The organism is Acetobacter sp. P5B1 (genome assembly GCF_018811985.1).
Classification (GTDB): domain Bacteria; phylum Pseudomonadota; class Alphaproteobacteria; order Acetobacterales; family Acetobacteraceae; genus Acetobacter; species Acetobacter cerevisiae.
The window spans coordinates 1-57,671 of record NZ_JACRVS010000003.1; the positions used below are offsets into that span (position 1 = coordinate 1).

General features: G+C 59.7%; 47 protein-coding genes and 1 tRNA gene (1 of these 48 running past the window's edge). 12 read left to right on the forward strand and 36 right to left on the reverse strand.

What is annotated here, in order from left to right; translation table 11 throughout:
• The 3 genes from KP703_RS02775 to tldD form a co-directional block, all read right to left on the reverse strand.
• Positions 1–330: hypothetical protein (locus tag KP703_RS02775; RefSeq protein ID WP_215753745.1), on the reverse strand; the 330-nt coding region annotated here is incomplete at its 3' end.
• A 40-nt stretch (positions 331–370) separates the two neighbouring features.
• Entirely contained in the window at positions 371–1,630 is a 1,260-nt protein-coding gene (gene tyrS / locus KP703_RS02780) for a tyrosine--tRNA ligase (protein ID WP_215753746.1), read from the reverse strand.
• 179 nt (positions 1,631–1,809) lie between these two features.
• Complete coding sequence (gene tldD, locus KP703_RS02785) at positions 1,810–3,267, reverse strand: metalloprotease TldD (RefSeq protein ID WP_215753747.1); 1,458 nt, start codon at positions 3,265–3,267, stop codon at positions 1,810–1,812.
• A gap of 527 nt (positions 3,268–3,794) precedes the next feature.
• On the opposite strand from tldD, the gene treF reads away from it, so the two are divergent.
• Positions 3,795–6,023, forward strand: coding sequence for an alpha,alpha-trehalase TreF (treF, locus tag KP703_RS02790; protein WP_215753824.1), 2,229 nt, complete (start codon positions 3,795–3,797; stop codon positions 6,021–6,023).
• A gap of 72 nt (positions 6,024–6,095) precedes the next feature.
• Here the strand turns inward: treF and KP703_RS02795 are convergent, their stop codons facing one another.
• Together KP703_RS02795 and KP703_RS02800 are read right to left on the reverse strand one after the other, a co-directional pair.
• Positions 6,096–6,791: a histidine phosphatase family protein gene (locus tag KP703_RS02795; RefSeq protein WP_043549923.1), complete on the reverse strand. Its 696-nt coding sequence runs from the start codon at positions 6,789–6,791 to the stop codon at positions 6,096–6,098.
• Positions 6,792–6,806: 15 nt separating this feature from the next.
• Positions 6,807–8,996, reverse strand: a complete 2,190-nt coding sequence (locus KP703_RS02800; protein WP_252353791.1) for a hypothetical protein — start codon at positions 8,994–8,996, stop codon at positions 6,807–6,809.
• 184 nt (positions 8,997–9,180) lie between these two features.
• Here KP703_RS02800 and rfbB point away from each other — a divergent pair, with 184 nt between their 5' ends.
• The 7 genes from rfbB (at position 9,181) to KP703_RS02835 (ending at position 17,221) form a co-directional block, all read left to right on the forward strand.
• Positions 9,181–10,239, forward strand: a complete 1,059-nt coding sequence (gene rfbB, locus KP703_RS02805; protein WP_215753748.1) for a dTDP-glucose 4,6-dehydratase — start codon at positions 9,181–9,183, stop codon at positions 10,237–10,239.
• Positions 10,236–11,147, forward strand: a complete 912-nt coding sequence (gene rfbA, locus KP703_RS02810) for a glucose-1-phosphate thymidylyltransferase RfbA (protein ID WP_062141322.1) — start codon at positions 10,236–10,238, stop codon at positions 11,145–11,147. Before rfbB ends, rfbA begins: the two co-directional genes overlap by 4 nt.
• A gap of 49 nt (positions 11,148–11,196) precedes the next feature.
• On the forward strand, positions 11,197–11,754 hold the full coding sequence (gene rfbC, locus KP703_RS02815) for a dTDP-4-dehydrorhamnose 3,5-epimerase (protein WP_061502469.1): 558 nt from the start codon (positions 11,197–11,199) through the stop codon (positions 11,752–11,754).
• A 15-nt stretch (positions 11,755–11,769) separates the two neighbouring features.
• Positions 11,770–12,675 carry a dTDP-4-dehydrorhamnose reductase gene (gene rfbD / locus KP703_RS02820; protein WP_215753749.1) on the forward strand — a complete coding sequence of 302 codons (906 nt, stop codon included), beginning with the start codon at positions 11,770–11,772 and terminating at the stop codon, positions 12,673–12,675.
• 120 nt (positions 12,676–12,795) lie between these two features.
• Positions 12,796–13,785, forward strand: a complete 990-nt coding sequence (locus KP703_RS02825; protein WP_373687424.1) for a glycosyltransferase — start codon at positions 12,796–12,798, stop codon at positions 13,783–13,785.
• A 185-nt stretch (positions 13,786–13,970) separates the two neighbouring features.
• Positions 13,971–16,553 (forward strand): DNA translocase FtsK 4TM domain-containing protein, encoded by a 2,583-nt coding sequence (locus KP703_RS02830; protein WP_373687425.1) that lies wholly within the window; start codon positions 13,971–13,973, stop codon positions 16,551–16,553.
• Complete coding sequence (locus KP703_RS02835; RefSeq protein WP_215753751.1) at positions 16,550–17,221, forward strand: RluA family pseudouridine synthase; 672 nt, start codon at positions 16,550–16,552, stop codon at positions 17,219–17,221. Before KP703_RS02830 ends, KP703_RS02835 begins: the two co-directional genes overlap by 4 nt.
• Before the next feature lie 50 nt (positions 17,222–17,271).
• Here KP703_RS02835 and KP703_RS02840 read toward each other — a convergent pair whose 3' ends face one another.
• Genes KP703_RS02840 through KP703_RS02865 form a run of 6 tightly spaced genes read right to left on the reverse strand, consistent with a single transcriptional unit; the run spans position 17,272 to position 22,939 of the window.
• Positions 17,272–18,456 carry a glycosyltransferase family 4 protein gene (locus KP703_RS02840; protein ID WP_252353792.1) on the reverse strand — a complete coding sequence of 395 codons (1,185 nt, stop codon included), beginning with the start codon at positions 18,454–18,456 and terminating at the stop codon, positions 17,272–17,274.
• A gap of 33 nt (positions 18,457–18,489) precedes the next feature.
• Complete coding sequence (locus KP703_RS02845) at positions 18,490–19,161, reverse strand: glutathione S-transferase (RefSeq protein ID WP_215753752.1); 672 nt, start codon at positions 19,159–19,161, stop codon at positions 18,490–18,492.
• A 12-nt stretch (positions 19,162–19,173) separates the two neighbouring features.
• Positions 19,174–20,256: a tRNA 2-thiouridine(34) synthase MnmA gene (mnmA, locus tag KP703_RS02850; RefSeq protein WP_215753753.1), complete on the reverse strand. Its 1,083-nt coding sequence runs from the start codon at positions 20,254–20,256 to the stop codon at positions 19,174–19,176.
• A gap of 32 nt (positions 20,257–20,288) precedes the next feature.
• Complete coding sequence (locus tag KP703_RS02855) at positions 20,289–20,603, reverse strand: ferredoxin family 2Fe-2S iron-sulfur cluster binding protein (RefSeq protein WP_043549910.1); 315 nt, start codon at positions 20,601–20,603, stop codon at positions 20,289–20,291.
• 7 nt (positions 20,604–20,610) lie between these two features.
• The gene (locus KP703_RS02860; RefSeq protein ID WP_215753754.1) at positions 20,611–21,774 is read right to left on the reverse strand and encodes a cysteine desulfurase family protein; all 1,164 of its coding nucleotides are present in this window, start codon (positions 21,772–21,774) and stop codon (positions 20,611–20,613) included.
• Positions 21,775–21,790: 16 nt separating this feature from the next.
• Positions 21,791–22,939 carry a cysteine desulfurase family protein gene (locus KP703_RS02865; protein WP_215753755.1) on the reverse strand — a complete coding sequence of 383 codons (1,149 nt, stop codon included), beginning with the start codon at positions 22,937–22,939 and terminating at the stop codon, positions 21,791–21,793.
• 497 nt (positions 22,940–23,436) lie between these two features.
• On the opposite strand from KP703_RS02865, the gene KP703_RS02870 reads away from it, so the two are divergent.
• A complete protein-coding gene (locus tag KP703_RS02870; RefSeq protein ID WP_025828379.1) occupies positions 23,437–24,102 on the forward strand; it encodes an alpha/beta hydrolase in 666 nt (221 codons plus the stop codon).
• 89 nt (positions 24,103–24,191) lie between these two features.
• Here KP703_RS02870 and KP703_RS02875 read toward each other — a convergent pair whose 3' ends face one another.
• Both KP703_RS02875 and cysS read right to left on the reverse strand, forming a co-directional pair.
• Entirely contained in the window at positions 24,192–24,959 is a 768-nt protein-coding gene (locus KP703_RS02875) for an RNA methyltransferase (RefSeq protein WP_215753756.1), read from the reverse strand.
• A complete protein-coding gene (cysS, locus tag KP703_RS02880; protein ID WP_215753757.1) occupies positions 24,956–26,326 on the reverse strand; it encodes a cysteine--tRNA ligase in 1,371 nt (456 codons plus the stop codon). Before cysS ends, KP703_RS02875 begins: the two co-directional genes overlap by 4 nt.
• A gap of 134 nt (positions 26,327–26,460) precedes the next feature.
• Here cysS and KP703_RS02885 point away from each other — a divergent pair.
• Positions 26,461–26,535: transfer RNA gene (locus KP703_RS02885), tRNA-Thr, on the forward strand.
• A 62-nt stretch (positions 26,536–26,597) separates the two neighbouring features.
• Here KP703_RS02885 and KP703_RS02890 read toward each other — a convergent pair.
• The 6 genes from KP703_RS02890 to tsaE form a co-directional block, all read right to left on the reverse strand.
• On the reverse strand, positions 26,598–27,947 hold the full coding sequence (locus KP703_RS02890) for a folylpolyglutamate synthase/dihydrofolate synthase family protein (RefSeq protein ID WP_215753758.1): 1,350 nt from the start codon (positions 27,945–27,947) through the stop codon (positions 26,598–26,600).
• 11 nt (positions 27,948–27,958) lie between these two features.
• On the reverse strand, positions 27,959–28,888 hold the full coding sequence (gene accD, locus KP703_RS02895) for an acetyl-CoA carboxylase, carboxyltransferase subunit beta (RefSeq protein ID WP_252353793.1): 930 nt from the start codon (positions 28,886–28,888) through the stop codon (positions 27,959–27,961).
• A 131-nt stretch (positions 28,889–29,019) separates the two neighbouring features.
• Positions 29,020–29,346: a thioredoxin TrxA gene (gene trxA, locus KP703_RS02900; RefSeq protein ID WP_043549901.1), complete on the reverse strand. Its 327-nt coding sequence runs from the start codon at positions 29,344–29,346 to the stop codon at positions 29,020–29,022.
• A 129-nt stretch (positions 29,347–29,475) separates the two neighbouring features.
• The gene (gene addA / locus KP703_RS02905; RefSeq protein ID WP_252353794.1) at positions 29,476–33,075 is read right to left on the reverse strand and encodes a double-strand break repair helicase AddA; all 3,600 of its coding nucleotides are present in this window, start codon (positions 33,073–33,075) and stop codon (positions 29,476–29,478) included.
• Entirely contained in the window at positions 33,072–36,251 is a 3,180-nt protein-coding gene (gene addB, locus KP703_RS02910) for a double-strand break repair protein AddB (protein ID WP_215753759.1), read from the reverse strand. The genes addA and addB overlap by 4 nt, the downstream gene beginning before the upstream one ends.
• Before the next feature lie 11 nt (positions 36,252–36,262).
• On the reverse strand, positions 36,263–36,733 hold the full coding sequence (tsaE, locus tag KP703_RS02915; protein ID WP_215753760.1) for a tRNA (adenosine(37)-N6)-threonylcarbamoyltransferase complex ATPase subunit type 1 TsaE: 471 nt from the start codon (positions 36,731–36,733) through the stop codon (positions 36,263–36,265).
• A gap of 595 nt (positions 36,734–37,328) precedes the next feature.
• Between tsaE and KP703_RS02920 the strand changes: the two genes are divergently transcribed.
• On the forward strand, positions 37,329–38,090 hold the full coding sequence (locus KP703_RS02920) for a response regulator transcription factor (RefSeq protein ID WP_215753761.1): 762 nt from the start codon (positions 37,329–37,331) through the stop codon (positions 38,088–38,090).
• A gap of 23 nt (positions 38,091–38,113) precedes the next feature.
• Here the strand turns inward: KP703_RS02920 and thiD are convergent, their stop codons facing one another.
• From thiD to secA, 17 genes are all read right to left on the reverse strand, one after another.
• Positions 38,114–38,944, reverse strand: coding sequence for a bifunctional hydroxymethylpyrimidine kinase/phosphomethylpyrimidine kinase (gene thiD / locus KP703_RS02925; protein WP_252353795.1), 831 nt, complete (start codon positions 38,942–38,944; stop codon positions 38,114–38,116).
• 20 nt (positions 38,945–38,964) lie between these two features.
• A complete protein-coding gene (glmM, locus tag KP703_RS02930; RefSeq protein ID WP_215753762.1) occupies positions 38,965–40,314 on the reverse strand; it encodes a phosphoglucosamine mutase in 1,350 nt (449 codons plus the stop codon).
• Positions 40,315–40,465: 151 nt separating this feature from the next.
• The gene (folP, locus tag KP703_RS02935; RefSeq protein WP_215753763.1) at positions 40,466–41,500 is read right to left on the reverse strand and encodes a dihydropteroate synthase; all 1,035 of its coding nucleotides are present in this window, start codon (positions 41,498–41,500) and stop codon (positions 40,466–40,468) included.
• Positions 41,501–41,583: 83 nt separating this feature from the next.
• A complete protein-coding gene (ftsH, locus tag KP703_RS02940) occupies positions 41,584–43,539 on the reverse strand; it encodes an ATP-dependent zinc metalloprotease FtsH (RefSeq protein ID WP_062141358.1) in 1,956 nt (651 codons plus the stop codon).
• 138 nt (positions 43,540–43,677) lie between these two features.
• Positions 43,678–44,961 carry a tRNA lysidine(34) synthetase TilS gene (tilS, locus tag KP703_RS02945; RefSeq protein ID WP_215753829.1) on the reverse strand — a complete coding sequence of 428 codons (1,284 nt, stop codon included), beginning with the start codon at positions 44,959–44,961 and terminating at the stop codon, positions 43,678–43,680.
• Positions 44,962–45,017: 56 nt separating this feature from the next.
• Entirely contained in the window at positions 45,018–45,884 is an 867-nt protein-coding gene (locus tag KP703_RS02950; RefSeq protein ID WP_215753764.1) for a hypothetical protein, read from the reverse strand.
• Between the two features lie 138 nt (positions 45,885–46,022).
• A complete protein-coding gene (pal, locus tag KP703_RS02955) occupies positions 46,023–46,505 on the reverse strand; it encodes a peptidoglycan-associated lipoprotein Pal (protein WP_062141360.1) in 483 nt (160 codons plus the stop codon).
• Positions 46,506–47,242: 737 nt separating this feature from the next.
• Positions 47,243–48,604, reverse strand: coding sequence for a Tol-Pal system beta propeller repeat protein TolB (gene tolB / locus KP703_RS02960; protein ID WP_062248635.1), 1,362 nt, complete (start codon positions 48,602–48,604; stop codon positions 47,243–47,245).
• Positions 48,605–48,627: 23 nt separating this feature from the next.
• Positions 48,628–49,620, reverse strand: a complete 993-nt coding sequence (locus KP703_RS02965; protein WP_062141364.1) for a hypothetical protein — start codon at positions 49,618–49,620, stop codon at positions 48,628–48,630.
• A gap of 34 nt (positions 49,621–49,654) precedes the next feature.
• Positions 49,655–50,086 carry a protein TolR gene (gene tolR, locus KP703_RS02970; RefSeq protein ID WP_025827084.1) on the reverse strand — a complete coding sequence of 144 codons (432 nt, stop codon included), beginning with the start codon at positions 50,084–50,086 and terminating at the stop codon, positions 49,655–49,657.
• A gap of 3 nt (positions 50,087–50,089) precedes the next feature.
• Positions 50,090–50,809 (reverse strand): protein TolQ, encoded by a 720-nt coding sequence (tolQ, locus tag KP703_RS02975; RefSeq protein ID WP_043550320.1) that lies wholly within the window; start codon positions 50,807–50,809, stop codon positions 50,090–50,092.
• Between the two features lie 117 nt (positions 50,810–50,926).
• Complete coding sequence (locus KP703_RS02980) at positions 50,927–51,340, reverse strand: YbgC/FadM family acyl-CoA thioesterase (protein ID WP_043550321.1); 414 nt, start codon at positions 51,338–51,340, stop codon at positions 50,927–50,929.
• Complete coding sequence (ruvB, locus tag KP703_RS02985; RefSeq protein WP_043550322.1) at positions 51,337–52,416, reverse strand: Holliday junction branch migration DNA helicase RuvB; 1,080 nt, start codon at positions 52,414–52,416, stop codon at positions 51,337–51,339. The genes KP703_RS02980 and ruvB overlap by 4 nt, the downstream gene beginning before the upstream one ends.
• Entirely contained in the window at positions 52,413–53,021 is a 609-nt protein-coding gene (gene ruvA / locus KP703_RS02990) for a Holliday junction branch migration protein RuvA (protein ID WP_062248639.1), read from the reverse strand. Before ruvA ends, ruvB begins: the two co-directional genes overlap by 4 nt.
• The gene (ruvC, locus tag KP703_RS02995; protein ID WP_043550325.1) at positions 53,018–53,524 is read right to left on the reverse strand and encodes a crossover junction endodeoxyribonuclease RuvC; all 507 of its coding nucleotides are present in this window, start codon (positions 53,522–53,524) and stop codon (positions 53,018–53,020) included. The genes ruvA and ruvC overlap by 4 nt, the downstream gene beginning before the upstream one ends.
• A gap of 2 nt (positions 53,525–53,526) precedes the next feature.
• Positions 53,527–54,276, reverse strand: a complete 750-nt coding sequence (locus tag KP703_RS03000) for a YebC/PmpR family DNA-binding transcriptional regulator (protein ID WP_062141372.1) — start codon at positions 54,274–54,276, stop codon at positions 53,527–53,529.
• A gap of 34 nt (positions 54,277–54,310) precedes the next feature.
• Complete coding sequence (secA, locus tag KP703_RS03005; RefSeq protein ID WP_062248641.1) at positions 54,311–57,034, reverse strand: preprotein translocase subunit SecA; 2,724 nt, start codon at positions 57,032–57,034, stop codon at positions 54,311–54,313.
• Positions 57,035–57,270: 236 nt separating this feature from the next.
• Between secA and KP703_RS03010 the strand changes: the two genes are divergently transcribed.
• On the forward strand, positions 57,271–57,671 hold the beginning of the coding sequence (locus KP703_RS03010) for a peptidylprolyl isomerase (RefSeq protein ID WP_062141377.1). It continues 544 nt past the right edge of the window; only the first 401 of its 945 coding nucleotides appear in the window; the start codon lies at positions 57,271–57,273; its stop codon lies off the right edge, out of view.

A 57,671-nucleotide genomic window follows, 5' to 3' on the forward strand; every position in this document is an offset into this window, starting at 1 on the left:
GCCACCGCCTCCAGGGCCGTGCCCCCCACCGCCGGGACGTCCACCGCCACCACCACCCGGACCGGACGGGCGAGGCATACCGCCACCGCCCGGTCGGCCACCGGGGCGGGGAGCCATGCCGGGGCGGCTCCCTCCGGGGAACGGGCGGGCGCGCCTGTCGGCATAGCCCCAGCGCGGGCCGTTCCCATACCCGTAATACTCATCATAACCGCCAGCGGGGCTATAGCCGTAATAGTCATAGCCTCCGCCATACATCGGGCCTGCGCAGCCAGAGAGTGTGCCGACCAGCGTCAGCCCCAAACAGCCTAAAATCAGAGGGGTACGTTTCATGCGGCTCACTCCTGTCGCCTTATTCGGATGCAAGAAGAAACTATCCAACTTTGACCAGAACATGGTGCTTCTTGCCAGAAGACAACCGAATAGCCCCGTCCACCATGTCTTTCTCTGCAATCACGCCGTTTTCATCCTGCACCACGGCGTTGTTCACACGCGCCCCGCCGCCCCGCACCAGCCGACGCGCTTCGCCATTGGTTTTGGCCAGTCCGGCTTCCACAAACAGGCGGAACACCGGAACACCTTCTGCCAGCATCGTCTGCGGCACGGTATGCACGGGCAGATCTGCTGCGGCGACCTTCCCTTCCTCAAACGTCTGGCGAGCCGCTTCTGCCGCAGCCTGAGCCGCTTCGCGCCCGTGGCACAGAGCAGTTGCTTCGGTGGCCAGAATTTTCTTGGCTTCGTTAATCTCAGCACCCTGCAGAGCTTCCAGCCGTGCACATTCATCCAGCGGCAGATCGGTAAACAGACGCAGGAAACGCCCCACATCCGCATCTTCCGTGTTGCGCCAGAACTGCCAGTAATCAAACACCGGCAGACGTTTTTCAGACAACCAGACAGCGCCATTCGCCGTCTTGCCCATTTTGGCGCCCGACGCGGTCGTCAGCAGAGGCGTCGTCAGGCCCATCACGCTTTTCTGGTCCGTGCGGCGCACCAGATCCACACCGGAGACAATGTTGCCCCACTGGTCAGACCCACCCAGTTGAAGCGTAACCCCATGCCGACGGTTCAGTTCCCGGAAATCGTAGGACTGAAGAATGGAGTAATTGAATTCAAGAAAGGTCAGGCCCTGCTCACGGTCCAGACGGTTCTTGACGGAATCGAAGGACAGCATGCGGTTGATGGAGAAATGCACCCCGACATCGCGCAGCAGATCAATATAGGCCAGCTTGTCCAGCCAGTCGGCATTGTTGACCAGAATGGCTTCGGACGCGCCGCCACCAAAGGTGAGGAACTGCCGCAGGCACCCTTCAATCCCTGCCAGATTGGTGCCGATGGTCTCTTCCGTCATCAGTCTGCGGGCTTCTTCACGGAAGGACGGATCGCCAATTCTGGCCGTGCCGCCACCTACCAGAGCCACAGGCCGATGCCCGTGCTTTTGCAGCAGGCGCAGCATCATAATCTGGATCAGGCTGCCCACATGCAGGCTGTCCGCAGTTGGGTCAAAGCCGATATAGGCCGCAACAGAGCCCTTCGTCATCGCTTCATCCAGCGCCACGGGATCCGTGCACTGAAAAATGAAGCCACGCGCAGCGGCTTCCTGCATGAAGGAACTCTGAAACCCGTTTTCGACCATTCTCTTTAATTCCTGTTTACGCCTCTACCTGCCGCCGGAGCAGGATTATCCGGCCCACGCTCTAGCATGAGCACCGGCCCGGCAGAACCTCTTCCCGCGTCAGATCTCCGGTCAGCCCCCTTACCTGCGGGCAGCCGGGGTGAATTCTCTGTATGCTTTTTCTATCAGTGCTGCAGCTGTCAGGCCGTGCCGCCAACCGTCAAGCCCGTCATTTTCAGGGTCGGCTGACCAACGCCGACCGGCACGCCCTGCCCGGCTTTGCCGCAGGTGCCAATGCCGGGGTCCAGTTCCATGTCTTTGCCGATCATGGAAACATGCGTCATGGCGTCCGCGCCGTTGCCAATCAGCGTCGCCCCTTTGACGGGCGCGGTGATCTTGCCATCTTCCACCAGATAAGCCTCGGATGCCGAGAACACGAACTTGCCGGACGTAATATCCACCTGGCCGCCGCCAAAATGCACCGCATACAGGCCGCGCTTCATGGAGCTGATCATGTCGTCGGTAGAAGCCTGACCGGGCAGCATGAGCGTGTTGGTCATGCGGGGCAGTGGCATATGGGCATAAGACTGGCGGCGACCATTACCAGTCGGGGCCACACCCATCAGGCGCGCGTTCAGGCGGTCCTGCAGATAACCTTTCAGGATTCCGTCTTCAATCAACGTGGTCCGGCCTGTGGGTGTGCCTTCATCATCAATGGTCAGGCTCCCACGACGGTCCGGCAGTGAGCCATCATCAATCACGGTCACACCCGGCGCTGCAACGCGCGTGCCCATACGTCCGGCAAAAACAGATGTGCCCTTACGGTTGAAGTCGCCTTCCAGCCCGTGCCCAACCGCTTCATGCAGCAGAATACCGGGCCAGCCTGCGCCAAGCACCACTTCCATCTCACCCGCAGGCGCGGGCTGCGCCTCCAGAGCAATCAGTGCCTGCCGCAGCGCTTCATGCACAGCGCCCTGCCATGTTTCCGCTTCCAGCAGGCGGTTGATTTCATACCGGCCACCCAGACCGTGGCTGCCACTTTCACGTTTGCCGTCCTGCTCGACCACCACAGAGACGTTCAGCCGCACCAGCGGGCGCAGATCGGCTACACGAGCACCATCGGCACGGATAATCTGCACCGCCTGCCATTCACCCGAGAGAGACGCCATAACCTGCACCACGCGGCTATCCTTGCCCCGCGCATAGGCATCAATCTGGGTCAGCAGGCCAGAACGAGCCGCAAAATCTGTCTCGCCCAGCGGGTTGGCATCCGTATAGAGGCGGCGATTGGTGGAACGCGGCGCATCGGACATCGTCCCGGACCGACCACCACGCACCGCACTCACCGCCTCTCCGGCGCGAGCCAGCGCGGAGCGGCTCAAATCATCGGAGTGAGCAAAGCCGGTTTCTTCCCCCAGCACAGCGCGCAGGCCAAACCCGCTGCTGGTATCAAAGGAGGCGGAGCGGATAACGCCGTCATCCAGCGCGATACCTTCACTTTCCCGATATTCCAGAAACAGTTCGCCATCATCCATCCCGTCCAGCGCCTTGCGGGTCAGGGCTTCTGCATCGGCGCGGTCCAGCAGGGCTCCGGGTCTGTCAAAAAACATCTGGTCTGTAACCGCCAGAGCGCCAGGGCTTGAAGGAATGGATGACATGGACGAAACTCCTGACAGGACTAAGGCTCCGGGTAGCGGGTTCTCCCGGCAGAGCGGCCAAAGCATAAACAGTTAAGTGCTACCGCAAAACCCGCAAGGGGTTTCATCGTTTCTGTTTGATGACCAGATACGAATCCTGACGCTTTTTCAGGACCCTTGCCAGACTGACCGCTGCGGCCCTCCTCCTGGTGCCCCGGCGTTCCGCCGCAGCCAGAGGAAAGACAACTATGAGTGCCTATCAGGACGGGACACGCTCCGGCCATCCCCTGCCCGTATCGCCCGCTTCCGGCCAGCACGCCTCCTCCCGCTCTATAGTCCATCTTGCTCTGATCTGTTTTCTGGCGGCCAATCCTGCCGCGGCTCTGGCACAGACCGCCGCACCGGCACCACGAGCCCCCACCGTGTCCGCCCCGGTTCTGACGCACGACACCACGCCCACACAGCCCGACACAGCCCATGCGCCACACGCTGATGCGGCCGCTTCGTCAGGAGCACAGCAACCGGCGACCATCCCATCAGATCAGCAGATGAGCGCCCCCTCGGTCGCTGCTCCTGCTCCTGCTCCTGCTCCTGCTCCTGCTCCTGCTCCTGCTCCTGCTCCTGCTCCTGCTCCTGCTCCTGCTCCTGCTCCTGAAAAGGTGCCTGAGGCCTCACCGCAGGCAAGCACGGAAGCGGCGCAGCCCACGCTGGATGAGGAAAATTCAGCCCCCCCTGTGCAGGTCAAACTGTTCGATGTGCAGCCCGCCACCCATGCTGGCGAACATGCAGCGCCAGATTTTGTGCCACAGGACCTTCGACCACCATCCATTGCACTGGGCGATCTGTTTTCTGCCATTCATGCGGCCCGGATCTTTACGGATGCGAAGGCTGTGGCGGATGCCATCCCGGATCAGGCGCCAACGGATCTGGTCGCCGCGTGGCGGCAGGAGAAAGATCTGCCCGATTTCGATCTGAAGCGGTTTGTCTCACAGCACTTCACCATCCCCGTGCTGCGCTCGGCGGCCTATAGCCGCAAACCGGGCGAGAATGTGCGCGATTACATTTCCGGCATGTGGGACGTGCTGACGCGTGAAGCCGATACGGCGGTGCCATGGTCTTCCCTGTTGCCGTTGCCGGAGACTTATATCGTGCCCGGTGGCCGGTTCTCAGAGTTTTATTACTGGGACAGCTACTTCACCATGATCGGCCTGTATGAAGACGGGCGGATTGATCTGCTGCGCAATGTGGTGCGCAACATTGCCTCGCTAATGGACCGATACGGCCATATGCCCAACGGCAACCGCACCTATTACCTCAGCCGTTCGCAACCGCCGTTTTTCTCCGTGATGCTGGACCTGCTCGCCAGTCATGACGGACAGGTGGTCTACACATCCTTCCTGCCGGAATTGCAGCGTGAGTATGACTACTGGACGCATGGTGCCGACGCTCTCAAACCCGGCGCGGCCTGGCAGCATGTTGTCCGTCTGACGGATGACACCCTGATGTTCCGCCCGTGGGACGACATGGATTCCCCGCGCGATGAAAGCTTTCCACAGGACTTAGCCACAGCAAAACGCTCCCACCGCCCCTCCCCCGAACTCTGGCGCGACCTTCGCGCCGGGGCAGAAACCGGGTGGGATTATTCCTCCCGCTGGCTGGCGGATGACAAGACGCTAGACACCATCAATACCACCTCCCTGATCACCGTCGAATATAACTGTCTGATGGTGCATCTGGAGCAAACGCTCTCCCACGCCTACGCCCTGAATGGAGAAAAAGACAAAGCTGCCTTTTACGCGCAGCAGGCCACGCAGCTTAAAAACGCCATCAACCACTATCTGTGGAATGAGAAGGATGGCGCGTATTTCGACTATAACTGGCGCACCGGGCAGCTCAGAGACGTGCTTTCCACTGCGACCGTTGTGCCGCTGTTCCTGCATATTGCCCCGCAGGATAAGGCCGATGCCGTGGCTCGTACCGTCAAGGCGCGCCTTCTCCATGTGGGCGGCCTGACCGTCACAGACCGTGAAACGGGACAGCAGTGGGATTACCCCAACGGCTGGGCACCGGAAGAATGGATGGCCATCAAAGGGCTGGAACAGTATGGGCATGATGATCTGGCAGCCGACATTGGCCGCCGATGGATGGCCCGTGTGATTGGCACCTATGAAAAAAGCGGCGTGTTGCTGGAAAAATATGATGTCGTCTCGCCCGAGATCAGCGCCACAGGCGGCAAGGGCGGCGGCGAATACCCCATGCAGATCGGCTTTGGCTGGACCAACGGCACTTTGCTGGGATTGATGAACCGTTACCCGCAGAACACCCGTAAAGTGCTGGATAACAACCCGCTGGCTGATCAGCCCTCTCAGCAGCCTCTCCCCCCGGTCGATGCATGGGACGCAAAAGGGCCGGAAATCCCGGTTACAGAACACTCTCCGCTGAAAGGTGTGCCGGTTTCCACCCTGAAAGCTGAGCATCCGACGCAGGAGAACGATAGCCCGGCCACCCCGTCTGCACCTGCGTCACCAGAAGCTCACCCCGCTGTGCCAGACTCTGAGCACCCCTCATCCGGGCAGAATCTAGCAAAACCGGAAGAGCATACGCAGCAGTCCACACCGGACCAGAAGCAGGACAACAAACCGGCAGCTCAGGAAGAACCGGCTCCGGTTGTTCCGCAACTCAGTCCGACACAAAACCCGCAGCCAACCAGTGGGCCAGCACCAGCACCAGCACCAGCACCAGCACCAGAGTCAAAAACTTCTGCGCCGGGGCCGTAAAGCAGATTTGGTTGGAAAAGCGGTCTTGAGGGCCAGCAATCACCTCAGGCCCGAACGAGACTGCCTGAATCCTCAGATACCGGGCAGTTCGTTTACTGTGACAACACGCCAGCCCTCATCCAGCCTTTCCAGAATAGTCAGGGAAAGGTTCTGGATGGAGAAATGCAGCGCGGTCTCCGGGTGAATACGCAGCGCATGCGCCAGAGCAGCGCGAATAGCCCCGCCGTGACTCACAGCCACGATATTCTGCCCCTCATAGGCTTCGGCCAGCCGGTCCAGAGTCACACCTACGCGTCCGCATACATCCAGCATGCTCTCACCACCCGGCGGGCATTCCGTGGCCGAGATGGACCAGAAGGGATGCGGGGCCAGACGCAGATGCTGCGGTAACTCCTGATGCGGCATGTTGTGCCACTCACCGAGGTTCTGCTCGATCAGAGCTGGTTCCACATCCATCGGCACCGGGCCGTAACCGGCTTCCTGAATAGCCTCAGCCGTGCGTCGTGTGCGGGACAGGGGACTGACAAGCCAGTGCGCCTCACGCGGCAGGCGCGCGGCCAGAGCCTCATACATCGGGCGTTGCGCAATCAGGCTATCCGGGCAGAGCGGCACATCTAACGCCCCATAAAGACGGAGACGCGCATTCTGCTCGACCAGCGCATGGCGAATCAGCCAGAAGCGCGTAATGCCGGGCGCAAGCTGCGGCGTATCGAGAAAATTACCCTGATTGATCTGCTGGGCGGCGGGACGTGTGAGGCTGACAGTCATGGGTCTGTTGTGCTGTCAGGGACCGCCCAACGCAAGAGCAGAAATGGAACGCCGCATTGCGTCTGCTTTCTGCTCGTCTGTGACACCCTCTTTCCCCGAGCGCTCTGACCAGTGAGACTCGTTCGCCGTACCTTCCGGCTCCCAACGCGGCGCGTAAGAGGGCAGCGGGTCCGCCTGTGCGATGGCATCCCAATACGTCAGAATGAGACTGATTTTTTCCAGAACCCGAAGCGCATCCTGAATTTCCCGCGTCATGCGAGCAGTAGCGTCCAGACCTTCATGAGACGGCTCCCCGGACACAAGGCGAGCTCCGGCGGATAATCTCAGAGCCCCGACCAGCCCACCAGCGGCCTGCGCGTGCGGAATGGGGACAGGCTGGCCGATATGGCACAGCAGCGCGGCCAGCACCTTCTTCTCCTGCGGAACATAAGACGAAAGATCCGCATTCAACCACTGATAGAGCTTACGACATCGCTCGAGATCCAGTGGAATTGCGCCCTCCGTTCCCTCAGGAGTACGCACCAGAAAGGACAGGATTGTCTGCTGACGGTCCCAGTCATGGGGTAACGCATCCCGCTGGGGAGCGGGCTGCGGCAGAAACGCGAGGTCAGCGTTAGCTTCAATCCCTTGCGTAACGGCCCCCAGAAAACCCTGCAACCGTTCCGCCACAACGGCTGACGGAATTGCCCCGAGCGCTGCCATTTCGGCCTGTGCTGCCCGCCAGCGCAGGAGCAAACCATGATTAAAGCCTGACGCCAGACCACGGCAGGCCGGGCTAGCGGGCCATTCACACTGGTTGGCATAGGCTGCGAGTCCTTCAGGCAACATGCCCTGATCCAGTCGGGCTTTCCAGCAGTCTGGCAGCAAAAGCGCCCCGCAGAACGGCGGCCCAGTGAAAAATTTGGACCCCGTCACCATCACTGCCCAGCCACGAGCCAGATAGGCCTGAACACGCTCCGGCATCAGCCGGGCCTGACAGGCATCCACCACCACATCCAGTTGCCCCGGATACTGGTCACACAGCGCCTCTAAAGCTTTCAGGTTGGGAGCCAGCAGGCCGGTTTTGGACAGATCCAGCACATGCAGCAGCACACGCCGCCCTTTGGCTACCTGATTTTGAATGTCTTTCCGGCAGGCAGCCGTCACCTCTCCCTCCGGCCGCAACTGCCCCTCGGCATCCCGCAAAGGCAGATCCACACACACAGTATCATTCGGGAATCCGGCCACCAGATCCCCTTTGCAGACGGACGCCCCGAGCGCTGTTTCCTGCGCAAAATGCCGCCCATGCGAGGCCAGGGGCACACCACTACCCGTTTCTTCCGGCGCGGTCAGAACTGTTGTCACCGGTTGCCCCGGTAAGGTGGATAGCGCCAACACAGCCAGCGCCGCATCTGTGCCCGAAGAAGCCAGAACGACATGGTCCTGCCCCGGCAACCCGAACCAGCCTGCCAGAAAATGCCGGACATCAAGCGCCAGCGCATGCAAGGCTTCCGGCGCCTTACCCTCAAGAACAGCGCGGGCCAGATTCACCCGCGCGAGTTCTCCGCCGGTAAAGCCTCGCTCTGAGAGGGAAGAGGCTGTGGAAGATGCAAAAGTCACTGCCCAGGGGCGCGGACGGTGCGAGCAGCCGTAATGATTGAGGCCCGTGCGCACATCAATATTGAGGCGCGCATCGCCCCCTTCCGCCATCAAAGCCTCAACCGGGCCAATCAGCGGCCAGGCTGGTACAAGCCACGCGTAGAGCTCATCCCATAGAGCAGAACTATCGTGCGCAGCTTTGCCCGGAACACTGACTAGGGGATGCAAAGCCGCAAAAAGCTGAGGGAGATCGTCTGTGGCGGGAGGATATGCGCTGGCAAGCGTCCGCACCCATGCCTCGGGGGCGGGKAAATCCGCTGGCGCATCGAGCATCCAGAACCGGGCTGCTGTTCTGGCGGCGGAAAAGGAAATTTTCAGCGCCTGACGAAAGTCCGGCTCCTGCGCGTCTGACAAAACCGCCAGTTCCAGCGCATGACGCAAATGGAACGCCACCACCCGACGTTCCCCCAGACACGGCGCGCCCAGAACAATCTGCCCCGGAGGCTGAACATGGAAAGGATGCGCTACAGCCGGATCCAGCATGATCCGGCATTTTGTTGCCAGCAGGCGCAGCTCCGGGCGATCCAACACATGCAGCAAGGTTTCCGTCAGGTTTCTGGCAAACATTTTTCCGCTTTCAACTCCCTGACAAACCATGCTCTCTGGCTGCCTACACGCTTGTTTTTCATACAGCCAAGCGCAAGAAAATCGCAAATCTGCCAAGATTGCTGGCGAAGATTGTACTTCTGAGCTATGCCCAAAGACTAGTGATTTTAATCGTTTGTTTCGGTCCACAGTATACGGAATACCAATGCGTATCTTATTGACAGGCGGGTGCGGTTTTWTCGGATCCGCAGTGATCCGCCATATTATTCGGGACACCAGTCATTCTGTCCTGAATGTTGATTGCATGACTTATGCGGCTTCTGAAGAAACCGTGGAAGACGCAGCCGCCAGCGGGCGCTACGAATTTGCACGCGCCAATATCGTCAACGGCAGCGAACTGAGCCGTCTGTTTGAAACGTTCCGTCCGCAGGCGGTCATGCATCTGGCAGCCGAAAGCCATGTGGACCGTTCTATTGATGGACCCGGCGTGTTCATCCAGACCAACGTGGTGGGCACCTATTCCCTGCTGGAAGCCGCCCGCAAATACTGGCTGACGCTGGACAAGGCCGATCGCGCTGCCTTCCGCTTCCATCACATCTCAACCGATGAGGTTTTTGGGGCGCTGGAGCCGAACGATCCGCCTTTTACCGAAACCACGCCGTATGACCCCCGCAGCCCGTATTCTGCCAGCAAGGCCTCGTCCGACCATCTGGTCCGTGCCTGGTACCATACCTACGGCCTGCCCACGTTTGTTACCAACACGACCAACAATTACGGCATCTGGCACTTCCCGGAAAAGCTGATCCCGCTCATCACCATCAACGCTATCGAAGGCAAGGATCTGCCTGTGTACGGCGATGGTAAGAACGTGCGCGACTGGCTGTTTGTGGAAGACCACGCCGAAGCACTGGTCAAGGCTGTTGAAACCGGCGTGCCCGGCGAGACTTACGCCATCGGCGCCCGCCAGCCGCGCACCAACCTGCAGGTCGTGGAAACCATCTGTAATGTTCTGGACGAACTGGTGCCCGACCCGGCCGGCCCGCGTAGCCGTCTGATCCGTTTTGTGACAGACCGCCCCGGCCATGACTTCCGTTACGAAATTGACCCGTCCCACGCTGAAAAAGCGCTGGACTGGAAAGCAAAGCATACTTTTGAAGCCGGCATTCGCCGCACCGTTCAATGGTATCTGGACAACCGCGACTGGTGGGAAGGCATCCGCGCCCGCCGTTACACAGGCAACCGACTGGGAAGCACCGTAGAATGACACAGAAACCTGCAATCCAGACAAAAATGAAGGGTATTCTGCTGGCCGGTGGTTCCGGAACGCGCCTGTACCCAATGACGCTGGCCGCCAGCAAACAGCTGCTGCCGGTCTATGACAAACCGATGGTCTATTATCCGCTCTCCACGCTGATGCTGGCGGGGATTCGGGATATCATGATCATCAGCACCCCGAACGATCTTCCGCAGTTCAAGCGTCTGCTGGGCGATGGATCTCAGTTTGGGGTCACGTTTGAATATCGCGCCCAGCCCTCGCCGGATGGCATTCCGCAGGCGTTCCTGATTGCGGAAGACTGGCTCGACAACTCCCCCTGTGCGCTCGCACTGGGTGATAACCTGATTTTTGCCGATCATCTGAGTGCCGCCCTGCAATCCGCTGCCGTGCGCCCGACAGGTGCCACCGTGTTTGCGTATCAGGTACGTGACCCGGAACGCTATGGCGTCGTGTCTTTTGATGAAACGGGCCGCGCTCTGAGCATTGTTGAAAAGCCGAAAGAGCCTGTTTCCAACTGGGCTGTGACCGGCCTGTATTTCTATGACAATCGTGTTCTGGACTTTGCCAAGCGCGTAAAGCCCTCCGCGCGCGGTGAGCTGGAAATTACAGACCTCAACCGGTTCTATCTGGAAGAAGGTAGCCTGCATGTCGACCGTCTGGGCCGTGGCTGTGCCTGGCTGGATGCCGGTATTCCGGACAGCCTGATGGAAGCCGGGCAGTTTGTGCATACCATTCAGGCGCGTCAGGGCATGCTGGTTGGCTCTCCGGCGGAAGTTGCCTACCGGCTTGGCTTCATTGATGCGGACCAGCTCCGCGCACATGCCTCCCGCATGGGAAAAACAGAACTGGGACGGCTCCTGATGCAGGTTGCCAACACAGCTCAGCCCGCAGGCTGAACTTCCCCTTTTCTTTTTCTGAACATTTGCAGACAGGAGCTTTCCTTTCATGAAAGTCGAACGCCTTGCCATTGAGGACGTGATTCTGGTCACGCCGCCGCGTTTTCAGGACAATCGTGGGTTTTTCTCTGAAACCTACAATATCGATCGGATGCGGGACGCAGGCATTACCGAACCCTTCGTGCAGGATAACCAGAGCCTTTCCCGCCAGAAAGGCGTGATCCGTGGCCTGCACTGCCAGCTGGCCCCCTACGCGCAGGGCAAGCTGGTCCGCTGCACCAAAGGAGCAATCTGGGATGTGGCTGTTGATGCCCGGACCGGTTCTCCCACCTATGGCAAATGGGTTGCGGCTGAACTGTCTGAAGAAAACTGGTCACAGCTGTGGATTCCGCCGGGTTTCCTGCATGGATTCTGCACCCTGACCGAAGATGCGGAAGTGCAGTACAAATGCACAGGCCTGTATAACAAGGCCTCTGAACGTGCCGTGATCTGGAACAGCAAAGAACTGGCCATTGACTGGCCCATCAAGACAGAAGACGCCGTTCTTTCTGAAAAAGATCTGGAAGCCCCGGAATTTTCTGCCGCCAAAGGCTGGTTTCATCTGTAATCAGGAGCAGACCTCATGAGTCGTCTTGCACAAAACGGTGGTCCCATTCTGGTTACGGGTGGCAAAGGCCAGCTGGCAACCTCTCTGGTCAATCTGGGTGGCCCGCGCATCCGCTGCGTTGGTCGGCCGGGCTTTGACTTCGACAAGCCTGAAACCCTTGCAGCCACACTGGACGCCATCAAGCCGGTTGCGGTGGTGAATGCTGCGGCATGGACAGCGGTTGACCTTGCGGAAACTGAGGCCGAAGGGGCTGCCCGCGCCAACGCCACCGGGCCGGAAGAACTGGCCCGCCTCTGCGCCCAGCGCGGTATTCCGTTAATCCAGGTCTCCACGGATTATGTGTTTTCCGGAGACAAGGGCGCACCGTATGTGGAGACAGACCCGGTTTCACCCGAGACTGTCTATGGCCGCACCAAGGCGGAAGGCGAAAGCAAGACGCTGGCTGCCAACCCCAAAACCATCGTGCTGCGCACCTCATGGGTTTACTCCGCACACGGTAAAAACTTTGTGCGCACCATGCTCAATGCCGGCGCTAAAAACCCGGTTCTGAAAGTGGTGGGCGACCAGAAAGGTAATCCGACCAGCTCGGATGACCTAGCTGAGGCCATTCTCTCCATTCTTGCGGTTCTGGAAAAAGACGGCTGGAAAGATGCGTTCGCAGGCATTTACCATGCCTGCGGCACGGGAGAGACAACCTGGCACGGTCTGGCTGTTGCAGCCCTGCAGGATGCGGTCCCCCATGGCCAGAAAATGCCGGAAGTAACCGCCATCCGCACGGAAGACTGGCCGACTCCCGCAAAGCGTCCAGCTGATTCCCGTATGGACAACAGCAAACTGACGCACGTTTTCGGCGTTACAATGCCTGCATGGCAGGACAGTGTGCGGAAAACGGTTGATCAGATTTTTGCACAGTCTGCGTAAAAACTCCTGCAAAGCTGTTTGAAACGGTCTGAAATTTGACAGATTTTCCAGGCAGCTTTGCTGCACGCCCACACGGGAGGCGTTTCGTATCCCGCAGGATCTGAAGGAAGAGCATCACAGGTGCAGGAGACCAGCCAGCACACTCTTATAAACCGCCAGAATGCTTCTTTGGGCGGTGGCTCTTCTGTTGCCATTCTTATGTCTCTTTATAATGCCGTCCCGTATTTACAGCAGCAGCTGAACTCGCTCCTGCAGCAAACCCGCCCTGACTGGACTTTATATTGGCGGGATGACGGCTCTACCGATACCAGCCTGACCATCATGCACCAGTTTGCTCAACAGGTTGGCAAAGAGCGCTGCGTGGAAGTCATGCCGCGCAATGGTGAGCATCTCGGGGTCACGGCCTCCTACGCCACACTCCTGGCCCATACGCTCCCCACCCTTTCTGTCGCGTTTTGTGATCAGGATGATGTCTGGTTCCCCGACAAGCTGGAACGTGGTCTGCGTGCTCTGGCTACGGTGCCAGAATCTACGCCAGCCCTGTACTGCACACGCCAGACCCTGACGGACAAAAACCTGCGTCCAACCGGCTTGTCTCCCGAATTGCCAGACACAACCGGCTTTTTGCCCGCCATGACGCAGAATATTGCGACAGGTTGTACCCTTATGCTGTCTCCTGCGGCCTGTGCCTTGCTCCGCAAAGCCATGCCCGCCCCTACATTCCTCCTGCATGACTGGTGGGCTTACCTGATGGTGAGTGGCGCAGGCGGACGCATCCTTACGGATAATCAGCCGTCGCTGTTCTATCGCCAGCATGAAAAAAACGCCGTGGGGGCACGCAGCCAGTTCCTGCACCGCGCGCTGGCTGCCCTAAAGCGTGGTCCGACCGCATTCATGAATATTTTCCGGGCCAATACGCTGTATCTGCTCAACCGGCAGAACCTGCTCACACCTGACGCGGTGAACGCTCTGCATCTGCTGCGCAAAGCGCAGACGCCCGGCTGGAGGGGAGCACTTTCCCGAGTCTCTCTCATGCATCGTCTGAAGCAGCTCAGACGGCATAAAAAGCTCGAACAACTGGTTTTCCGGGTGTGGTTTTTGCTGGGATAAGCTTTTGTTCCCGCGTTTTGCGCAAAGACTCGCCTCCCAACCTTCTTTAGGACACCAGTTCAGGCTAGGTTACGGGCTGTTTCAGCCTGAAACACCATCATCAACTATCCGTCGCCGGTCTCCCTTTTCAGACAGAGGAGGGTACGGGCGGCCTTTTGGAGTCAGGATCCAGGCCCTTGGCGCGCGTGAGCCACTCAAGATCTTCCGATTACGTCCCCTCCCCTTACAAAAGCGCGTTTCGTCTGCGCCTTGAAGAAGGCGGGGGAATTCTGCTGTGCTTGCTCGCCTGCGTCTTGCTGGTCGCACTGGTTACGTACAACCCGAACGATCCCTCCTTTAACACCGCAACCGGCCAGCCGCCCACCAATCTGCTGGGCATGACCGGGGCTGTGCTGTCTGACACCCTGCTACAGGGAATCGGACTAGCTGCTGTTCTGCCGTCCCTGATCCTGATGGCGTGGGGCTGGCGTTTCCTCAGCCACCGTCTGCTCGGGCATGAAGCACCAATGGTGTTCGCCCTGCGCGTGGTCGCGCTGATCTGCCTGCTGCCGGTTGCCGGGGCGTTGCTTGCCGCCATTCCGCTCCTGTTTACCGCCCTGCCCCCCATCCATTGGCCGACACCGGCTGGCATTGGGGGAGGCATCGGCTTTTCGATTGCCCAGACATCTCTCTCCGCTGGTACTGCGGCCATTGGGCCGGCCGGCGGCATGGTGATCTGGATTCTCGGGGGGCTGCTCGCCATTCTGCTCACCGCCCTCTGCACAGGTCTGCGGCGTGAAGAATGGCTGACACTCTGGCGCGGTATGATGGTGCTTGTTCGCCTGCCCGGCCAGCTTGGCATGCGCTTTGTGCGCTATTACGCCAGCCGCAAACCCCAGACCGCCGAAGTCTCCGGCCCGCTGGGAGGCTATGCGAGCGGGGAAGAAACGACCTACGCCAAAGGCAGCAGCGCGTCTGCGCACAGCCTGTTTCAGGATGATGAGGACGAGGAGGATATCCCGGTCTCGGCCAGAGCAGGAAGTGCAGCCCCTGCCGCCTATGCTCCGGAACCGGAGGAACCTGCTCCCACTCAGGCAGCAGCCACTGTAAGGGAAGAGCCTGTTGCTGCCTCTGGCCTGACTCTGGAGCCTGCCCCGTCCGCAGCCCCTGCACAGGGCCGGAATGGCCTTCTGGGCCGGTTGTTTACCGGCAAGGATGCCGCCACCTCCGGCAGCCCGGCCAAAGCGGCTAAAGCTTCTTCCTCCCCGACCCGGAAAGGCGGATGGGAACTCCCGCCTCTGGATCTGCTGAAGCCCGCTCCGGCCCGTACACAACACGGTCCCTCGGAAGAGGACCTGACCAAAACAGCCCGCCAGCTGGAGCAGGTACTGTGTGATTACGGCGTGCAGGGCACGATTGTCGGCATGAGTGCTGGTCCAGTCGTCACGCTCTATGAGCTGGAACCCGCCGCAGGGATCCGGTCTGCCCGCGTGATTGGTCTGGCGGATGACGTCGCCCGCTCCCTCTCCGTGCTGAGTGTCCGTATTGCAACGGTCCCCGGCCGCAATGTGATCGGTATTGAAGTGCCGAACAAAAAGCGGGAGACGGTTTATCTGTCCGAGCTGCTTAACCAGCAGGACTGGCGGGAAGACCCGGCGCACCTTTCTCTCGCACTTGGTAAGGATATTGAGGGCGAACCCGTCTTCAGTGATCTAGCCCGCATGCCGCATCTGCTGGTAGCCGGTACCACCGGGTCGGGTAAGTCTGTTGGCGTCAACGCCATGATTCTCTCGTTGCTCTACCGGCTTTCCCCGGATGAGTGCCGCCTGATCATGATTGACCCCAAGGTGCTGGAACTCTCCATTTATGATGGCATCCCTCACCTGCTGACCCCGGTGGTGACAGAACCACCCAAAGCCGTGAACGCTCTGAAATGGGTCGTGCGGGAAATGGACCGCCGCTACCGCACCATGGCGCATCTGCAGGTGCGTAATATTGCAGGCTACAACGCCCGCGCAGCAGAAGCCCGTGCAGATGGGGAAGTGGTTGTCCGCCGTGTGCAGACAGGCTTTGACCCGGAAACCGGTAACCCGGTGTTTGAGGAACAGTCCGTCACACTGGACCCGATGCCCTATATCGTCGTGATTATCGACGAGGTGGCCGACCTGATGATGACAGCCGGTAAGGAAATTGACGCCTGTGTGCAGCGTCTGGCGCAGAAAGCTCGTGCAGCGGGCATTCACGTAGTCATGGCCACGCAGCGCCCCTCCGTGGACGTGATTACCGGCACCATTAAAGCCAACTTCCCGACCCGTATCTCCTTCCAGGTGATCAGCAAGTTCGACAGCCGCACCATTCTGGGTGAACAGGGTGCTGAACAGCTGCTCGGGCAGGGTGACATGCTGTTCATGCAGGGTGGCGGCCGCATTACCCGCGTGCATGGTCCATTTGTGGCGGATAACGAGGTTGAGCAGGTCGTCAACTTCCTGAAGGAACAGGGCGAGCCGATTTATGATGATGACGTTCTGTCCGAACCGGTGGAAGAAGCCCCGGCCAGCAGCGGCAAATCCGGCGGCGGCGATAACGGCGAATCCGATATGTATGATGAAGCCGTGGCCATTGTGACGCGAGAAGGCAAAGCTTCGACCTCCTTCGTGCAGCGGCACCTGTCCATTGGTTACAACCGGGCCGCCAAGCTGATTGAGCAGATGGAACGTGAGGGCATTATCAGCCGCGCCGACCATGTCGGCCGCCGCAAGGTGCTGACAGGCCCCAACCGCGAGGAATGACCAAGCCCGCCTCCTGCCCTTTCCCGCTCAGCGTGCTGTATCAGGATCAGCATGTGGTGATTCTGGATAAACCCGCCGGTGTGCCCGTGCATGCCGGCCCCAAGGGCGGCCCATGTGTGGAAGACTGCTTTCCCCTGCTCTCCCGCCGCAAGGACGGCCCTTGGCTGGCACATCGGCTGGATGCGGAAACGTCCGGCTGTCTGGCCATTGCCTTACGCAAGCAGCCGCTTCTGGCCATGCAAAAAGCCTTTGCCGACAAAACAGCCCGCAAAACCTACTGGGCCATTGTGAAAGGTGGACCGGACGCAGAGCGGGGTGAAATCTCTCTACCGCTAACCAAGAAAACGGCTCCGTCCGGCTGGCGTATGATTACTGATCCCGATGGCACCCCGGCCCGCACAGACTGGCGTGTGCTGGGACGTGGCGAGGGGTTGTGCTGGCTGGAGCTCTCTTTGCACACAGGGCGAACGCATCAGGCCCGTGTTCATTGCGCTGCCATGGGCTGGCCGATTCTGGGGGATACGCTCTACGGACACCCTCACCCGGAAGGGCTTCACCTGCTGGCCCGCAGCCTGACGCTGCCGCTTACGCCGCCGGTTTCCGCCACAGCACCTCCCCGTAAAGGCATGGAAGCAGCACTCCAGGCTTGCGGGTGGCAGGGCATCTAAGGCCTAAAAAAACGATTTTCTAAGCAACGGACGGTCTTGAACGGGCACCATCAGGCGCGGAACAGGCCTTTCCAGCGCCATTCCCGCACAATGTCTTCATGCAGGAGGCGACGTTTTTCCCGCATGGTAGCGGCATCAAACAACCGGGCACGAGCACGGCCAGCTTGGCCTGCTTCCGCTCGTAGGGCTGGCGAGAGGATGAGGCGTTCCAGCACATTGGCCAGATCATCCGGTTCGTCCGGGTCCGCATACAACCCGGCATCTCCAACCACATCCGGCAGGCCGCCCCGATGCGAGGCCACAACAGCCGCTCCGCATCCCATCGCTTCCAGAGCTGCCATGCCAAACGGTTCCGGCCACCGGCTGGGGACCACCACAATTGCGGCCCGGCTCATGGCCTGCAACACAGCCTCATGCGGCTGATAGCCACGCAGCACCACACCGGCCTGTTCAGCCGGCGGACGTAAAGCGTTGAGAAACGGAGTCTCTGGCGAGTCGGGGCCAAAGCGATCCGCGCCAATCATCTCAGCGCGCCAGCCGGCATGGCGGGGCAAGATGCGGGCGCAGGCCGCCACAAAAGCATCGGCCCCTTTGTCCGCCACAATACGCCCGGCAAACAACAGCACCGAGGCACGCTGTTCCGCTGGCAACGGCAGGGCAGAAAGATCCAGACTGTTGGGCAGCACCCGCACGCAGGACGTCACACCCTGACTGATAAAGCGCCCACGTACCCATTCTGAGACGGCAACCACCGCTACAGCCTGCCCCAGATGCTCACGCTCTGCCGCTGTGCGGGCGCGCTTCATACCGCAGGGGTCATTATGCAGCACCAGCACAATCGGCAGGCCGGGGCAGGCTTTGCGCAACGCGAGAGCAACATCGGGCCGGTTATGAACTTCAATCAGATCAGGCCGGACAGACCGGGCTACGCGTGCAACGCCTGCGGCATAACGCTGAATACGGCTGAAAGGCCGAAAGACCGGCACCACAGGCACAAACCGCACCCCGGCAAAGGACTGCCCGACAGGCGGAAGCCCCACCACGGTTTCCGCACTACTCGCCATGCGCCGCACCAGCAGCGCAATGGCCCCGGCCTCACCCGGCGCAAAGCGTTCTCTTGGAGTCAGCACCGTCAGAACGCGCAAGGCTGAAAGCGCGCCGTGTGCGCCTTTTCCTCCGGCTGATTCGGTGGGTGTGGGAGCCGCTGGCGGCCCCATGCCGGAACGCGCCATCATATCTGGCAGAACATCACAGAAAAACGGCCCTGCTCAGGCCAGAGATTCATAAACGTCCAGATACCAGTCTTTGGGTTCCTGCGCAGCCTGATCATACCATTCCTGCATCAGCGGATGCTGGCGCACGGCCGCCATATACTGGCGGGAAATATCCGAAAGACCCGGCACATCATAGGACAGGAAACGCGCCACGATGGGGGCATACATGGCATCGGCATTGCCAAATTCTGCCCCAAAGAGAAATGCACCATCCTGCCCGAAACGGGTACGGGCATCGGTCCAGAGGGCATCAATACGGGCGATGTCTTTCAACACGTCCTCATCAAACCCGGCAGCAGGCGGACGTTTATCGCGGCCCAGATTCATGGGCAGAGCAGCCCTTACAGCGCGAAAACCGGAATGCATTTCAGCAGAAATGGACCGCGCAACGGCGCGGGCGCAGCGGTCTACAGGCCACAGATCGGGGTCCTGTTCCGCACAATATTCCGCAATAGAGAGCGAGTCCCACACCACGGCACCATGATGTTCCAGATACGGTACACATCCATTGGGAGAGAGGGTTTTAAGGGCTGTCGTCTTGCCGCCACCGGCCAGAGGGATGACATCAATATCGACATTCAGTCCGGCCAGCCGGACCGGCAGCCAGCCCCGCAGAGACCATGAAGAATAGCGCTGCGTTCCAATAACAAGCCGTCCGTCTGCCATTTTTTCTCTCCTTCAGGCCGCCGACGTTGCCTCCGCCCGGCGAATAAAGCCGCCGCCCAGAATGCGGCTGCCATCATAAAACACACAGGCCTGACCGGGGGCTGGCATGGCGGGTTCTTCCAGCAGAACAGTCGCGCCCTCCGCAGTCGGCACAACACGAGCCGGGCGAGGCTCTTCCCGCGCACGCATCTGCACGCGGCAGATCAGCCCTTCCGGCGGGGCATCCACCAGCCAGTTCACATCCCGCACGGAAAGGGTGCTGACATAAGATCCCTCACGCGGGCCAATCACCACACGCCTGCGGCCCGGTTCCACACCCACAACCATCTGGCGTTCACCATCCAGCCGGGCCGCGTTACCCAACCGTTTGCTCTGACCAACGGTAAAGCGCATCACGCCTTCATGCTGGCCGACAACACGCCCGGAAGCATCCACAATCTCGCCAGGACCAGCCATCTCGGGGTGCATTTTTTCCACGAGATCCACGTAGGACCCATCGCTGACAAAGCAGAGATCCTGACTGTCGGGCTTACCCGCCACAACCAGCCCAAACCGTTCGGCTTCCTCACGCACGGCGGCCTTGTCCGGCATGTCACCCAGTGGGAAACGCAGGAAATCCAGCTGCTCCCGCGTGGTGGCGAACAGGAACCAGGACTGGTCCCGTGCCTCATCAACCGGGCGGTGCAATTCCGCCCCGTTCGGACCTTCCACGCGGCGCACATAGTGGCCGGTGGCCATGGCGTCGGCCCCGATTTCCTTCGCCAGCCCCAAAAGATCGGTAAATTTCACGCCCTGATTACAGGCCACGCACGGCACCGGCGTTTCACCTGCCGCATAGGCATCAGCAAACCGCTCGATCACGCTGTCCTTAAACCGGCGTTCCGCATCAATCACGTAATGCGGGAATCCCAGACGGTCGGCCACGGCACGGGCATCACGGATGTCCTGCCCGGCACAGCACGCGCCTTTTTTGGCTGCACCGCGGGAATCATAAAGCTGAAGGGTCGCCCCGATTACCTCGTGCCCTTCTGCCTGAAGGCGGGCGGCAACCACGGAACTGTCCACCCCCCCGGACATGGCCACAAGAATGCGCATCGGCGCGTCCCCTTTTTATCTGTAAACGGTGTTCAGGCCGTGCGCGGCAGGCGCACAACAAGACCATCCAGTGCTTCTGTCATGACAATCTGGCAGCCAAGGCGGGACGTCTTTTCCAGACCAAAGGCCAGATCCAGCATATCTTCTTCATCATCCGTGGCGGCAGCCAGTTTCGGCGCCCAGGACGGGTCCACAACCACATGGCAGGTTGCGCAGGCCAGAGAGCCTTCACAGGCTCCTTCAAGATCAATGCCATGCTTGTGGGCAATTTCAAGCACAGAAAGGCCGAGCGGTGCATCAACCGTGCGTTCGGTTCCGTCCTGTTCAACAAACGTCATCTGGGGCATTCGTTTTTTATCCTGCCAAGGCTATCTTTGTCATGGCGGCCTGCACCAGCCTGTCCGCCGCGCGCTCCGCCTCGGCGGCTGAGGTAAAACGTCCGGGGGAGAGACGCAAGCTTCTTCCGGCCTCATCGCGCCCCAGGCCCATGGCCTCCAGCACATAAGACGGGGCGATTTCCGCCGAAGAACAGGCCGAGCCCAGAGACACCGCAAGCCCCGGCATGGCGGCAATTACGTCCAGCGCCTTCAGGCCTTCCGGCAGACGCAGACTAAACAAACCCGGCAGACGAGGCGCTGCTACGGCATTGACCACAACTCCCGGCAGGCCGCGTTTCACGCGCGCCAGAAACACGTTCCGCAGATGCGCAAGATGGGCAGCATCTTTCGGCCCTTCTTCCCGCGCAATCCGGCAGGCCGCCCCGAATCCGGCCAGTAGAAAACCCGGCAATGTGCCGGACCGCAGCCCGCGCTCCTGCCCGCCACCAGAAAAGAGGGGCTGCAACCGCACCCGTGGGCGACGACGGACAAACAGCGCCCCAGCCCCTTTGGGGCCATACAATTTGTGCGAGGAAATAGACCCCAGAGCGAGCCCCATCTGCCGCACATCGACCGGAACTTTCCCCGCCGCCTGCGCAAGGTCCGAATGCAGCAAAGCTCCGGCCTGCTCCACCAGCGGGGCAAGTGTTGCCAAATCCTGCAACACGCCCGTCTCATTATTCGCCGCCATGATGGAGACCAGAGCGGTCGGGACCTCAAGCGCCTTTTGCAAAACAGCCGAGTCCAGCAGTCCATTGGCATCCACAGGGAGAATAACCGGCTCAAATCCTTCCTGAGCCAGATCCCGCACGCTTTCCAAAACGCATTTATGTTCGGTAACCACGGTAATCACCCGGCGGCGCGGGCTGCCCTGTGCCGCCAGATGACGTGCAGCCCCTTTAATGGCAAGATTATTGGCCTCGGTCGCCCCGGACGTGAAAATAATCTCACGCGGGTCAGCCCCAATGAGGGCTGCAACTTCCGCCCTTGCTGTATCCACCAGTGCCGCAGCCCTCCGGCCCGAAGCATGGGTGCTGCTGTGCGGATTCCCATTCTCTTCTTCAAGAGCAGTCAGCATCACGGCCCTTACGCGGGGGTCACACGGGGTGGTCGCCGCATGATCGAAATAAAGCTCGTCCATGTCCTCCCCTTTTTGGTTAGCCCGCAATAGTCGGGGCAGCACTTTGCGCCATAGCCCCATAAGCCCGGATAAACTGATTTATGTCGTCTTCCGTCACATTCCAGGGCAGGGACACACGAATAGCCTGCGCCGCAAGATCTCCCAGCCCCATGGCATCCAGCACATGAGAGGCCGCAACCTTGCCGGATGAGCAGGCCGACCCGGCAGAGACACACACGCCATCCAGATCCAGCCGCATCAGCTGCCCCTGCGCTCTGCGCCCCGGCAAGGACAGATTGGTAGTGTTTGCCAACCGGGGTGCATCACCGCCGTTCACCACAGCGCCTGCGGCAACAGCCGCTTCTTCCAGCTTATCCCTCAACGCTGCAAGCGGCTGAGCAGGCTGGGCCAGAGACGCCTGCAAGGCAGCCGTCAGCCCCGCCAGTGCTGGCAATGGCGGGGTACCGCCTCGGCGGCCCTGTTCCTGACCGCCCCCTTCAAACAACGGGTCCAGACGCGCGGGAGCCGGACCACGCAGCAGCAAAGCCCCAGCACCTTTGGGGCCACCCATTTTGTGGCCAGACAAGGCAAGGCTATCCATGCCCATCTCTTCAACACACAACGCCATGCGGCCTGCGGCCTGCACGGCATCCACATGCACATGCGCGCCATGGATTCGGCAAAGGCGCACAATCTCCGCCATCGGGTGCAGAACACCCGTCTCATTATTGGCCAGCATCAGGCAGACAAAGGCGGGCGGACCGTCCTGCGCCAGTTCGGCTTCCAGCACATCCAGCCGCACCTGACCGGCAGTGTCCACGGGCAGCCAGGTCAGAGGCGCGCCTGCCGGCACGCCCTTGCGCACGGCATCATGCTCCGTCTGGCCGACCAGAAAGCGCCTGCCCTGCCCCAGCCCGTGCATGGCCAGCACATTGGCCTCCGTGCCACCGGATGTAAAAATACAATTCAGCGGGGCCACACCAAGGGTTTTTGCAACCTGATCCCGCGCGTCTTCCAGCACGGCCCGCGCCATGCGCCCGGCCCGGTGTACGGAGGACGGGTTGCCTGTCAGGTCAGCCGCCGCAAGCATGGCCTCGCGCGCTTCCGGCCGAAGCGGTTCCGTGGCGTTGGCATCCAGATAAATCCTACGCGGCGTCTCACTCCCGCTGCGCGTCCAGAGACTCATACTCTGCTCCTCTTTCCGGCCAGTTTCTGGTGCTGTCCGATTGCCTTCACTTGTCCGTGCGCTCCCCTGCAAGGGGCACAAAACAGCCATTAGAACGATTTATGTGGAAATTATGACTGCACACCCCTTATAGAAGGGCACATGGTCGATACCATACAGTGCAGCAAGGTGGGCCAGCATGGAATGTCTGTTTTCCGGTGTCTTTGGTGGCCACAAGACAACATAGGAGCAGTATGCCCCTGCCGGCGACAAGGTCAATCTCAGATTTTGCGCCTCACCCCTTTTCCTGCCTCCTGCATGATACCATGTCCATAACAGACCTTTCTCAGCCGCGTCTTTCCTGCATGCGGCGGTGGGTGGCCTGTTTTACGAATGTTTTGCGGGCCGCCTGACCCGCCCGCACCGGCTTGTAGCGTGGCATCGCCGCCTGCCGGAGCATCTGCCAAACCGGGATGCGTCATGCCCACGGACGCATTCCAAAACAATGCGGAACCCGAATGCCTGAGGTTATGTTTGCCGGCCCGGACGGGCGTCTTGAAGGGCGTTACCACCATTCCAACCAGCCCAATGCCCCCCTGGCACTGGTGCTGCACCCGCACCCGCTGCATGGCGGCACAATGAACAACCGCATTACCTACGCTATGTACCGGTCCTTTGAAAAAATGGGCTTTTCGGTCATGCGCTACAATTCCCGTGGTGTCGGGCGGTCTCAGGGCCGGTATGACGGTGGGATTGGTGAAATTTCCGATGCCGCCGCCGCTCTGGACTGGATGCAGATGGTCAACCCCAATGCCAGCGGTCTGTGGATTGCGGGCTATTCGTTTGGGGCTTTTGTTGGGATGCAGCTGCTGATGCGCCGTCCGGAAATTACCGGCTGGATCAGCGTCGCCCCCCCGGCCACGTATTATGATTTTGGCTTTCTGGCACCGTGCCCCTGTGGCGGCCTGATGATTGCAGGCGGCAAGGATGACATGGCTCCGGAACCCGCCATCCACAAACTGGTAGATAAGCTGAACACCCAGAAGGGTGTGACGGTGGACTACCGCGTGTTCCCCGATGCAGACCATATCTTTGCCAAACAGGCAGACAAGGTAACGGCCGCTCTGGAAGACCACGTGACGACAGCCATGGCGCACCGCAACATGCCGCTGGCTGCTGACTGATTTTCTTATGCATGGGGCAGAACGTCCGTAGGTCTGCCCCTGCATACCGAACCACCACCTAACAAGGGCGTGCAGTTCGGTCGTTCAGATTATTTTCTGCGCGGGTGAGCCAGCTCCCGCACCACGCCATGCAGCGTGCGCAGCTCCTGCTCCGTGACTTCCCCACGCGTGAAAAAGTGCCGAAGATTGCGAACCATACCGGGGCGCTTCTGCTCGTTATGCAGGAAGCCGCACTCATCCAGTTCGCGGATCAGATGCCCCATGAAGTTTTCCAGCTCGCCTTTAGTGGCCACATGGGTCTCGTTGGTCATGAGTTCGCACGGCGCGGTCTGATCTTCCGCCATCCACCATTCATACGCCATGATCATGACGGCCTGCGCCAGATTGAGCGACATGAAGGCCGGGTTCAGCGGGTAGCGAATGAGCGCATCCGCCCGCGCCATATCTTCATTATCAAGGCCAGCACGTTCCGGCCCAAACAGCAGGCCCACTTTCAGGCCCCGATTGGTGGCTGCTCGTAATTCCGCTGCCCCGCCGCGTGCCGTCATCACCGTTTTGACGATGTGGCGCGGGCGCGGACAGGTGGCGAAAACGTGGTGTAGATCCGCAATGGCGTCATCCACGCTCTCATGCACCGTGGCTGCTTCCAGAATCCGGTCCGCGCCAGAGGCGGTTCGCCAGGCGCGGTCCTGCGGCCAGCCATCCCGCGGGCTGACCAGCCGCAGGTGAAACAACCCACCATTGGCCATGGCCCGCGCGGTGGTGCCAATATTTTCCGCAAGCTGCGGACGCACCAGAATCACAACCGGCGTGTTGCCAACAAGCTCCAGCGGTGCCCCGCCGTCACGCCCGGTCATGCGCGCCTCCAGATGGTGCCGTCTTTCGTATCTTCAAGCACAATGCCCTGTCCCTGTAGCTGGTCACGCAAGGCATCCGCCTTTGCAAAATCGCGGGCCTTCTTGGCGGCTGCACGCTCAGCAATCAGGGCGTCGATTACGGCATCTTCGTCAGAACTGTCGCCCTTGAACCATTTTTCCGGGTCTTCCTGCAAAAGCCCGAGCATACCAGCGCCAGCTTTCAGAGCCCCGGCAGCCTGTCTGTCACCTGCCAGTGCCTGACCGGCGAGAGCATGCAGTTCAGCAATGGCCATCGGCGTGTTCAGATCTTCCGCCAGTGCCTTCATAACCGCTTCCGACGGAGCAACCTCCGGCACAGGGCCTGCGGCCAGAGCGCGATAGAACCGGTCCAGCACCTTGCGGGATTCCTGCAAACCGGCCTGCGTATAGTTCAGGGTGGAGCGGTAATGCGCCCCCAGAAGCAGAAGGCGCAGGGCCTCCGCCGGTGCCTGTTTCAGCACATCCCGAATCGTCAGGAAATTGCCGAGGGATTTCGACATCTTCTCGCCTTCAACGAGAAGCATGGCGTTATGCACCCAGTAATTGGCGAACTTGCCCTGCGGGAAGCAGCACAGGCTCTGGGCGCGCTCATTCTCATGGTGAGGGAACAGCAGGTCCGACCCGCCACCATGAATATCAAAGCTTTCCCCCAGATAGCGGTGCGACATGGCCGAACATTCAATATGCCAGCCGGGACGCCCGCGACCCCACGGGCTTTCCCATCCCGGCTGATCTGCATCGGAGGGTTTCCAGAGCACAAAGTCACCCGGATTTTTCTTGTAGCCGGCCACTTCTACGCGGGCACCGGCCACCAGTTCTTCCGGGTCCCGGCCAGACAATGCGCCGTAAGACGGGAAAGAGGCGACCGAGAACAGCACATGGCCATCCGCCTCATAGGCGTGGCCGTTTTCAATCAGGCGGGCAATCAGCGCCTGCATTTCACCAATATTATGCGTGGCGCGCGGTTCAATATCCGGTGGCAGCACGTTCATGGCGGCCAGATCCTGATGGAATTCTTCCGTGGTGCGCTGCGTCAGGGAGCCAATATCTTCCCCGTTGGCGCGGGCGCGGGCGGTGATCTTGTCATCCACATCCGTGATATTCCGCACAAAGGTTACACGCGGATAGGCATGCCGCAGGAACCGCACCAGCACGTCAGCCGTCAGCATGGCGCGCAGGTTGCCGATATGGGCCAAATCATAGACCGTAGGTCCACAATAATAAACTTTCACATGCTCCGGATCGAGCGGCGTGAACGGCACGGTCGCGCGACGCTGACTATCGTGCAGAGAGAGTGCTGGCAAAGATGCTGAGGCAGAGTGCGACATAAGCGACTAGATGCGCCAGCGTGTGGTTCGATGCAATATCCGCACAACCAAAAAACTGCGGGAAGATCGAAAACCGGATCTTGACGCGCTGCGTGTTTTACAGTTTTAATCCGCCCCTGCACGTCACGTGCTGTGCCCTTATAGCTCAGTGGTAGAGCAACCGCCTTGTAAGCGGTAGGTCTTCAGTTCAAATCTGAATGGGGGCACCATTCTTTCCCATTTTCAAGAAATGCTTTTTTTTGCCTGCTCTCAATGAGCCAGAGGCGCGCTTTTACGCGCCCGGTTTCCAGCCATCCTGCGTGAGCGCCACACCGGCCAGATACAGGCTGCCGCAAATCAGCACACGGGCGGGTTTGCCGTCTGATTGTGCCTTGAGGCCTTCCAAAGCCTTAACCAGTGTCGGACCAACCTGCGCTTTGCCTGCTGAGGCCGCGACAATCGCTTCGACCGGCAGAGCCAGATGTTGCGTGGGTTCACTGATAGCCCACAGCGTGGTGGCGTAAGGCAGAACCGGGTTCAGGAAGCCCGTGGCATCCTTGGTCTGTTTCATGCCGACCAGAAGATGCAGCGGTTCATCGCCCCATTTCTGCAATTCCTGCGCCAGAGCATGACCCGCGCCGGGGTTGTGTCCGCCATCCAGCCACAACTCCCACCCTGCGGGCAGGCTTTGCGCCAGTGTTCCGTGCAGGCGCTGCATGCGTGCAGGCCACGAGACCTTGCCCACCCCCTGCCAGCCAGCAGCAGGCACGCTCAGGCCAGCAACGCGCAGAGCCTCTACCGCCAGACCGACATTTTCCATCTGCCAGGGGCCGGCAAGAGCCGGCGCAGGGAGCGTGAGCGTCCCCTGGGAATCGGTAAAGATAAGGCTGCCCTCTGGCGCGGAAACACCCACAGAAGCGGCTGGCGCGATCTGCCAGGCGTCACCTCGGCTGGCGAGCGACGCACCCACTTTGCGGGCCTCCGCTTCCAGCACATGCCGCACAGCGTCTGGCTGCGCGCCGGTTACGGCAGGAACACCGGGCTTGAAAATACCGACTTTTTCCGCGGCAATCGCTTCCAGCGTGTTCCCCAGAAACGCTTCATGATCCATGGAAACAGAGGTAACGATGCAGGCTGCCGGGTGCTTCAGCACATTGGTGGCGTCACACCGGCCACCCAGACCAACCTCGATAATGGCCAGTTCCGCCGGATGGCGAGAGAACAGCAGGAAGCCCGCTGCCGTCAACACCTCAAACACGGTGATGGGCGCGCCCGCATTCACCTGTTCGATTTCTTCCAATGTGGCGACCAGCTCGGTTTCACTCACCAGCTTTCCGGCAATGCGGAACCGCTCCGTCACATCCACCAGATGGGGGGACGTCATGACATGCACGCGCCAGCCAGCTGCCTCGCCAATGGCGCGCAGCGTGGCGCAGGTGCTACCTTTGCCGTTGGTGCCCGCCACATGGATAACGGGCGGCAATTTGTCTTCCGGATGGCCCAGTTTACCGAGCAGGGTTTCCAGCCGCCCGAGCGAGAGATCAATCAACGCCGGGTAAAGGCTGTTCAGCCGTTCCAGCACTTCTCCGGTCCGGCCAGAAAACTCAGTTGTCGGCGCAGAGCCGCCAGAAGAGGATGTCACGCGCCAATCGCTCAGGCAGCGGGGGCCGCAGGGGCGGCATCCGGCACAACCGTAGCGGCAGGCGTGGGCGCAACCTTATCGCCTTCAGGCGTAACAGGCGTGCGCATCAGCAAGCCAATGATCCGGGCCAGTGTTTCCCGCATGTCTTTGCGCTTCACCACCATGTCCAGCATACCGTGGTCCAGCAGGTATTCCGACCGCTGGAAGCCTTCGGGCAGCTTTTCACGCACGGTATCTTCAATCACACGCGGACCAGCAAAGCCGATCAGAGCGTTGGGTTCGGCAATCTGCACATCACCCAGCATGGCGAAGGAGGCCGTCACCCCACCCGTGGTCGGGTTGGTCAGCACCACAATATAAGGCAGGCCTGCTTCCTTGAGCATCTGCACGCCAATGGTGGTGCGCGGCATCTGCATCAGGCTGATCGCACCTTCCTGCATACGCGCGCCGCCGGAGGCCGTGAAAATGACCAGCGGAGATTTCTGCAGCACGGCCAGACGCGCGGCAGCCACAAAGCGCTCACCGAAGGCCGCGCCCATGGTGCCCGCCATGAATTCAAACGCCATGACACCCACAACACTCGGGTGACCGCCGATGGTGCCGTGGGCAACAATCAGGGATTCATCCAGCTGGCTCTTGGCGCGGGCGTCTTTCAGGCGGTCGGTATATTTTTTCTGGTCGCGGAAGCCCAGCGGGTCCACCGGGGCTGGCGGCAGTTCGATCTGGGTGCATTCCCCATTATCAAACGTCCAGGCCAGACGGTCAGCCACCGGCGCTTTCATGTGGTGCCCGCAATGGGGGCACACATTCAGGTTGCGGTGCAGTTCCTTGGTCAGAACCATCTGACTGCAGGACTCGCAGTTGGTCCACAGATTATCCGGCACGTCACGACGCAGCAGGCCGCGAATTTTGGGACGGACGTATTCGGTGATCCAGCTCATTTTGAACCCTGCAACTGCGATAAATCAAAAAAAGGGAACATAGCCCTGTTGCAGCGTGCCTTACGCTGCTTGCGCCGTCCTGCCAAGCATTATGGCCCGGCGGGACGGCGCGTCAGGCTGTAAGACGCGCCTTACAGAGCGCCTTCAACCCAGGCTTTCAGCTGGCTTTTGGGCAGTGCGCCCACCTTGGTGTCCAGCACCTGACCATCGCGCACCAGCATCAGGGTCGGGATGCTGCGCACACCATAAGTGTTGGGGGAGACGGGGTTATCATCAATGTTGATCTTGGCCACCGTCAGCTTGCCCGCAAAGTCCTTGCCGAGCTCTTCCAGCGCCGGGCCGATCATCTTGCACGGACCGCACCATTCTGCCCAGAAATCAACCAGCACCAGACCAGAAGCCTTGAGCACATCGGCATCAAAGCTGGAATCTGTAACAGCACGTGTATGTTCACTCATGGATTGTCTCTTCCTTGGTTTAAGGGACGGATCACGCAGGTGCGTCGTGCAGGGCCAAACCCAGCCGCGTGCAAACGGTTCCCCATCCCCTTCTGTGTCTCTCTACACTTAAGGGGCCAGCGCATCCGGTCAAGATGCGCTGTATGAGCCGCCCCCCGGCGCATGCAGATCCAGCAAGGCATCGGGCAGCACATCCGCGCGCGGCCCTTCCGTCCAGACCAGCACGCACCGGACTGGTTTATGGGGATACAACCCCTGCAACAAAGCCCGGTAGGCCGCCATCTGGCGCAGATACAACACTGGCGTGGCCGCCACCATGCGCGGCGTGTGCCGCCCGGTTTTGAAGTCACACACCAGCACCTTGTCCGGCAGCAGAATCATGCGGTCCACCTGCCCCACAATCACCTGGCCACCTGCCACACCGGCCAGACGCTGTTCAGCCCGCGCCTGCGGGGAGAACAAGGGGGCCAGATCCGGCAGCGCCAGCACACCCAGCACCTGTTCGGCCAGCGTTGCGGCCTCTTCCGGTTTCAGTCCGCTGGCAGGCCGACCCAGCCAGGCATAAGCCATCTCGGCCTGCAGCTCCGGTGGATAAGCAGGCAGATACTGCAAAAGCGCATGCACCAATGTGCCACGTCGGAAGGCCGCCTCACGCGCCGCAGCCGGCGTTACCGTGGCCACATCCAGCGGAGAGCGGACCGGAGGCAATGGCCCCAGCATGGCATCATCCGGGCGACTGGGCGCCAAAGGCCGGGCTAGTGGAGCATCCGGCACCGGCGGCATGCCCTGCCACGTCGGGGCATGCCCCAGCCATGCGGGCAGAGCTGACGGGGAGGCCGCAACCGGCAACTGACTGCCTGACTGGTCTTTCACGCCTTCTTTCGGACCATGCGGCTGAGGCTTTTCCTCCAGCACCAGCATTTCGCCCGTCCAGCCGCCGGCATCCCACTCCTGCGGCACAGCGCCGACGACTTCAAAGCCCTTGCGGCACCGCTCGTACCAACTTTCCGGCGGCACCACGCGCCCCGGCTTCCAGCCACAGACCACCAAACGCTCTGCGGCGCGCGTAAGCGCCACATAGAGCAGGCGATTATATTCCTCGATCGCACTGGCCTGCATGGCCGCCCGTAGCTTCTGCGTCACGCTCACGGCCAGCGCACCGCGCGGCACATAAAGCGGCACGTCCAGCCCGGTTGAACCGTCCTTCACCCAGAACAGACGATCCTCAAACCGGGGTGTGCCCACCGTATCGGGCAGAATGACCAGCCGCGCCTGCAACCCCTTCGCCCCATGCGCGGTCATGACACGCACAGCATCGCCCCCGGCTTCGGCCTCGCGCTTCACAGTTTCTTCCGAATTACGCAGCCAGTGCAGAAAGCCCTGCAAAGAAGGCGGATGCATATCCTGATAGCGCAGAGCTGCCGAAAGCAGTTCATCAATCGACTCGGCAGCCTCCGGCCCCAGACGGGTCAGCAAACGCGCCCGCCCTCCAGAGCGCCCCAGCGCCTCGGAGAGCAGTTCATGCGGCGTCAGATAATCCACACGCCGGAACAGGCCATCCAGCATCTGCCAGGCCTGCGTCCAGTCTGGCCGTTCCGCGTGATGCTCCCGCAAGGCGGACCAGAGCGGCTCCGCCTTGCCGCGCCCGGTTGCCAGCACCATCAGGCTTTCATCTGAGAGGCCACCCAGAGGAGACGTCAGCACACACGCCAGTGTCAGATCATCCTGGGGCAGCAGCAGCGCACCGCAGAGTGCCATCAGATCCTGCACGGCAAGCTGATCAGCCAGCCCTGTGCGCACCAGAGTCGCAACCGGCACATTCTCCGTTTTCAAAGCCCGGATCAGCGCCGTGACAAACGAAGACCGACGCGGCACCAGCACCAGTACATCACCCGGCGTCAGCGGTGCCGCGCCCTCTTCCGGGGGGCTGTTCAATTGCCGCGCAATAAAACGCCCCAGTGTATCAGCCAGTTTCTGCTGCGGGTTCTGGCGGGTGGTATTGGCGGTGGGCGGTTCCCACGGACTGAGGGCCTCTTCCTCATCCATCTGCGCCTCAGCCAGCGGCCACAGTTCCACACGCCCCCCTTCGCCCGGTCGGGCTGTGAGGTGGCGCATGGCACGGCCATCTTCTTCCGCCACGCCACGCGCAGCATCCGGCACGGAAAATACCGCATCCACCAAAGCAAGAACCGGAGCAGTGGAGCGGAAAGACACCGTCAGATCCGGCTCCTGCCAGGGCAAGGACGCAAAAGCCGCGCGGTTTTTGAATTCCCGCCGCCACAGACGGAAAGATTCCGGGTCAGCGCCCTGAAAACCGTAGATAGACTGTTTATAATCGCCCACAGCAAAGACGGTGCGTGGCCTCTGCTCCCGCGTATGTGTGCCTTCACCCGCAAAAAATTCTGCCGTCAGATCGCCAGCAATGCGCCACTGTTCGCGTGAGGTATCCTGCACCTCATCCAGCAGCAGATGGTCAATCCCGCCATCCAGTTTATACAATACCCACGCCGCGCCGGGCTGTTGCAAAAGCCCAAGTGTACGACGGATAAGATCATCATACTCCACAAGTCCGCGCTGACTCTTGCGGATGTCATACAAAGCCGCAACCGGAGCCGCTGTTTTCAGCAACGCCAGACCGAGCCGTGCCAGCCGTCTGGCCCGCAAAGCTTCTTCCACTTCAAGAATTCGCGCAGCTTCCCGCTCAAGAGCCGTCGCCAGATCCGCGTAATCATTCGCAAGTTTTGTGGTAATCAAACCCCGTTTGCGAGGCTTTCCATCCTTTGTGAGCAGAGCATTTCGCCATACATCCCACTGCGCAGCCCGCTCAACTGGAGGCAAAGCCAGCCAGTCCAAAAGACGATATGCCGTCGCCTTAACGGTCTCCGTCCCTTTGTCCACTAGTGTGGGAATATGCGCTCGTAAGCGGTCCTCACCCGGAAAATTCGTGCAGGCCTCTTGAATTTGTGCGCTATCAGTCCCCTTCAACGCTCCCTGCGGCAAGCCTAACACGCGGCAAAGAATGGTTGGCAGCAGAGCTGGCAGTTTCAGCACCCGATCCCGAATAGCTTCTGCTCGTGAATCATGGCGGAGTGCACCGACCAGATTAACGAAGTCCCCGAGGCTGATTTGTCCAGCCAAGGGTGCAATGCTCGCTGTCGGGCTATTCCCCAGCACCGTTTCCACACAGCCCTGCAAGGCCAGTGTAGCATCGGTTTCTTCCATGACAGTGAAATGCGGGTTCATGGCCGCTTCCAGCGGGAAGCGCCGCAGCAGCGACTGACAGAAAGCGTGAATGGTGCCAATGCGCATCCCGCCCGGCAAATCGAGAACCTCTGCAAATAATGCCCGAGCCCGCCTGCGTGTTTCTTCAGTGCAGGGCACGGACAAGCCCTGCAATTCCTTGTTCAGTGCATCATCCGGCAAGGTCACCCAGCGGCCAAGGCGCGTCTGGAGCCGGATCGCCATTTCTGCCGCAGCGGCCTTGGTAAAGGTTAGACACAAAATACGGGCTGGTGGACTACCCGGCAAAACCTCTCCGCCTGCGGGGTTGGAACGCGGCAACATCAAGCGCAGCAGACGGTCAATCAGCAGTTTGGTTTTACCACTCCCTGCGGACGCCGAGACAAAAACAGACGCCGTTGGGTCAGACGCCAGAGCCTGCTGACGGTTAGCCTGATCAATCGCTTCAGAAAATGCAGGATTTTTTAACATCGTTTGGCGGCCACTCATGCCTCATCCTCCACCCGCGCCGTGTTCCACTCCGGCACCCGGGCCAGACGCGCGTAATCCGCAAAACGCGGTTCCCGACCGGGATGCGGGTGCGACAGATAAGGTTGTGCCTGGTTGTCATACGCGCAGATGCGGTCCCGCAGGCTCTGCCATGTTTGCTCTGCCAGAGCGGTGAGAGACATCTCCCCTTCCGGCTTGATCGCCACTTCCTCACCGGGGTCAGCTCCCCCGGTCAGCCGCCAGTACACCAGACCGGCAATATCCGCCGTACCGGGCAGGCCGGAAAAGCCACCTCGCAAAATCATTGCAGCTTCCAGGGGTAATTGTGGACTCCAGCCGGAGCGCACATCCCGCACGGACGGCAGCGTGCCGGTTTTGTAGTCACGCACAATCACGCGGCCTTCAGCATCATAATCAATTCGGTCTGCACGCCCGACCAGCCGGAACGCGCCATGGGGCGCATCCAGAATATCCACTTGCCCGCGAGATTCCGTGCGAATAGCAGCGGGTGTTCCCGCCTCTTCGCGCAAAGCCGATTCCGCATGTGCTACCCATGAGGCAATGCGCATCAGCCGGGGCTCCCACCAGGCCTGTAACGCCGGACGCAGAGTGCGTTTAAGCAAGGCTTTCCGGAAAGCCTCCTGCAATCCGGCTTCCGCCTGCGGGGGCCATGTTGTGCCATGTGTCCGGAACCAGTCTTCCAGCGCATCATGCACAATCATCCCATAATCCGAGGCGTCAGCTGCTTCTTCCAGTTCTGGCAAAGGCTGAAGCTTCAAAACGTGACGCGCGTAAATGGCATATGGATCACGCATCCATGTCTCGATTTCCGTCACGCTCAACCGACGAGGACGCAAAGCAACGGGCGGCGTGGGGCGCGGCGGGGCAACAGGCTGCGCCGGGCCATCCGGCCGGTCCAGCACCTGCAACCACTCCAGCGCAGGATGCGGCGGTACTGTCAGGCCACGTCCGGATAAAAACGCATCCAGCCGGGAAATCCAGCGGGCCGGCACCACTGGCGCACCATCGCGCCGACGCGGGCAGGACAGCACAACCTCTCCCGCCGCAGCGGCACTGGCAAAAAAATCATGCGCCGCCTGCCCTACGCCCTGTTCTGGCGAAGGCAGGCCGACGCGCTGACGCATGGGGCGGCTCATCCACGGTCCGGCATCTGCCGCAGGGGGCCAAATATTTTCTGCAAGCCCACCCAGAACAACCACATCCGCTGTCTGCAATCGGGCTTCGAACAAACCCCAGATCAATACACGCGGATGCAGGGCAGCATGCTCCACCCCTCGCCGCACTGCCACACGGTCTTCGGCCAGCACGGCGCTCAGCAATCCGTCCAGCACAGCAGGCGGCTGAGGGGGCAGAACATCAGACGCCATCATCAGTTCGGTCAGACGACCGGCCAGAAGATTCCCCTCCTCTCCGCTCCACAACCGTTTTGCTGCGTCTTCATCTTCTGTTTTCACAAGTCGCTCAACAGCCTGAATCAAGGATGCGAGCAAATCCGGCACGGGTTCCCGGTGACTAAAATCAGGCGTCTCGCCCGCTGGGCCTGCCTGAGGCTCGGTCGCTACTTCTTCCGGATCTGCATACGCTTCACATGCTTCCGGTCCCGGATCACCCGGCAGCGCCCCCTCTCCTGCACTGGCAACCCAGCCATCCCACGGCAAAATCGGTTCCAGACAAAAAGCCAGACGGTCCATAAAGGTTTCCAGAGGTTCCGGTCCGTAAGGACGGTCTGCCTCTGCCCCACCTTCTGCGCGCGCTGAGGCCCGGTCGTCTTTTTCATGGTCTTTAAGAACGGCTGTCACCGCCGTCCGCAACGCCGCAAATCCGGGGGGGGGAGCCGGGCCACGCAACACCGTTCGTTCCAACAGGCGCGCTGAAGCACGGCACACACCTATGGAAAGGCCACACGCCACTAAAGGATGTTTCAGAACAGATAAGACAGATACCGGAGAAAACCGGTTTTCGATCATCTGCGCCACAAGCCGCAGCAGCACCGCGCCGGGTGTTTCAATCAAAGAAGCACCGGCACTATCATCCGCCAGCACGCCCCAACGGGCCAGTTCCGTCGCCACACGAGCAGCAAGGGCACGATCCGGCGTAACCAATGCGACCCGCTTACCAGGTGTTTCGACCACATTGCGCAAAATCATCGCAATAGCCACAGCTTCTTCCTGCTGGTCTGCTGCGTCCAGCCGGGAGACCTGTGCCAGATTGGTAGGGCCAGATTTTGCCCAGTCTTCCAGAGCTGATGCTGGCAGCAACGCCCGGGAGAGCACCTGAGCCCGCTCAGGAAATCCTCCCTCTGCATCCCAGAGCGTAACATCTGCCCGCACCACATCCAACGAGGCGAGAAGATAGCTGAGACCAGCCTGCGGATGACTATCCGGCAACTGCACGAACGTCTCTTCCGGCATCTCCAGATCCAGACCCGGCAGAACCACGCGGCCACCCGGACAGGCTATCACCGCCCGTAAGGCTTCCGCTGTAGCAGGCATGACATTGGTAAACCCGGCAGCCCACACGGGTGTTTTATCCCCCCGCGCCGCCTGTTCCTCCCACAGCCGCGCCTGTGCACGGAGCAGCGTGACCTGACGTGCGACCGGGTTCATCACCTGCTGACTCGCCAGCCATTCCGGCCAGGCGCGTGTCACAATTTCCAGAAATTTCAGGATAACCTGCCAATGTTCCGCAAAGTTTTCCTGCACCGCCTCTGGCAGACGGGTTGGCAGATCGACATCCGCCCATTCTGCCTCATCCATCAGGTCAGCCAAAGCTTTGGCCAGAGGCCATGCCTGATCCAGCGTGGGCCGGGTGCCAAACGCCCCTTCCGCCTGCAACACCAGCCGCGTAAGCACGGCAAGGCGGGTCATACCAGCAACGGCGGGAGGCAGATCAAAACCCGCTGTGCCGCCCAGATCTGAAGACAGACCCAGTTCCGCTTCATCCAGCGCACTGATAGGCAGAATACGCGGCAACAACATGGCGCGGCCATCCATCTGCCGCAGGAACGCTTCTGTCAGGCCACGCGCCGCACGACGACCGGGTAGAATAATTGTCCCCTCTCCTACGGCCTGCGGATCATGTCCGGCTGCCTGAAGCCAGCGCGCAGCAAGCTGGTCGAGAAACGGCAGATGCGCCGGGATTGTCGCAAGACTCATGGTCAAACCCTTCAGGCCGGAAAGCTGGCAGAGAGTGCAGCACCCTTCAGCCTGTCACCCCAGCCGTGCAGATGCACCGTGCGCACACCATCTGCCCTGACCGTAAACCCAATATGCAGAGCCTCGGGCGGCGTCAGATCTTCCAGACGTTCCGGCCACTCCACCAGAACGACGCCGTCCCGCGCATCATCCCAGCCCAGCTCTTCCAGTTCATCCGGCCCACCCAGACGCCAGAGGTCAAAATGCGAGACGGTACAGGCAGGAGCCTGATAGGTTTGCACCAATGTATAAGTAGGGCTTGGCACTTCCAGAGTGTCATCCTTACAAAAGCAGCGCAGGAAGGCGCGGGCAAAAACGCTTTTCCCGGCTCCTAGCGGGCCTGTGAGCAAAAGCGCATCACCGGCTTGCGTCGAAGCGGCCAGCATACGGGCCAGCTGCTCTGTTGCCTGCTCATTTTTCAGAACTATCTGTGTGTCTGTCATCCCGCCCCCTGCACGACCAGCTCTTCTTCTCCTCACATATTATGGCAGACGGGAAAAGACTGGTAACCGGGAAACATGACCAACCCATACCCAAAAAAATCAGGAAACACGTTTATATTTACTATAATTATTTATTTCTAATCTTTTTGTATTCTCAAAATCAATATAATAAAATGCATTCTCGATGCAGATTATATTTCTGCCCGGATACTTTCCCACTCTCATATTTAATAAAAATCTATTTGTAATACGCATTTTGAAATAAACTATTTGTTTACTTATTTTTGTTTGTAATATTTAGTTAATAAATGAGAAATGATTATGTTATTTTCATGATTTTAGTCATTTTTTGTTTTATGTTCATAAAAAATTTACCCTTTCCCAGTAAGAAAATAAAAATTCATCGTCACCACTTTCAACCTATGATTGTTTTTATAGGGACGTGGCCAAAACATGCTCCGGTTGCATACCTTCCCTCAAACCAGTCAAAATAAGATAAATTTCTGTTTATCTTTGTCAAAAAAACACCTAAAAGTAGATTCATTGATAATTAATACAACCTTAAGGTGCATCGCGCTCTATGCGGGGGAACCCAATGCGTATCCTGTTTGCTGAAGACAAAGCCACGTCAGCCCGTCTGCTCTTACCAACACTCAAGAAAGCTGGTCTTTCTGTAGACTTGGCGCGTTCTGGCAGGAACACGATTGAGATGCTGCGAAACTATGATTACGGCATCGCGGTAATTGACCTCCATCTGCCCGACATGGATGGCTATACTGTCTTTAATTCTCTGCGATTATTGAAAATCTCGACACCCGTCATCATCCTTTCGTCACTTGATCAGCCTGAAGCAAAAATCCGGGCCTTTTCTATGGGCGCAGATGATTACCTGACCAAACCGTTTGATCCGGCAGAACTCGTCGCCCGGATTCAGGCCATTCTCCGTCGCTCCAGCGGATTTGCACATCCCGTCATTCAGGTCGCTGAGCTTAAGCTGGATCTAAACAGCCATACTGTGATGGTGCACGATCAGCCCGTACATCTGACATGCAAAGAATTTTCCATCCTTGAACTTCTGGTGCTGCGCAAAGGCATGGCCCAGAGCAAGGAAACGTTCCTGAACCACCTCTATGGTGGTCGCGATGAACCAGATATAAAAATTATTGATGTTTTTATCTGCAAACTTCGCAAAAAACTTCAGGCGGCCGGCGCATCAGATCATCTGATTTCTACAGTCTGGGGCAAAGGCTATATTCTCAACGACCCCAAAACTAAAATGTTTTCTCTTCCCAGTGGCCCGGAAATCCCTATGCGTGCTCCCATCCCAGAGCAACAGTTTCAGGCAGCAGGGGACTAAAATTTTAAAAACATTCTGAGATATCAGGTTGTTTTATACCATCTGTGCGCATGCCAAAGAGGCCCCGCCCCCGTTCCGAAGCCCGGCGCTGTCAGGATCGCTTGCCGCACATAAAGACGGGCCAGCTCAACCGCCCGGCGCAGCGGGAGTTTTTGCGCCAGCCCGGTGGCCAGTGCACTGGCCAGCGTGCAGCCTGTTCCATGCGTATGCCGCGTGATAATGCGTGTATCGCTAAATTCTGTGAATCCACCGTCATCAAGCAAAACATCAATCAACGTATCGCCTGATAGGTGGCCGCCTTTAACGAGCACGGCAGCCCCACTCATTTCCCGTAAACTCTGAGCAGCACGCCGCATGTCTTCTACTGACGAAAGGCGCATGCCCGTCAGCTTTTCAGCTTCCGGCAAATTAGGTGTCAGGACCGTTGCCAGCGGAAAAAGCTGTGTTTTCAGGCACGACAAAGCCTCCTCCGCCAGAAGACTGGCTCCCCCTTTTGCAACCATCACCGGATCGACAACAACAGGCAGATCGGGAACCGTACGACGGTAGCGAGAAATTTCCTCGCACACACACTCAATTTCCGGAGCGCCTCCCAGCATACCGGTCTTGATGGCATCAGCGCCCAGATCATCCAGAACACTACGAATCTGCTGCCGCAAAAATTCCGGAGGCACCGACAGAATAGCCTGCACCCCTTCAGTATTTTGGGCCGTCAGAGCTGTCAGGGCCGTCATCGTATAGCCACCCAGCGCCGTTATCGTCTTGATATCGGCCTGAATGCCCGCACCGCCACCGGAATCACTCCCGGCAATTGCCAGAATGCGCGCTGGGTTTTTCTGTTCAGCTTCCATCATACGCTCCAACGCGTGTCGCGTTACGCCGGGACGTTTACGGCCTCAAGTGCTTCGCACATCTGGTTGACAACATCGTCCACCAGAGCCGCATCTTCAGCTTCCGCCATCACACGCACCAGCGGCTCCGTACCACTTTTGCGCAGCACAAGACGACCACGCCCATCAAGCATCTTCTCCACATCTTTCTGCCGCGCCTGCACCACATCCGCATCCAGCGGGCATGTACCGCTAAAGCGTACGTTTTTCAGCTTTTGCGGAAAAGGCTTGAAGAGGCGACACACTTCACTGGCCGGACGACCATCTTCAACCAGCACTGCCAGAATCTGCAGAGCCGCGATCAGACCATCCCCCGTCGTAGCAAAATCTGTCAGCACCATATGGCCTGACTGCTCGCCACCCACATTGCTCCCGAGTTCCCGCATCCGTTCCACCACATAGCGGTCTCCCACAGCGGTGCGTTCCAGGCCGACATCGAGCGTGTTCAGAAAGCGTTCCAGCCCCATGTTGGACATCACTGTCGCAACCACAGACTGACCGACCAGCCGCCCTTCCCGCGCCCAGGACTGTGCGATGAGAGCCAGAATCTGGTCCCCGTCAATCAGGCGTCCGGTTTCATCTGCAATCAGCACGCGGTCTGCATCACCATCCAGCGCAATCCCGAGGTGGGCGCCGTGCTGCACAACAGCCTGACACAACGCCTCCGGGTGGGTGGAGCCACATTTCTCATTGATGTTGACACCATCCGGCGTGCAGCCGATGCGGATCACCTCAGCACCCAGTTCCCACAGAGCCGTAGGAGCCACCCGATAGGCTGAGCCGTTGGCACAGTCGATCACGATTTTCATGCCGTCCAGCCGCAGTTTGCGCGGGAAGGAAGCCTTGGCACTTTCCACATACCGGCCTGCAGCATCGTTCAGGCGGGACGCCCGGCCAATTTCACGCGGCGTCGCAAGACGACCTGTGAGATCGGCCATCATCAGATTTTCGATGTCGATTTCATTCTGGTCAGACAGTTTGAACCCGTCCGGGCCAAACAGTTTAATGCCATTATCGCCAAACGGATTGTGCGAGGCAGAAATCATGACACCCAGATCAGCACGCAGAGAACGGGTCAGCATAGCAATCGCGGGGGTAGGCAACGGGCCAACCAGCGTGACATCCATTCCGGCGGACAGAAAACCTGCGACCAGCGCGCTCTCAATCATATAGCCAGAAAGCCGGGTATCCTTGCCCAGCAGAACGCTGTGCCGGTGTTCCCCACGGGTAAAATGCAGGCCAGCTGCCTGCCCCAGTTTCTGAGCAATATCGACTGTCATAGGCGCGATGTTTGCGGTCCCCCGAATGCCATCTGTCCCAAAAAGACGTCTCATCTGCCTCGTCCAATCTCTTTTTGTGGCGTCTGCGCCCAGACAGGTGGCCTGATGATGTCACTCAGGCCGTGCGGACGCATTTGTGTTTCTTCTTCCCTAAAACGCTTTTTGACGAGAAGGAACCGTAAGGCTCCAAAACAAACGTCTTTTTTCAGGCTGTGTGGACACACTGCCAGACGCGAAGCGCCTGAACCATGCCCTCCGCCGCATGCACACGCAGCACAGTCTGGCCCAGCGCCAGCCCTTCCAGCGAGGCCGCCTGACTGCCCGCATCCCGCCCTGCGGCGTTCGGCTCGCCCGTCAGTTCACCAATCATCCGTTTACGAGACACCCCCAGAACCACCCGGCACCCCAGATTGGCCAGCAGCGGCAGGCGAGTCAGTAAAGCGACACCCTGCGCTGTATTTTTTGCAAAGCCTAAACCTGGGTCTACGCTCAGTCGCTCCGGAGCAATGCCACCTTCTATGGCCGCAGTCAGCCGTGCGCCCAGTTCCCGCACCACATCACAGGCGACATCTTCATACACCGCATGCTGCGGCATGGTGGCGGGTGTACCGCGCATGTGCATCAGCACTACGCCGCAGTGTTTTCCCGCCAGCAATGGCAGGGCTTCAGGATCATGCGTGAGGGCCGAGACATCATTGATCACATCTGCGCCAGCTGCCAGCGCCCGCGCCATCACGGCACTATTGCGCGTATCAATGGATAACACTGCGCCCGGCACCTGTTGCTTTAACCCCTGCACCACAGGCCCGATGCGCTCCCATTCCTGCTCTGGAGTAACAACTACCGCGCCGGGCCGCGTGCTTTCACCCCCAATATCCAGCACGCTGGCCCCGGCCGAGACCAGTTCCTTTCCCGCCTGTACCGCACGCCGGGCCTCCTGATGCAAGCCGCCGTCACTGAAACTATCCGGCGTGATATTCAGGATCCCCATAACCTGCGGCCCCTCCGGCATGCCAGCCACGGGAGGTTTAGCAACAAGACGGCCCAGCACGTCCTGCCAGCCTGCGGGAACATTCCCCACGGGCATAAAGCCGCTATGGGTTTGGTCTTCTATCAGATCCACACAGCTAAACGCCGCCGGGCCACCCGCCAGAGGAAGAGCAAAGCCACGTTTTACAGCGTCTTGTGCCGCTGTGCCGTAGAGCAGGCCCGCAGGCTCTGCCAGACGCCGAAAATCCATTCTCAGCTTTCTCCCATCAAACGCAAAAGAGGCGGCATTACTGCCGCCCCTTCTAATCTCTTTTGTTTCTCTGACGTGACCCGTTAGCCGGGCTGCGGCACCGGGTTTACCCCGCCACCTTCACCGCCACCATCCGGCTTGTCATTCGGCTCAACAATTTCCGGACCGGAGACCTGCGGCACGGAAGAGCGACGATTGACCGGCGTGGTGTCATCCGTTTCCACCCGTTCGATCGGCTGGCCACGCATGATCTGGCGAATATCTTCCCCGCTCAGGGTTTCATATTCCAGCAGCGCTTCAGCCAGACGGTGCAGTTCATCCACATGGTCATGCATGTAGTTGCGGGCCTGATCATACGCCTCATCAATCAGACGCTTGATCTCGGAATCGATTTCCTTCGCCGTGTGCTCGGAGAAGTTCTTGGCAGCGCCACCGAAGAACATGCCGCCACCGCCCTGATCATCATTGGCGTAGGCAATCATACCGACCCGGTCGCTCATGCCCCATTCAGTCACCATGCTACGAGCCACACGGGTTGCCATCTGAATATCACCCATGGCGCCATTGCAGATATTGTCTTTCCCGTAGATGACTTCCTCAGCAACGCGACCGCCCATGGCGACAACAAGATGCGCAATGCAGTTCTTCTTGCTCATGGACAGGCGGTCACCTTCCGGCAAACGCATGACCATCCCCAATGCACGACCACGCGGAATGATGGTGGCCTTATGGATCGGCTCACTTTCCGGCACCAGCACCGCCGTAATGGCATGGCCGGCCTCATGATACGCGGTGCGCTTCTTCTCTTCATCACTCATGACGAGAGAGCGACGCTCAGCGCCCATCAGCACCTTATCCTTGGCGTCTTCAAAATCACGCATCGACACCGTGCGCTTGCCCAGACGGGCAGCAGCCAGAGCGGCCTCGTTCACCAGATTGGCGAGGTCAGCGCCCGAGAAGCCGGGGGTGCCACGGGCAATAATGCGGGGGTCCACGTCAGAAGCCAGCGGCACCTTGCGCATATGCACACGCAGGATTTTTTCACGGCCAGCCACATCCGGGTTCGGCACCACAACCTGACGGTCAAAACGACCGGGGCGCAGCAGAGCCGGGTCCAGCACGTCGGGACGGTTGGTGGCAGCAATCAGGATCACGCCCTCATTGCTTTCAAACCCGTCCATCTCGACCAGCATCTGGTTCAGAGTCTGCTCACGCTCATCATTCCCGCCGCCAAGGCCTGCACCACGATGGCGGCCTACAGCGTCGATTTCGTCAATGAAGATAATACACGGTGCGGCCTTCTTGCCCTGCTCGAACATGTCACGCACACGGGACGCACCGACACCAACAAACATTTCCACAAAGTCAGATCCGGAAATGGTGAAGAACGGCACATTGGCCTCACCCGCAATGGCACGCGCCAGCAGGGTTTTACCCGTGCCCGGAGGGCCAACCAGCAGCACGCCTTTGGGGATCTTACCGCCCAGACGGGTGAATTTCTGCGGGTCTTTCAGGAAGTCGACAATTTCCTGAAGCTCACCCTTGGCTTCATCAATACCCGCAACGTCTTCAAAGGTCACACGGCCCTGCTTTTCCGTCAGCATCTTGGCGCGGGACTTACCAAAGCCCATGGCGCCACGGCCACCGCCGCCCTGCATCTGGCGCATCATGAACAGCCAGATACCCACCATCAGGATGATCGGCAGCGCATTCAGGAAATAGCGCAGCAGCGGGCTGCCTTCCTGATCGAGCGGTTTGGCCACAACCTCAACGCCCTTGCCCGTCAGACGGGAGACAAGAGAGGGGTCCTGCGGCGCAAAAGTTTCAAAAGCCGTGCCATCCGTCAGCGTGCCGGAGACATTCTGGTTCTGCATCACCACGGACCGGACACGCCCGGTATCAACGTCGGTAATGAAGTCAGAATAAGCCAGCTGCTGTGCTGCGTGCTGCGTGTTCCCCGGCTGGAAAACATCTACAAGCAACAGCAGCATCACAATGATGCTGACCCAAAGCGCCAAGTTGCGGCCTAAATTGTTCATCTTGCCTGTGTTTCCATACTTATCGTGCGGGAGCGCCGGAGTGCCCCAATCTGAGCGGCAGACGCCGGAAAATGCAACCTCTCTCATTACAAATGGGATGCTGAGCCGATATTCCCACCCCACACATGACATTTATTATCAGGTGTGAGGCTGGTCCACTTTCCTCTCCGGCCAGCCATACACGCCGCTGCCCGTGACGGAAACCGGTGGCTGGAACAGAAAATGAGTCTGGTTGAGCCCCTCTTCCAGACACCAGCCCAGATGCGGCACGGCCACACGCCGGTCCCCTCGCCATAGCGCGGGCAGCGTCGCGCAGAAGCGAGCGGGCCAGCCTTGACGCTCCTTACGCTCCAGCCCCAACCCTGCCGGACCAATCCATAGCTCCTCACCAGAAACGGCAGGAGGGAGCCTGAGTTCAAAACGATTATCCCACCGCGCGCCCGCCTCCGCCCGAACGGGAGCTGCCATAGCGGCAGCTTCCCGCACCAGAAACCAGCCCGCCTGCCCGCGCATCAGCTGCACGCCAGCCAGCGTGGCCTCCTGCTCCGCTGCCTGTAATCGGGCCACGGCAATCGGAGATGGGGGATAGATCAAGCCGCCCACACACCGAATAAGGCCAGACAGGATTTCCGGTTCCGGCAGGTCTGGCCCTAAGCAGGCCCAGCCTTCCGGCCTGAGCGTGACCTGTCTGGCCAGAACGGCAGCCCGCTCAGCGTCCCGCTGCATCCGCGCGGCACCAGTTTTAACGCCCGTCTGCCATAAAGTGTGTCGCGTATCCTGCACCTGCAAGCTGTGCCTGACCCGCACCCGCTCGGCCCGCATATCCTGATTGGAGGGATCATCTACCCACGCCCGCCCAGCCTGCCGCAACGTGTTACGCAACGCCTGCCGTGAGACACTGAGAAGAGGCCGCACAAGCCTTACATCTGGCAAAGCCGTTACCCAGCCCATCCCCGCCAGACCATCCGGCCCACTACCCGCCTCCTGACGCATACGAATGGTTTCAGCCTGATCATCCGCCTGATGACCGAGCAGGAGATCCAGACACCCCGCCTCCCGGCTGGCCTGCGCCAGCACGGCATAGCGCGCCTGCCGGGCGCGTTCCGCAATACCGGGGCCTTTGGTCAGTGTTGTGAGGGTTAGGAGGCGAGCAGGCACACCCATGGCGGTGAGCCGCCGCACGGTCAGCCGGGCTTCTTCTGCGGACTCGGCGCGCAGTCCGTGGTCCACCACAAAGGCGAGAAGATTTTTCCGCCAGTGCCGCGCAAGCCAGGCCAGACACAAACTGTCTCCGCCCCCGGAAACGGCCACCCCGACCGGCGGCAAAGCCGGATCATCTGGCAGCCATGGCCCCAGCTGTTCTATCCGGGCAATAAATGCCCCCGGAGAGACCGGGGCTTCAGAAAAGGGATCATCCGGCAGGGCGAAGCAAGGCTGCGTCTCGGCCTCTCCCGCCCTGCCGGGAAACTGCGTCAAGATTACTGGCAGCCGCCCCGACCGGCGTAAATCTCCGCAGCATGAGACACACGCTGCGTGGGAGACGGGAACTCTGTCTTCAGCTTCCCGAGCGCCTGACAGGCCGCCTTCTTGTCACCCAGAGCCAGCAGGGAAGCACTTACCCCCAGCAGAGCATCCGGAGCGCGGGTACTTTTGGGGGACTGACGATAGGCGTCATAATACGCCACGGCAGACTGACGATACTGCTTTTCACCCGCCAGAGACTGAGCCAGCAGGAACTGCGCATCAACTTTGAAGCTGCCTTTGGCGTTCTTCAGGGCTTCCTCCGCATTCTCATGCGCTGTGGCGTAATCGCGCTTCTGCAGGGCGGCCTTGCCACTGGCCAGCAGCGCATCCGGCGTAGTCGCTGTGGTATGCGATGTTGATGAAGCTGCACCTGCGGCTCCCGCTGCGGCGGCAGCAGCTGGAGCAGCTGCACCGCCCCCGCCATTCTGGGCCGCAAACTGGTTATCGGCAATCTGTTTGGAAAGAGCCGCGGACTTCTGTTGCAGCTCGTTGGTCAGCTGGTCAATCTCACCGCGCATGTCGCGCTGCTGCTGTTCCAGCGTGTTGACCCGGTCCAGCAGCTGGGCTGTCAGATCCCCATTACCGGAAGAAGCGGGCGCTGGTGTGGCGGACGGGGGAGCCAGTGTGCTGCCGGAAGACTGCATCTGGCTCATGGACTGTTTGAGCGCCATAATCTGGTTTTGCAGCGCAAGCCCTTCACGGCTGGTCACATCCTGCGCATGAGCTGCCGGGGCTGAGGCCACCAGCACAGCAGCAACAGGCAGACACAAGGCCAGAACACGCCACGGCGCAGCAACGGACGTCATCAACCCGTGTTTCATCAAGACCTCACCCTTTCCTTAAAAGCGGGCAAGGATTTCACCATTCCTCCCCGGAAAACAAGACAGGAAATACAAAAACAGGCCGGGTGAAACTCACCCGACCTGCCCTGTCGACTCAAACGCGAAAAACGCCAGACCTTAGTGAACGGCGGTAATTGCGTTACGGTTCTGGGCCCATGCGCTTTCATCATCACCTTCCTGGGTCGGGCGGTCCTTACCGTAGGAGATGGTGGAGATGCGGGAAGACGCAACGCCTTTGGCAACCAGATAGTCACGGGCTGCATTGGCGCGGCGCTGGCCCAGAGCAATGTTGTATTCTTCCGTGCCACGGTCATCGCAGTTACCGGCGACTTCAACGTTCACCTGCGGATACTGAGCCAGCCAGGAAGCCTGCTTGTCCAGTGTTGCCTGTGCCTCGGAGGTCAGGCCGCTTTTGTTCAGAGCGAACAGCACGCGGTCACCCGCGGTGGCAACCAGATCTTCTTCACTGCCGGGGACAGGGCCGCTCGGCTGGACAGCGGTAGTCGCTGCGCCGTTGGAGTCACCGGTGTTTGCCTTCTCGTGCGCACAGGCAGAGAGAAGGGCAACCATGCTAAGCGCAGCAATATATTTCAGTCTCATGTGTCGGATCCTGAGAATTAGTTCCCAACAGGAACTATTCGGAGAGAAAAAACAGCTTAATGCCTGTATCCCCGCGCATTCCTCTGCTCCCCTCCGAAAACCATCGAAGAGCCGACGAACTGTGGAGACCACCTTGCCCTAAGCCATAGCTCATTCCTCCGGTCAAGCGGGATCTGTTTTTGGCATAGCTGACCTGGCAAAAGCGATGCTGAATAGACACAGAGCCCCCTCTGCACTCCGGTTTTTACCGCAGTTCAGAATTTATCAGCGAATTACCCCGGGGCGCTGAGCAATGCTTCTGCGACGCATTTGCGGCAGTTTTTATGCTTCTTTCATACTGTGGCTTTATTAAGAAAAACGGAACTACTCCCTGATCTTGAGTAGTCATCCATCACTCTTTTTTGTGATTAATCTGGAAGACTGTCCTTTAAAAAACCATAAAGACAGAGTCCGGGATTATTTTTACCCGCCCTGTCAGGCCAACCGACTCGAAGACGTTCTCTTTTTGCGACCATTTTTCAGGCATGGAATGACCAATGGTTGCTCCATTTCAGAGCATGCCACGAAATTCAGTCTTCAAAGAAAAAAAGCAAAGCCGCTCTTAACGCAGAACAACATCTGGCCCTCGGTGCCCTCAAAAGCTTCAGGCAAAAAATCAAACACAAGTATTCTTGGAAACGCAAAAAAAGCCCCGGACTTTCATCCGGGGCTTTGCACCGTTTTATGACAAAACAGACTTATCCGTTGAGCGGTGACCACGCCGGATCGGACGCCTGCCCCGGCGTGGGCAGAACGCGGTCATTAAACCCGGTAATATCCACCATGCCGATGGAGGAGCTAAAGCCTGCGCCCCCTGCTCCGGCACGGCTCTGGCGGCAATAGGCCAGCACACGACCATTAGGGCAGAAGCTCGGGCTTTCCACCGTGAAGCCTTCGGTCATGATGCGTTCACCCGTGCCATCAGGATTCATAACCCCCAGAGAGAAGCTACCATTGGCGATACGGGTAAAGGCGATCAAATCCCCACGCGGAGACCAGACGGGAGAGCCATATGTGCCGTGGCCATAGGAAATCCGCTTCGCACCACCGCCAGAAGCGCTCATGATATAAAGCTGCGGGCTGCCGCCACGGTCAGAGTTGAACACAATCTGAGACCCATCCGGGCTGTAGCACGGACTGGTATCAATCGCGCCGGAAGACGTGATCTGACGGCGAGAGCCGGACGCCAGATCCACCACAAACAGATCAGATCCACCATTGCGTGTCACAGACAGCACAACAGAACGCCCGTCCGGAGAGAACCGCGGTGCGAAGGAAATGCCTGCAAACTCACCCAGAATCTGCTGGCGGCCACTGCCGAGATCAAACAGATACACGCGCGGACGGTTGTTGGCGTAGGACATGAACGCCACCTGATCCTTCACCGGGCTGAAGCGCGGTGTGAGGGTCAGCCATTTGCCCGCCGTCAGCATACGGCTGTTGGCTCCATCCTGATCCATGATCGCCAGACGGGTCGCCTGATGCGCACGCGCACCGGAACGGGAGATGAAAGCGATACGGGTATCAAAGTAGCCTTTTTCACCCAGCATGCGCTCGTAAATAACGTCACCTACAATATGCGCAATCCGTCGCCAGTTGGCAGAAGTGGTCGTATAGGCCGTGCCCTGAATCTGCTGGTGGGTCAGCACATCCCACAGGCGCATTTCTACGCGGACAGAACCGCTGCCCGTCACACTGCCGGTTACCAGCGCCCGCGCGCCCATGGACTTTGCACTGGCAAAATCCGGCGTGCCAGAACCAGCCCCACCGGGAATGACCTTGAACAGCCCGGTATTGGTCAGATCGTTTGTCAGCACTTCCGCAATCTGCGCGCCAAGGCCTCCGCCAAAGTTGGGGACAATAATGGGGATCGGCGCCGTGCGGGCCTGATCAACCGTAATTTCTGCCTCCGGGGCAGCCGTGGCGGCCATACCGGGCAGCGGGGTCATCAGCAGACCACCAGCGGCCACACTGGCTCCCATCAGCGTGCGGCGGCCAAGGGCCGCCACCAGTGTGTCGGCTTCCTGATCAGAAATAAGCGGTCGTGTACTCGTAAGCATCGGTTTTCCTCCAGGTGGCCTGATCAAGGCCTGAACACAAATTTCAACTGCCGGGTCTGGCCCAGAAGGTTTTTGGGGATAGGCAGCCTGGAACAGGTGGGGCTCAGCACTGCTGCCCGCGCCCGTTCCGCCAGCGCCCGGTATGAGGAGTCAGCATTCATCTGCGCCTGCGTCTGCGGAGCAAACTGCACAATACGAGCCTCACCCGTGGCATCCACCGTCACAATCAGGTGCGCGACAAAAGTGGCATAATTTTTGGCCGCCGTATCTTCCGTATAGCAACGGCGCACGGCCCCGCCGATAGCCTTCTGCTCACCAGCGGACAGGCTGCGGGTAATATCCCCGTTGGGCGAACCACCCCCATCGGGTGCCCCACCCTGCGCAGGGTTAGCCTTGGCCTTGGGCGCATGCGTCTGCTTGGTGTCGGACCGGAAAGAATCCAGCGTTTCCAACAGAGAATGCGACTCTTCCTGCGTTTTCTTGGCCTTGTTGGGCTGTGTGATGTGCGACGGCGTGGGCGTGTCCGGCAGCGTGTCCGTCGGTTCCGTAACCGGAGACGGCGGGGCCACACTCGGCGTCGTCTTGGGCGGCGTCGGCGGGGACGGCGGCGTTTTCACCACATCGGGAGACGGCTCATCCGCTTTGGGCGGCACGGGCGTATCCGGCAGCTTTTCAGATTCCGGCACAGGCGGAGGCGGCACCGGCTGGGGCGGTGGTGGCGGAGGCGGCGCTTCCTCGTTCGGGGCTTCCTTGGGGGGCTCCGGCGTGGGGGGCGCATCATTCGGCACAGGAGCCGGTGGTGTGGGTTTGGAAGAAGGCTGGCTGGCCTTGGCCGGAGATCCACCGGAGTCTTCCGGGGCCTCAAACTGCATTTCCACCACCGGAGGAGGTTCTTCCTCCGGTTTAGGCGGGGGCAGAGAAACCAGCAGGGCCAGCAGGAACGCAATATGCGCTCCGCCGGACAGATAGAGACAGCGCCTCAGCACTGTCTGTTCGGAACGGCGTGGCCGCACCATGAAATTTCTCCGCCTCTCTGCGCAGGAGAGTGAGTTAATGGCCGCTGCTGGCGGGTTGTTGCGCCAGCAGAGCCACATGAGTAAAGCCGCCTTCTGTCACCTGCCCCATAACCTGCATCACACGGCCATAATCGATATGGGCATCACCGCGCACAAAGATGCGGTGTGACGGGTCATTGTTGGAAGCAGCCTTCAGCTGGGCAACCAGCTGCTCGGGCGACACTTCAGAATCCCCCAGATACAGGCTGCCATCCGCGCGAATGGACACGGTGATGGGCTTCGTATCGGAATTGACAGGCTTGGCGTCTGTCTTGGGCAGATCCACATTCACGCCGCTGGTCAGCATGGGGGATGTGACCATGAAGATAATCAGCAGAACCAGCATGACGTCGACCATCGGCGTCACGTTGATTTCAGCCATCGGACGCCTGCGACGGCGCCCGCTCCCTCCTGACGGCATGCCCATGACTCAGGCCCTTTCTTCGGACTGGCGGGACAGAATGGCCGCAAACTCGGTGCCAAAGCCCTCCAGCCGATCCTGAAACAGGTCCAGACTGTTGCTGATGACGTTATACGCCACGTAGGACGGCACGGCGGTCAGCAGGCCGATGGCCGTCGCAAACAGAGCTTCAGAAATACCGGGAGCCACAACGCTCAGGTTGGTATTGTGCATGGCGGCAATAGCGCTGAAGGAATGCATGATCCCCCAGACGGTGCCAAACAGACCGACAAACGGAGCCACCGGGCCAACCGTTGCCAGAAAGATTACCCAGCGACGCAGGCGGTCCATTTCACGCGTGACCGTAATGCCAATAGCACGGTCCACACGTTCCTTCACGCCACCGCGCACAAGATCCACACCGGGAATACGGGCAGAACGACGCCATTCTCCCATCGCGGCACCAAAAACGGCAGCCAGCGGATGGACGGGCTTGGCGCCATCGCTTTCATACAGATCATCCAGGCTACCACCGGACCAGAAGCGATCCTCAAAGGCGGTTGCCTGCTTGTTGATCCGCCGCAACGTCACAATTTTATCGAAAATAATGGCCCAGACCATCACGCTACAGAACACCAGTCCCAGCATGACCAGTTTGACCATCAGGGAGGCATTCATAAACAGCCCCCACACCGACAGGTCTCCCGCCGCTGCTACGCCGAGATTTGCCGCGTCAACCGCACGATCCAAAAACGCCTCCTGCCTCTAGCACCCGTCCCGGGCAACCTGTCTGCGACTCGGGCTTGGCTCCACGCGTCCCGGTCGTGCTGTTTTTACTGTCTTCCGCGCAAAAGCAGAAGAGGCCGACTAGACCTCAGCCGCAAGTCCTCGCAAAAGATCACGCCATAATGGCGGGAATCGGGCAGGACGACCATCTTCTGCCCGCACGCAGGCCAGCCTTACGTCCACGCGGGCACAGAAAACGCCATCGCGGGTAAAGACCTGCTCCAGCCGGCAGCTTGCCGCCCCTTCTTCCAGCAGGCGGGTGGTGATCGTCGCTACATCATCAAGCTTGAGCGGCACGCGGTAGTTGATGGTGGCGTCATGCACCACAAACACCAGCCCGTAGTCACTCAGCAGAGAGGCTGCTGGCATGCCAAGACTGCGGATGGCTTCCGTCCGCGCCCGTTCGGCAAACGCCAGATACCGGGCGTGATAGACGATGCCCCCGGCATCGGTGTCCTCATAATAAATACGGAAATCGATTGCATGTGTGGTCATGCGCCGTCCTCTTCGTCAGGCAAAAGATCCATCTGGGCAGAGCGCGGTTCATCCGGTTGCGCAGGCGGTGTCAGGCCAAGGTGACGCCAGCCACGCTCTCCCAGCACACGCCCCCGGCTGGTGCGCAGAACCAGCCCTTCCTGAATCAGATACGGTTCAATGACATCTTCCAGTGTATCACGCGCTTCTGCCAGAGCCGCAGCGAGTGTTTCCACCCCAACCGGCCCACCGTGGTGATACTCTGCTATGCGGCGCAGGTAACGCCTGTCCATGGCGTCCAGCCCCAGCGCATCCACTTCCAGCCGACTGAGGGCCGCATCGGCCACTTCTCGGCTGACGGGCGCACCGCCGGGAGCGATCACGGCGGCAAAATCCCGCACGCGACGCAGCAGGCGGCCCGCAATACGCGGTGTGCCACGAGAGCGCCGGGCGATTTCTTCCGCCCCGGCCTCTGTCAGATTAAAGCCGAGCTTTTCCGCTCCCCGCGCCACAATGGCCCGCAATTCGTCCGGGGTGTAGAAGACCAGCCGCAGAGGAATACCAAACCGATCCCGCAGCGGGGTCGCCAGCAGTCCGGCGCGGGTGGTAGCTGCCACAAGGGTGAAAGGTGGCAGATCAATCCGCACGGAGCGGGCTGCCGGGCCTTCCCCGATAATCAGATCGAGCTGAAAATCCTCCATCGCGGGATAAAGAATTTCCTCGATAGCGGGCTGAAGACGGTGGATTTCATCAATAAACAGCACATCACGCGGCTGAAGATTGGTCAGAATGGCGGCAAGGTCCCCGGCCCGCTGAATCACTGGGCCAGAAGTTGCCCGAAAGCCAACCCCGAGTTCCCGTGAGACAATCTGCGCCAGCGTGGTTTTGCCCAGCCCCGGCGGTCCGTGCAGCAGCACATGGTCCAGCGCTTCGCCGCGCTGGCGGGCTGCGGCAATAAAAATCGACAGATTTTCACGGCTGGATTTCTGGCCGGTAAAATCGGCCAGTGTTTGCGGACGGAGAGAAGCTTCCGCTCCATCCTCATCCCGGCGGGAGGGATCAATCTCCCGCTCCGGGGTAAATTCTGCGCCGCTCATCGCGCCAGAGCTTTCAGGCTATCCCGCAACACGGTGTCCAGCGAGGCGGCAGCCCCCTGTTCGTCCATCAACCGTTTGATAACGGGAGCCGCTTCCGACCGACGGAACCCAAGCCCAGCCAGTGCCAGCAACGCATCAGCCTCAATCCCGCCACCTGGCGTGGCGCTGGCAGGCACCACAATGCCCCCGCCGCCACCGGGCATCTTGGCCGCACGGTCCCGCAGTTCTGTTAGAATACGTTCTGCCAGACGGCCGCCCACACCGGGGGCGCGGGTCAGAGAGGCTTTGTCCGATGTTGTAAGGGCCGCGACCAGTTCACCCGGAGACAGGGTGGAAAGCATCCCCAGCGCGACTTTTGCGCCCACGCCCTGCACGCTGGTCAGCAGGCGAAACCACTCGCGCTCTGCACTTTCTACAAAGCCGTAGAGCAGAATCGCGTCTTCCCGCACGACGGTTTCAATCAGCACGCGGGCTTTTTCGGGAGGGTTCGGCAGAGCCGCAAGAGTGCGGGTGGAGGCCGCGACCAGATAACCGACGCCATTCACGTCGATCACGCAGCTCCCCAACTCCACCTGAATGACCAGTCCGCTCAGAAATGCAATCATGCCATTCTTACCCCGGCTGCAATATGGCGGGCACTGGCCCGATGGTGGGCATGGCAAATGGCGATTGCCAGCGCATCCGACGCATCAGCCCGTGCCACCTTAACCCCCGGCAGGAGGCGGCGCACCATCATTTCAACCTGATCTTTATCCGCAGACCCTGTGCCAACCACGGCCTTCTTGACGGCCAACGCGCCATATTCCGCCACCGGCAGGCCGGCCAGTGCCGGAACCACCAACGCCACACCGCGGGCATAGCCCAGCTTGAGCGTGGCCGTGCCGTTGCGATTGACATACGTCTCTTCCACCGCGGCTTCCGCCGGGTTGAGGCGGTCAATCAGGATTGTCAGGTTTTCATGCAGGACTTTCAGCCGGTCTGGCACACTGTCCGCACTGTTGGTTGCGATCACGCCGTTTTCGACGTGCCGCAACCGATTACCCTCGACATCAATCACCCCCCAGCCTGTAAAGCGCAGGCCGGGGTCAATGCCGAGCAGGCGTACCACCGTCAGGCTGACAGCTTTTCGGCAAGCTCGTCCGACAGATCAAAGTTGGCATAGACGTTCTGCACGTCGTCATGATCTTCCAGCACGTCCAGCAGCTTGAACAGGGTCCGGGCCTTTTCTTCATCAAGGCTGACCGTGTTTTCCGGACGCCAGTCCAGCTTGGCACTTTCCGGCTCACCAAAGCGGGTTTCCAGAGAATCCCGGACGGTGAAGAAGGCTTCGACCTCACAGGTGATTTCATGCGTCGTGTCGGAAGAGACAACGTTTTCCGCACCGGCTTCAATCGCGGCTTCCAGCATCTCATCTTCAGACGCAACGGACAGCGGGTAGGTAATCACACCCAGACGGCGGAACATGAAGGAAACGGAGTTGGTTTCCCCCAGAGAGCCACCGTATTTGGAGAAGGCTGCGCGCACATCAGACGCCGTACGGTTGCGGTTGTCGGTCAGACCTTCAACAATCACAGCTACACCCGCCGGGCCGTAACCCTCGTACCGCACTTCAATATAGTCTTCACCACCCGCAGCGCCGGACGCCTTTTTAATGGCGCGGTCAATGGTGTCCTTGGGCATGTTGACATCACGAGCGGCCGTAATGGCGGACCGCAGGCGCGGGTTGGATGCCGGGTCAGGCAGGCCGGAGCGGGTCGCTACAGTCAGTTCGCGGATGATCTTGGCAAACTGCTTGGACCGCTTGGCGTCCTGCGCGCCCTTGCGATGCATAATGTTCTTAAATTGGGAATGACCCGCCATTTTCTCTTACCCTGTCCGTCGGCCCCGGCGCGTCTTAAACCAGACGGCCGTGGCAATGCTTATATTTCTTCCCTGACCCGCATGGGCATGGTGCGTTGCGCGGTGTTTCCCCCCAGCTTGAGGGATCATCCGGCATGATTGCACTTGCACCGATGGGCGTTGCCATTTCCGGTGCGGCTCCGGGGGAAAGACCGGGGCCGGCCTCAGATGCAAATCCCGGAATTTCCGGGCTGGCGTGAATTTCAGCCGTGTTGGCAAACGGGTCCACAGTTTCCTGCGGTGCCACTTCTACCCGCGCCATCAGAGAGACCACACGCTCGCGCATCTCTTCCAGCATGATGGTGAACAGCTGGAAGGCTTCGTGCTTGTACTCGTTCAGCGGATCTTTCTGACCATAGGCGCGCAGACCAATCCCCTGACGCAGCTGATCAAGCGCATGCAGATGCTCTTTCCACACCCCGTCATAGGTGGTCATCAGCACCTGCTTTTCAATAAAGCGCATCAGATCCGGGCCGAGGTTGGCAGCACGGGCAGCCTGGGCCTGTATGGCAGCCTGACTAATCCGGTTTGCCACTTCCTCAGCGTCCATCCCGTCTTCTTTCGCCCACTCCGCAATGGGCAGATCCAGCGCCAGAGTTTCCTGCGCGGCCTTGGTCAGCCCCTCGACATCCCACTGCTCAGCAAAGGATTTTTCGGGGATATGGCGGGCGACCATGGCATCCACCACATCTTCCCGCGCTTCATTAACAATACCGGAGACGTCTTCTGTCGCCATATATTCCCGGCGCTGCGCGTAAACTTCCTTACGCTGGTCGTTCATCACGTCATCATATTTGAGCGTGTTTTTGCGCATGTCGAAGTTGCGGGCTTCGACCTTCTTTTGCGCCCGTTCCAGCGCCTTGCTCAGCCAGGGGTGAACAATGGCTTCCCCTTCCTTCATGCCCATTTTCTGGAACATGCCGCCCATACGGTCAGACCCGAAAATCCGCATCAGGTCATCTTGCAGGGAGATAAAGAAGTGTGAGTTACCCGGGTCACCCTGACGGCCAGCACGACCACGCAGCTGGTTATCAATCCGGCGGCTTTCATGCCGCTCGGTGCCGATCACAAACAGACCGCCTGCCGCTTTGACAATATCATGGTCACGCGCAACGCGCTCCCGGATTGCCTGCGCCGCGGCATCGCGTTCCGGCCCCTCTTCCATGCCGTCCAGCTCCTGGCCGATCAGCATTTCCACGTTGCCGCCCAGTTTGATGTCCGTCCCACGGCCCGCCATGTTGGTGGCAATGGTAATGGCACCGGGAGCCCCGGCCTGCGCGACAATCTTCGCTTCCATTTCATGGAAACGGGCGTTCAGCACGTTATGGGGGATACCTTCCTGCTTCAGCAGTTCAGACAGCGCTTCACTTTTCTCAATGGACGTGGTGCCGACCAGAATAGGCTGGCCGCGCTCATGCACCGTGTTGATCAGCTTGACGACCGCACCGAACTTTTCGGCTTCCGTCAGATAGATCTCGTCGTCTTCATCCTTACGGGCCACCGGACGGTTGGTGGGAATTTCCACCACATCCAGCTTGTAGATTTCAGCAAACTCGTCGGCCTCGGTCATGGCCGTTCCGGTCATGCCGGAGAGCTTGGGGTAAAGACGGAAGAAGTTCTGGAAGGTAATGGAGGCGAGGGTCTGGTTCTCCTGCTGAACCTCCACATGCTCCTTGGCTTCCAGCGCCTGATGCAGGCCATCGGAATACCGGCGGCCTTCCATCATACGGCCGGTGAATTCGTCAATAATGACGACTTTCCCGCCCCGCACGATGTAGTCCACATCCCGTGAGAACAGCGTATGCGCCCGCAGGGACTGCTGCACATGGTGTACCACGGCGACATGATGCAGGTCATACAACCCGCCTTCATCCAGCACACCAGCGGCGCGGAGCAGTTCCTCAACCTTGTCGGACCCGGCATCCGTCAGCACAACGCTGCGGAACTTCTCATCCTTGTCAAAGGTTTCAGGGTCCTGCACCAGCTGCGCGACGACTTCGTCCACAGAGCGGTAGAGGTCTGAGCTGTCTTCAGCCGGGCCGGAGATGATCAGCGGGGTCCGCGCTTCGTCAATCAGGATGGAGTCCACCTCATCCACAATGGCGTGGTAGAAGGGGCGCTGAACCATCTCTTCCAGGCGATATTTCATGTTATCGCGCAGGTAGTCGAAGCCGAATTCGTTGTTGGTGCCGTAGGTGATGTCCGCGGCGTAAGCTTCCCGACGCGCTTCATCGGGCATGTTGGGCACAATTGTGCCCGTGGTCAGGCCAAGAAAATTATACAGCCGCCCCATCTCGGCGGCGTCACGCGCGGCGAGATAGTCGTTCACCGTCACCACATGCACGCCTTTACCAGCCAGTGCGCTGAGGTAGACGGCCAGCGTGGCGACAAGGGTCTTGCCCTCACCGGTGCGCATTTCGGCAATCTTGCCTGCATGCATCACCATGCCGCCAATCAGCTGCACATCAAAGTGGCGCATCCCCAGCACACGGCGAGACGCCTCCCGCGTGACAGCAAAGGCTTCTGGCAGAAGGTTATCCAGAGTAGCCCCTTTGGCCAGCCGTTCCCGGAATTCTCCGGTTTTGGCAGCCAAAGCAGCGTCGTCCAGCGCCTGCATTTGGGGTTCCAGGGCGTTGATTTCCGGCACGCGGCGCTGGAACATCTTGAGCGTCCGGTCATTGGCAGTGCCGAACAGGGCGCGGACGAAGCTTGCGAGCATGAAAACCTTTCCGGGACAATGCGCGATTTCTCCTGTTTTCCATCCGGAACCAGACCGGCGAAAACATGAGGAGAACATCAGCATGGAGTGGCTCGGCTGCAAAATAGGACCCGGACCCGTTTCGGTCAACCAATCAGCCGTGTTTCTTCCCTCAGGGCAGGTCAGAGGGCTTGCAGGGCAGAATAGCCTCCTTCATAGATGATTGAGCAATTTTCCTTTGTTTAAGGTTTGTCCTCATGCGTTTTTCCACCAAGGCCTCAGCTCTTGCAGCCACGGCCCTGATTGCCTCAGCCGTTCTTTCTGCACCCTCTTTTGCAGCCCCGGCTACGGCCCCGGCAGCAGCTCCTGCCCCGCAGGCCTCAGCTCCCGCAGCTCCCCCGGCAGATCCCAAGGCGGTTGTCGCGACAGTCAACGGTGAGAAAATCACGATTGCGGACGTGCAGGACGCAGTCGGCAACATGCCTGACCAGATGCGTCAGCTGCCCCCCAACGTGATCTACCCGATGCTGATCAACCAGCTGGCAGACCAGAAAGCCATCCAGATTGCCGCCCACAAGGATGGCCTGGACAAGTCTGCTGAAGTGAAAAAGATCATGGATGCCGCTGCAGCCAACGCCCTGCAGAACGCCTGGCTCTC

Bases quoted from the DNA above. Each gene is read 5' to 3' on its own strand.
- tyrS (WP_215753746.1), bottom strand. From the start codon at position 1,630: ATGGTCGAAAACGGGTTTCAGAGTTCCTTCATGCAGGAAGCCGCTGCG.
- tldD (WP_215753747.1), bottom strand. From the start codon at position 3,267: ATGTCATCCATTCCTTCAAGCCCTGGCGCTCTGGCGGTTACAGACCAG.
- treF (WP_215753824.1), top strand. From the start codon at position 3,795: ATGAGCGCCCCCTCGGTCGCTGCTCCTGCTCCTGCTCCTGCTCCTGCT.
- KP703_RS02795 (WP_043549923.1), bottom strand. From the start codon at position 6,791: ATGACTGTCAGCCTCACACGTCCCGCCGCCCAGCAGATCAATCAGGGT.
- rfbA (WP_062141322.1), top strand. From the start codon at position 10,236: ATGACACAGAAACCTGCAATCCAGACAAAAATGAAGGGTATTCTGCTG.
- rfbC (WP_061502469.1), top strand. From the start codon at position 11,197: ATGAAAGTCGAACGCCTTGCCATTGAGGACGTGATTCTGGTCACGCCG.
- rfbD (WP_215753749.1), top strand. From the start codon at position 11,770: ATGAGTCGTCTTGCACAAAACGGTGGTCCCATTCTGGTTACGGGTGGC.
- KP703_RS02835 (WP_215753751.1), top strand. From the start codon at position 16,550: ATGACCAAGCCCGCCTCCTGCCCTTTCCCGCTCAGCGTGCTGTATCAG.
- KP703_RS02840 (WP_252353792.1), bottom strand. From the start codon at position 18,456: ATGATGGCGCGTTCCGGCATGGGGCCGCCAGCGGCTCCCACACCCACC.
- KP703_RS02845 (WP_215753752.1), bottom strand. From the start codon at position 19,161: ATGGCAGACGGACGGCTTGTTATTGGAACGCAGCGCTATTCTTCATGG.
- mnmA (WP_215753753.1), bottom strand. From the start codon at position 20,256: ATGCGCATTCTTGTGGCCATGTCCGGGGGGGTGGACAGTTCCGTGGTT.
- KP703_RS02855 (WP_043549910.1), bottom strand. From the start codon at position 20,603: ATGCCCCAGATGACGTTTGTTGAACAGGACGGAACCGAACGCACGGTT.
- KP703_RS02860 (WP_215753754.1), bottom strand. From the start codon at position 21,774: ATGGACGAGCTTTATTTCGATCATGCGGCGACCACCCCGTGTGACCCC.
- KP703_RS02865 (WP_215753755.1), bottom strand. From the start codon at position 22,939: ATGAGTCTCTGGACGCGCAGCGGGAGTGAGACGCCGCGTAGGATTTAT.
- KP703_RS02870 (WP_025828379.1), top strand. From the start codon at position 23,437: ATGCCTGAGGTTATGTTTGCCGGCCCGGACGGGCGTCTTGAAGGGCGT.
- KP703_RS02875 (WP_215753756.1), bottom strand. From the start codon at position 24,959: ATGACCGGGCGTGACGGCGGGGCACCGCTGGAGCTTGTTGGCAACACG.
- cysS (WP_215753757.1), bottom strand. From the start codon at position 26,326: ATGTCGCACTCTGCCTCAGCATCTTTGCCAGCACTCTCTCTGCACGAT.
- accD (WP_252353793.1), bottom strand. From the start codon at position 28,888: ATGAGCTGGATCACCGAATACGTCCGTCCCAAAATTCGCGGCCTGCTG.
- trxA (WP_043549901.1), bottom strand. From the start codon at position 29,346: ATGAGTGAACATACACGTGCTGTTACAGATTCCAGCTTTGATGCCGAT.
- addA (WP_252353794.1), bottom strand. From the start codon at position 33,075: ATGAGTGGCCGCCAAACGATGTTAAAAAATCCTGCATTTTCTGAAGCG.
- addB (WP_215753759.1), bottom strand. From the start codon at position 36,251: ATGAGTCTTGCGACAATCCCGGCGCATCTGCCGTTTCTCGACCAGCTT.
- tsaE (WP_215753760.1), bottom strand. From the start codon at position 36,733: ATGACAGACACACAGATAGTTCTGAAAAATGAGCAGGCAACAGAGCAG.
- KP703_RS02920 (WP_215753761.1), top strand. From the start codon at position 37,329: ATGCGTATCCTGTTTGCTGAAGACAAAGCCACGTCAGCCCGTCTGCTC.
- thiD (WP_252353795.1), bottom strand. From the start codon at position 38,944: ATGATGGAAGCTGAACAGAAAAACCCAGCGCGCATTCTGGCAATTGCC.
- glmM (WP_215753762.1), bottom strand. From the start codon at position 40,314: ATGAGACGTCTTTTTGGGACAGATGGCATTCGGGGGACCGCAAACATC.
- folP (WP_215753763.1), bottom strand. From the start codon at position 41,500: ATGGATTTTCGGCGTCTGGCAGAGCCTGCGGGCCTGCTCTACGGCACA.
- ftsH (WP_062141358.1), bottom strand. From the start codon at position 43,539: ATGAACAATTTAGGCCGCAACTTGGCGCTTTGGGTCAGCATCATTGTG.
- KP703_RS02950 (WP_215753764.1), bottom strand. From the start codon at position 45,884: ATGAAACACGGGTTGATGACGTCCGTTGCTGCGCCGTGGCGTGTTCTG.
- pal (WP_062141360.1), bottom strand. From the start codon at position 46,505: ATGAGACTGAAATATATTGCTGCGCTTAGCATGGTTGCCCTTCTCTCT.
- tolB (WP_062248635.1), bottom strand. From the start codon at position 48,604: ATGCTTACGAGTACACGACCGCTTATTTCTGATCAGGAAGCCGACACA.
- KP703_RS02965 (WP_062141364.1), bottom strand. From the start codon at position 49,620: ATGGTGCGGCCACGCCGTTCCGAACAGACAGTGCTGAGGCGCTGTCTC.
- tolR (WP_025827084.1), bottom strand. From the start codon at position 50,086: ATGGGCATGCCGTCAGGAGGGAGCGGGCGCCGTCGCAGGCGTCCGATG.
- KP703_RS02980 (WP_043550321.1), bottom strand. From the start codon at position 51,340: ATGACCACACATGCAATCGATTTCCGTATTTATTATGAGGACACCGAT.
- ruvB (WP_043550322.1), bottom strand. From the start codon at position 52,416: ATGAGCGGCGCAGAATTTACCCCGGAGCGGGAGATTGATCCCTCCCGC.
- ruvA (WP_062248639.1), bottom strand. From the start codon at position 53,021: ATGATTGCATTTCTGAGCGGACTGGTCATTCAGGTGGAGTTGGGGAGC.
- KP703_RS03000 (WP_062141372.1), bottom strand. From the start codon at position 54,276: ATGGCGGGTCATTCCCAATTTAAGAACATTATGCATCGCAAGGGCGCG.
- secA (WP_062248641.1), bottom strand. From the start codon at position 57,034: ATGCTCGCAAGCTTCGTCCGCGCCCTGTTCGGCACTGCCAATGACCGG.